General features: G+C 54.3%; 53 protein-coding genes and 1 tRNA gene (2 of these 54 only partly in view). 37 read left to right on the top strand and 17 right to left on the bottom strand.

Annotation, left to right across the window (positions count from 1 at the left end; all coding sequences use genetic code 11):
* From rimM to leuB, 6 genes are all read left to right on the top strand, one after another.
* On the top strand, positions 1-409 hold the 3' portion of the coding sequence (gene rimM / locus EOV40_RS08090; protein ID WP_128105613.1) for a ribosome maturation factor RimM. 134 nt of this gene lie to the left of the window's left edge; only the last 409 of its 543 coding nucleotides appear in the window; its start codon lies off the left edge, out of view; the stop codon is at positions 407-409.
* Positions 406-1,158: a tRNA (guanosine(37)-N1)-methyltransferase TrmD gene (gene trmD, locus EOV40_RS08085; RefSeq protein ID WP_128105612.1), complete on the top strand. Its 753-nt coding sequence runs from the start codon at positions 406-408 to the stop codon at positions 1,156-1,158. Before rimM ends, trmD begins: the two co-directional genes overlap by 4 nt.
* 14 nt (positions 1,159-1,172) lie before the next feature.
* Positions 1,173-1,556 carry a 50S ribosomal protein L19 gene (gene rplS / locus EOV40_RS08080; RefSeq protein ID WP_003623953.1) on the top strand — a complete coding sequence of 128 codons (384 nt, stop codon included), beginning with the start codon at positions 1,173-1,175 and terminating at the stop codon, positions 1,554-1,556.
* A 153-nt stretch (positions 1,557-1,709) separates the two neighbouring features.
* Positions 1,710-3,113 carry a 3-isopropylmalate dehydratase large subunit gene (gene leuC / locus EOV40_RS08075; protein WP_128105611.1) on the top strand — a complete coding sequence of 468 codons (1,404 nt, stop codon included), beginning with the start codon at positions 1,710-1,712 and terminating at the stop codon, positions 3,111-3,113.
* The gene (gene leuD, locus EOV40_RS08070; RefSeq protein WP_050820118.1) at positions 3,113-3,736 is read left to right on the top strand and encodes a 3-isopropylmalate dehydratase small subunit; all 624 of its coding nucleotides are present in this window, start codon (positions 3,113-3,115) and stop codon (positions 3,734-3,736) included. Before leuC ends, leuD begins: the two co-directional genes overlap by 1 nt.
* Before the next feature lie 15 nt (positions 3,737-3,751).
* Positions 3,752-4,876: a 3-isopropylmalate dehydrogenase gene (gene leuB, locus EOV40_RS08065; RefSeq protein ID WP_087651942.1), complete on the top strand. Its 1,125-nt coding sequence runs from the start codon at positions 3,752-3,754 to the stop codon at positions 4,874-4,876.
* A gap of 153 nt (positions 4,877-5,029) precedes the next feature.
* Here the strand turns inward: leuB and rpsU are convergent, their stop codons facing one another.
* Positions 5,030-5,233, bottom strand: a complete 204-nt coding sequence (gene rpsU / locus EOV40_RS08060; RefSeq protein ID WP_019088333.1) for a 30S ribosomal protein S21 — start codon at positions 5,231-5,233, stop codon at positions 5,030-5,032.
* A 214-nt stretch (positions 5,234-5,447) separates the two neighbouring features.
* Between rpsU and def the strand changes: the two genes are divergently transcribed.
* The 5 genes from def to EOV40_RS08035 are packed head-to-tail and all read left to right on the top strand — an operon-like array spanning position 5,448 to position 9,290.
* Entirely contained in the window at positions 5,448-5,972 is a 525-nt protein-coding gene (gene def, locus EOV40_RS08055) for a peptide deformylase (protein WP_128105610.1), read from the top strand.
* 3 nt (positions 5,973-5,975) lie between these two features.
* Complete coding sequence (locus tag EOV40_RS08050; RefSeq protein WP_128105609.1) at positions 5,976-6,635, top strand: ubiquinone biosynthesis protein COQ9; 660 nt, start codon at positions 5,976-5,978, stop codon at positions 6,633-6,635.
* A 28-nt stretch (positions 6,636-6,663) separates the two neighbouring features.
* Positions 6,664-7,185, top strand: a complete 522-nt coding sequence (locus EOV40_RS08045; protein WP_050820114.1) for a MarR family winged helix-turn-helix transcriptional regulator — start codon at positions 6,664-6,666, stop codon at positions 7,183-7,185.
* Entirely contained in the window at positions 7,175-7,897 is a 723-nt protein-coding gene (locus tag EOV40_RS08040) for a response regulator (protein WP_003623943.1), read from the top strand. The genes EOV40_RS08045 and EOV40_RS08040 overlap by 11 nt, the downstream gene beginning before the upstream one ends.
* Before the next feature lie 10 nt (positions 7,898-7,907).
* The gene (locus tag EOV40_RS08035; protein WP_128105608.1) at positions 7,908-9,290 is read left to right on the top strand and encodes an ATP-binding protein; all 1,383 of its coding nucleotides are present in this window, start codon (positions 7,908-7,910) and stop codon (positions 9,288-9,290) included.
* 12 nt (positions 9,291-9,302) lie between these two features.
* Here EOV40_RS08035 and EOV40_RS08030 read toward each other — a convergent pair whose 3' ends face one another.
* Positions 9,303-9,860, bottom strand: coding sequence for an outer membrane protein assembly factor BamE (locus EOV40_RS08030; protein WP_087651945.1), 558 nt, complete (start codon positions 9,858-9,860; stop codon positions 9,303-9,305).
* Between the two features lie 246 nt (positions 9,861-10,106).
* Here EOV40_RS08030 and EOV40_RS08025 point away from each other — a divergent pair, with 246 nt between their 5' ends.
* The 7 genes from EOV40_RS08025 (at position 10,107) to EOV40_RS07995 (ending at position 14,664) form a co-directional block, all read left to right on the top strand.
* The gene (locus EOV40_RS08025; protein ID WP_208729119.1) at positions 10,107-10,661 is read left to right on the top strand and encodes a DUF177 domain-containing protein; all 555 of its coding nucleotides are present in this window, start codon (positions 10,107-10,109) and stop codon (positions 10,659-10,661) included.
* 165 nt (positions 10,662-10,826) lie between these two features.
* Positions 10,827-11,030 (top strand): 50S ribosomal protein L32, encoded by a 204-nt coding sequence (rpmF, locus tag EOV40_RS08020; RefSeq protein ID WP_006116507.1) that lies wholly within the window; start codon positions 10,827-10,829, stop codon positions 11,028-11,030.
* Positions 11,031-11,117: 87 nt separating this feature from the next.
* On the top strand, positions 11,118-12,224 hold the full coding sequence (plsX, locus tag EOV40_RS08015; RefSeq protein ID WP_050820110.1) for a phosphate acyltransferase PlsX: 1,107 nt from the start codon (positions 11,118-11,120) through the stop codon (positions 12,222-12,224).
* 64 nt (positions 12,225-12,288) lie between these two features.
* A complete protein-coding gene (locus tag EOV40_RS08010; RefSeq protein WP_128105606.1) occupies positions 12,289-13,269 on the top strand; it encodes a beta-ketoacyl-ACP synthase III in 981 nt (326 codons plus the stop codon).
* A 72-nt stretch (positions 13,270-13,341) separates the two neighbouring features.
* Positions 13,342-13,662: an integration host factor subunit alpha gene (locus tag EOV40_RS08005; protein WP_003623929.1), complete on the top strand. Its 321-nt coding sequence runs from the start codon at positions 13,342-13,344 to the stop codon at positions 13,660-13,662.
* Positions 13,655-14,527, top strand: a complete 873-nt coding sequence (locus EOV40_RS08000; protein WP_128105605.1) for a MerR family transcriptional regulator — start codon at positions 13,655-13,657, stop codon at positions 14,525-14,527. The genes EOV40_RS08005 and EOV40_RS08000 overlap by 8 nt, the downstream gene beginning before the upstream one ends.
* A 63-nt stretch (positions 14,528-14,590) precedes the next feature.
* A tRNA-Pro gene (locus EOV40_RS07995) sits at positions 14,591-14,664 on the top strand.
* A 42-nt stretch (positions 14,665-14,706) separates the two neighbouring features.
* Here the strand turns inward: EOV40_RS07995 and EOV40_RS07990 are convergent.
* A complete protein-coding gene (locus tag EOV40_RS07990; RefSeq protein ID WP_128105604.1) occupies positions 14,707-15,879 on the bottom strand; it encodes an AI-2E family transporter in 1,173 nt (390 codons plus the stop codon).
* 173 nt (positions 15,880-16,052) lie between these two features.
* Between EOV40_RS07990 and murJ the strand changes: the two genes are divergently transcribed.
* Both murJ and EOV40_RS07980 read left to right on the top strand, forming a co-directional pair.
* Positions 16,053-17,603 (top strand): murein biosynthesis integral membrane protein MurJ, encoded by a 1,551-nt coding sequence (gene murJ / locus EOV40_RS07985; RefSeq protein ID WP_128105603.1) that lies wholly within the window; start codon positions 16,053-16,055, stop codon positions 17,601-17,603.
* A gap of 28 nt (positions 17,604-17,631) precedes the next feature.
* Entirely contained in the window at positions 17,632-18,894 is a 1,263-nt protein-coding gene (locus EOV40_RS07980; protein WP_128105602.1) for a UdgX family uracil-DNA binding protein, read from the top strand.
* Here the strand turns inward: EOV40_RS07980 and EOV40_RS07975 are convergent.
* The 4 genes from EOV40_RS07975 to trxB form a co-directional block, all read right to left on the bottom strand.
* Positions 18,886-19,200 (bottom strand): integration host factor subunit beta, encoded by a 315-nt coding sequence (locus EOV40_RS07975; protein WP_050820106.1) that lies wholly within the window; start codon positions 19,198-19,200, stop codon positions 18,886-18,888. The genes EOV40_RS07980 and EOV40_RS07975 overlap by 9 nt on opposite strands.
* A gap of 148 nt (positions 19,201-19,348) precedes the next feature.
* Positions 19,349-19,855 carry a MucR family transcriptional regulator gene (locus EOV40_RS07970; RefSeq protein WP_280114338.1) on the bottom strand — a complete coding sequence of 169 codons (507 nt, stop codon included), beginning with the start codon at positions 19,853-19,855 and terminating at the stop codon, positions 19,349-19,351.
* Positions 19,856-20,314: 459 nt separating this feature from the next.
* Positions 20,315-21,196 (bottom strand): LysR family transcriptional regulator, encoded by an 882-nt coding sequence (locus tag EOV40_RS07965; protein ID WP_020944155.1) that lies wholly within the window; start codon positions 21,194-21,196, stop codon positions 20,315-20,317.
* 116 nt (positions 21,197-21,312) lie between these two features.
* The gene (gene trxB / locus EOV40_RS07960) at positions 21,313-22,260 is read right to left on the bottom strand and encodes a thioredoxin-disulfide reductase (protein ID WP_128105601.1); all 948 of its coding nucleotides are present in this window, start codon (positions 22,258-22,260) and stop codon (positions 21,313-21,315) included.
* A gap of 180 nt (positions 22,261-22,440) precedes the next feature.
* Here trxB and EOV40_RS07955 point away from each other — a divergent pair, with 180 nt between their 5' ends.
* From EOV40_RS07955 to gshB, 4 genes are all read left to right on the top strand, one after another.
* Positions 22,441-22,956 carry an Lrp/AsnC family transcriptional regulator gene (locus EOV40_RS07955; RefSeq protein ID WP_050820429.1) on the top strand — a complete coding sequence of 172 codons (516 nt, stop codon included), beginning with the start codon at positions 22,441-22,443 and terminating at the stop codon, positions 22,954-22,956.
* Positions 22,953-24,074, top strand: a complete 1,122-nt coding sequence (locus EOV40_RS07950) for a glycosyltransferase (protein WP_128105600.1) — start codon at positions 22,953-22,955, stop codon at positions 24,072-24,074. The genes EOV40_RS07955 and EOV40_RS07950 overlap by 4 nt, the downstream gene beginning before the upstream one ends.
* The gene (locus EOV40_RS07945) at positions 24,071-25,564 is read left to right on the top strand and encodes an ArnT family glycosyltransferase (protein WP_128105599.1); all 1,494 of its coding nucleotides are present in this window, start codon (positions 24,071-24,073) and stop codon (positions 25,562-25,564) included. Before EOV40_RS07950 ends, EOV40_RS07945 begins: the two co-directional genes overlap by 4 nt.
* Positions 25,565-25,663: 99 nt before the next feature.
* Positions 25,664-26,659, top strand: coding sequence for a glutathione synthase (gshB, locus tag EOV40_RS07940; RefSeq protein WP_128105598.1), 996 nt, complete (start codon positions 25,664-25,666; stop codon positions 26,657-26,659).
* Positions 26,660-26,662: 3 nt separating this feature from the next.
* Here gshB and EOV40_RS14995 read toward each other — a convergent pair whose 3' ends face one another.
* On the bottom strand, positions 26,663-26,839 hold the full coding sequence (locus EOV40_RS14995) for a hypothetical protein (RefSeq protein ID WP_167506861.1): 177 nt from the start codon (positions 26,837-26,839) through the stop codon (positions 26,663-26,665).
* Between the two features lie 50 nt (positions 26,840-26,889).
* Here EOV40_RS14995 and EOV40_RS07935 point away from each other — a divergent pair, with 50 nt between their 5' ends.
* The 4 genes from EOV40_RS07935 to EOV40_RS15465 all read left to right on the top strand — a co-directional run bounded on the left by EOV40_RS07935 (position 26,890) and on the right by EOV40_RS15465 (position 30,205).
* Positions 26,890-27,687: a class I SAM-dependent methyltransferase gene (locus EOV40_RS07935; RefSeq protein ID WP_128105597.1), complete on the top strand. Its 798-nt coding sequence runs from the start codon at positions 26,890-26,892 to the stop codon at positions 27,685-27,687.
* Positions 27,688-27,843: 156 nt separating this feature from the next.
* Complete coding sequence (locus EOV40_RS07930; protein ID WP_128105596.1) at positions 27,844-29,100, top strand: heme-copper oxidase family protein; 1,257 nt, start codon at positions 27,844-27,846, stop codon at positions 29,098-29,100.
* Positions 29,097-30,065 (top strand): heme o synthase, encoded by a 969-nt coding sequence (locus tag EOV40_RS07925; protein ID WP_128105595.1) that lies wholly within the window; start codon positions 29,097-29,099, stop codon positions 30,063-30,065. Before EOV40_RS07930 ends, EOV40_RS07925 begins: the two co-directional genes overlap by 4 nt.
* Positions 30,066-30,070: 5 nt before the next feature.
* Entirely contained in the window at positions 30,071-30,205 is a 135-nt protein-coding gene (locus tag EOV40_RS15465; RefSeq protein ID WP_259286332.1) for a hypothetical protein, read from the top strand.
* A gap of 69 nt (positions 30,206-30,274) precedes the next feature.
* Here the strand turns inward: EOV40_RS15465 and EOV40_RS07920 are convergent, their stop codons facing one another.
* From EOV40_RS07920 to EOV40_RS07890, 7 genes are all read right to left on the bottom strand, one after another.
* Positions 30,275-30,466: a hypothetical protein gene (locus EOV40_RS07920; RefSeq protein ID WP_050820096.1), complete on the bottom strand. Its 192-nt coding sequence runs from the start codon at positions 30,464-30,466 to the stop codon at positions 30,275-30,277.
* Between the two features lie 86 nt (positions 30,467-30,552).
* Positions 30,553-31,524 (bottom strand): Tim44 domain-containing protein, encoded by a 972-nt coding sequence (locus tag EOV40_RS07915; protein WP_128105594.1) that lies wholly within the window; start codon positions 31,522-31,524, stop codon positions 30,553-30,555.
* Positions 31,525-31,550: 26 nt separating this feature from the next.
* Positions 31,551-32,891 (bottom strand): TldD/PmbA family protein, encoded by a 1,341-nt coding sequence (locus tag EOV40_RS07910; RefSeq protein WP_128105593.1) that lies wholly within the window; start codon positions 32,889-32,891, stop codon positions 31,551-31,553.
* Positions 32,888-34,153 carry a M16 family metallopeptidase gene (locus EOV40_RS07905; RefSeq protein WP_050820093.1) on the bottom strand — a complete coding sequence of 422 codons (1,266 nt, stop codon included), beginning with the start codon at positions 34,151-34,153 and terminating at the stop codon, positions 32,888-32,890. The genes EOV40_RS07910 and EOV40_RS07905 overlap by 4 nt, the downstream gene beginning before the upstream one ends.
* Positions 34,154-34,219: 66 nt before the next feature.
* Positions 34,220-35,620, bottom strand: coding sequence for a threonine synthase (gene thrC, locus EOV40_RS07900; RefSeq protein WP_128105592.1), 1,401 nt, complete (start codon positions 35,618-35,620; stop codon positions 34,220-34,222).
* 67 nt (positions 35,621-35,687) lie between these two features.
* Positions 35,688-36,839, bottom strand: a complete 1,152-nt coding sequence (locus tag EOV40_RS07895) for an L-dopachrome tautomerase-related protein (protein ID WP_128105591.1) — start codon at positions 36,837-36,839, stop codon at positions 35,688-35,690.
* Positions 36,840-36,985: 146 nt separating this feature from the next.
* On the bottom strand, positions 36,986-38,491 hold the full coding sequence (locus tag EOV40_RS07890; protein WP_128105590.1) for a carboxypeptidase M32: 1,506 nt from the start codon (positions 38,489-38,491) through the stop codon (positions 36,986-36,988).
* Positions 38,492-38,575: 84 nt separating this feature from the next.
* Here EOV40_RS07890 and EOV40_RS07885 point away from each other — a divergent pair, with 84 nt between their 5' ends.
* Genes EOV40_RS07885 through EOV40_RS07875 form a run of 3 tightly spaced genes read left to right on the top strand, consistent with a single transcriptional unit; the run spans position 38,576 to position 46,141 of the window.
* Positions 38,576-40,450, top strand: coding sequence for a tetratricopeptide repeat protein (locus EOV40_RS07885; protein ID WP_128105589.1), 1,875 nt, complete (start codon positions 38,576-38,578; stop codon positions 40,448-40,450).
* 40 nt (positions 40,451-40,490) lie between these two features.
* Entirely contained in the window at positions 40,491-43,145 is a 2,655-nt protein-coding gene (mutS, locus tag EOV40_RS07880) for a DNA mismatch repair protein MutS (protein WP_128105588.1), read from the top strand.
* A 5-nt stretch (positions 43,146-43,150) separates the two neighbouring features.
* Positions 43,151-46,141: a [protein-PII] uridylyltransferase gene (locus EOV40_RS07875; protein WP_128105587.1), complete on the top strand. Its 2,991-nt coding sequence runs from the start codon at positions 43,151-43,153 to the stop codon at positions 46,139-46,141.
* 4 nt (positions 46,142-46,145) lie between these two features.
* Here EOV40_RS07875 and EOV40_RS07870 read toward each other — a convergent pair whose 3' ends face one another.
* Positions 46,146-47,018, bottom strand: a complete 873-nt coding sequence (locus EOV40_RS07870; RefSeq protein ID WP_128105586.1) for an NUDIX hydrolase — start codon at positions 47,016-47,018, stop codon at positions 46,146-46,148.
* A gap of 181 nt (positions 47,019-47,199) precedes the next feature.
* On the opposite strand from EOV40_RS07870, the gene EOV40_RS07865 reads away from it, so the two are divergent.
* The 5 genes from EOV40_RS07865 to EOV40_RS07840 all read left to right on the top strand — a co-directional run bounded on the left by EOV40_RS07865 (position 47,200) and on the right by EOV40_RS07840 (position 53,255).
* Entirely contained in the window at positions 47,200-48,951 is a 1,752-nt protein-coding gene (locus EOV40_RS07865; protein WP_208729321.1) for an ABCB family ABC transporter ATP-binding protein/permease, read from the top strand.
* A gap of 96 nt (positions 48,952-49,047) precedes the next feature.
* Positions 49,048-49,341 carry a hypothetical protein gene (locus tag EOV40_RS07860; protein ID WP_050820085.1) on the top strand — a complete coding sequence of 98 codons (294 nt, stop codon included), beginning with the start codon at positions 49,048-49,050 and terminating at the stop codon, positions 49,339-49,341.
* 117 nt (positions 49,342-49,458) lie between these two features.
* Positions 49,459-49,764: a 50S ribosomal protein L28 gene (gene rpmB, locus EOV40_RS07855; protein ID WP_050820084.1), complete on the top strand. Its 306-nt coding sequence runs from the start codon at positions 49,459-49,461 to the stop codon at positions 49,762-49,764.
* A gap of 229 nt (positions 49,765-49,993) precedes the next feature.
* Positions 49,994-52,081 carry an elongation factor G gene (gene fusA / locus EOV40_RS07845; RefSeq protein WP_128105583.1) on the top strand — a complete coding sequence of 696 codons (2,088 nt, stop codon included), beginning with the start codon at positions 49,994-49,996 and terminating at the stop codon, positions 52,079-52,081.
* 148 nt (positions 52,082-52,229) lie between these two features.
* Positions 52,230-53,255: an alpha/beta fold hydrolase gene (locus tag EOV40_RS07840; protein ID WP_128106225.1), complete on the top strand. Its 1,026-nt coding sequence runs from the start codon at positions 52,230-52,232 to the stop codon at positions 53,253-53,255.
* A 47-nt stretch (positions 53,256-53,302) separates the two neighbouring features.
* On the opposite strand, the gene EOV40_RS07835 is transcribed toward EOV40_RS07840, so the two are convergent.
* Positions 53,303-56,101, bottom strand: a complete 2,799-nt coding sequence (locus EOV40_RS07835; RefSeq protein WP_128105582.1) for a phosphoenolpyruvate carboxylase — start codon at positions 56,099-56,101, stop codon at positions 53,303-53,305.
* A gap of 170 nt (positions 56,102-56,271) precedes the next feature.
* Here EOV40_RS07835 and EOV40_RS07830 point away from each other — a divergent pair, with 170 nt between their 5' ends.
* Positions 56,272-57,113, top strand: partial view of a DUF445 domain-containing protein gene (locus EOV40_RS07830; protein WP_128105581.1) — the 5' portion only. Its footprint extends 457 nt past the window's final position; 842 of the gene's 1,299 nt are visible here — the first part of the coding sequence; it begins with the start codon at positions 56,272-56,274; its stop codon lies beyond the right edge, outside the window.

Genomic DNA, 57,113 nt, shown 5'->3' with positions numbered 1-57,113 from the left:
TAAATGGTTCCTCAGTTGGCGTGGGGCGGGTAGCGTAGCCGAATTGCGGGATGCCAATGGCACTCCGCTGGCTGATCGTGATGCCGCGCAGGCGTTGGTGAATACCCGCCTGTATGTGCCGCGTGCAGCTTTGCCGGAACCTGAGGAAGAAGAATTCTACCATGCTGATTTAATTGGCATGGAAGCTTTCGAAAACGGTCTTTCTCTTGGTCGTGTTGTGATGGTGCATGATTATGGAGCTGGCGCCAGTCTGGAACTGAGTGATGGTTCCCTTGTTCCGTTTACTCAGGCCTGTGTGCCTGAGGTGCATCTGAAACAACGGACAATCACGGTGGTGCGGCCCGAAGAAGTTTCGGGCGAAGAAGGACGCGGCGTTGGTAAACGGCAGAAAACAGAGGTGCAGCTATGAACTGGCAGGCCACTGTGCTCACGCTGTTTCCTGAAATGTTTCCGGGCCCACTGGGGCTTTCCCTTGCAGGGCGAGCACTGGAAAAAGGCTTGTGGACATGTCGGACGGAAGATCTGCGGCAGCATGGTCTGGGCCGGCATCGTGCAGTAGATGATACACCATTTGGTGGTGGTGCAGGCATGGTTATCCGCCCAGATGTGGTGGATGCCGCCTTTGCTGCCTCTCAGGCGCCAGCAAATGTGCCGCGTGTGTATCTTACACCGCGTGGGCGGCCATTAACGCAGCAGGATGTGCGGCGTTATGCGGCTGGTTCTGGGGTGTTGTTGCTGTGTGGTCGGTTTGAAGGTGTGGACGAACGTGTGCTGCAAGCACATGACGTTGAGCAGGTATCCATCGGAGATTACATTCTCTCGGGTGGGGAAACTGCCGGACTGGTGTTGCTGGATGCGTGTGTGCGTCTGCTACCCGGCGTGATGGGGTGTGAGGAAAGTGGCGTAGAGGAAAGTTTTTCCGAAGGGCTGCTTGAATATCCGCACTATACCCGTCCTGCCGAGTGGGAAGGGCGCGCTGTGCCGGAAATCCTGCTTTCGGGCAATCATGCCGCCATCGCGGCCTGGAGGCAGAAGCAGGCAGAAGAAATAACGCGGGAAAGAAGGCCGGATCTGTGGTCTGCCTGGCTGGCTCGCAAGGAAAGAAACATGGCTGAAGCTGTGGGCGGGGCCGCACAGACAGACCATTTTGGGGTTTGAGGAAGGATACCGACATGAACATCATTCAGCAGTATGAAGCTGCAGAAATTAAGCGTCTGACAGCAGAGCGCGCTGTTCCGGAATTCGAAGCCGGTGATACGGTGCGCGTTTCCGTTAAGGTGCAGGAAGGTGAACGTACCCGTCTGCAGGCTTTTGAAGGCGTTGTGATTGCCCGTTCCAACAAGGGCCTGAACAGCAACTTCACCGTGCGCAAGATTTCCAATGGTGAAGGTGTGGAACGTGTGTTCCCGCTGTACGCACCTACGGTTGCAGAAATCAAGGTTGTGCGTCGTGGTAAAGTGCGTCGTGCAAAGCTGTACTACCTGCGTGGCCGTAGCGGTAAGTCTGCTCGTATTGCAGAACGCCCGCGTGAAGTGGTTGCTCCGGCAGCCAGCTAAAACCATATAACCGTTCACATCGGTCTGATATGGTTTTTAAAACCCGACTGGCCTATGTCAGTCGGGTCTTTTTGATATATAGGCATACCGCAACAGCATTGGCCTAATAGGTGAGCTGATGCACGTAGCGTAAGAGATATAAAGGAGGAGGGCATGGGCCCGCGTACGTTGTTCGACAAGATCTGGGATGATCACGTCGTTGAAACTCTGCCGGACGGCACCTCTATTCTTTATATTGACCGGCACCTTGTGCACGAAGTCACCAGCCCGCAGGCTTTTGAAGGCTTGCGTCTGGCAGGGCGTAAACTGCGCCACCCGGAAAAGACTGTGGCTGTGGTTGACCACAACGTGCCAACGTCTGACCGCACCCAGCCGATTGAAGAAGCCGATAGCCGCAACCAGATTGAAACGCTGGAACGCAACGTTAAGGAATTCGGGGTTCCGTATTTCCCGCTGCTTTCTGCCAATCAGGGCATTGTGCACGTTGTCGGGCCAGAGCAGGGGATTTCTCTGCCAGGCATGACCATTGTGTGTGGGGATTCCCATACCTCTACGCATGGTGCGCTGGGTTCGCTGGCTTTCGGTATCGGTACGTCGGAAGTCGAGCATGTAATGGCCACGCAGACCATTCTGCAGCGTCCGGCTAAAAACATGCGCGTTACGGTTGATGGCACGCTTGGTGCTGGCGTTTCTGCCAAAGATATCATGCTGGCTATTATCGGGCATATCGGCACGGCTGGTGGCACAGGGCATGTAATCGAATTTGCAGGTTCCGCCATTCGTGGGCTGGACATGGCAGGTCGTATGACGCTGTGCAACATGGCCATTGAAGCCGGTGCGCGCGCAGGTATGGTTGCGCCAGATGAAACCACGTTTGAATATGTGCGTGGCCGTCCGTTTGCCCCCAAGGGTGAAGAGTTCGACAAGGCTGTTGCCTATTGGAAAACGCTGGCTTCTGATGAAGGTGCGCATTTCGATAAGGAAGTGACGCTGCGGGCCGAAGATATCAGCCCCAGCCTGACATGGGGCACAAGCCCGGAAACAGTGCTGCCCATTACGGCCATCGTACCTAACCCTGCTGATGAAGCTGATGAAGCCAAGCGCACCCAGATGCAGCGTATGCTGGACTACATGGGGCTGGAAGCTGGGCAGAAAATTGCTGGCACACCAGTTGATGTGGTTTTCATTGGCTCTTGCACCAACAGCCGTATTGAAGATTTGCGTGCCGCAGCGCAGATAGCCGCTGGCCGCAAGGTGGCTGAAGGCGTGCGCGCCATGATTGTGCCGGGTTCGGGCAATGTAAAGCGGCAGGCAGAAGAAGAAGGGCTGGACCAGATTTTTCTGGATGCAGGTTTTGAATGGCGTGAGGCCGGGTGCTCCATGTGCCTTGGTATGAACCCAGATCGGCTAACACCGGGCCAGCGTTGTGCTTCTACATCCAACCGTAATTTTGAAGGACGTCAGGGGCCGGGCGGTCGCACACATCTGCTGTCTCCTGCCATGGCCGCGGCTGCTGCTGTGACGGGGTGCCTGACTGATGTAAGGGAGCTGGCATAATGGAAAAGTTTACAACTCTGTCGGCCATTGCGGCAGCTCTGCCAGAAGCCAACATTGATACAGACAAAATTATTCCGGCTCGGTTTTTAAAAACCACGCAGCGCACTGGCTTGGGTAAAAATGCCTTTGATGCCATGCGTTATCTGCCAGATGGTAAAGAAAACCCGGATTTTGTGCTGAACAAGGAACCGTGGCGTAAAGCTGAAATCCTGATTACCTATGACAATCTGGGCTGCGGTTCATCGCGTGAGCATGCGCCTTGGGCACTGCTGGATTTTGGTATTCGGTGCGTGATTGCACCTTCCTTTGCCGATATCTTCTTCAATAACTGCTTCAAGAACGGCATTTTGCCGATCCGCCTGCCGCGTGAAATTTGCGATCAGCTGATGGCAGATGCCAGCATGGGCAGCAATGCCCGCCTTACGGTTGATCTGCCCCGGCAGGTTATTGTGCGGCCAGATGGGCAGGAAGTGCCTTTTGAAATCGACCCGTTCCGCAAGCATCTGCTGCTGGAAGGGCTGGATGATATTGGCCAGACGCTTCAGCACGAAACAAATATCGAAGGGTATGAAAACCGGGAAAACCGGGAAAAACCCTGGATGCCTTCCATTCATATTGATTGATTATTCTGGAGCTGCATGATGACTGCACAGAACACAGCCATAAAACTTCTTGTTCTGCCGGGTGACGGTATTGGCCCCGAAATCATGCGGGAAGTCCGGCGTGTTATTGACTGGCTGGAAAGCCGTCGTGGCCTGTCCTTCGATATTACGGAAGATGTGGTTGGTGGTGCTTCTCTGGCAGAATACGGTGAGCCTATCCGTGATGAAGTGATCGAGAAGGCATGGGCTGCGGATGCAGTGCTGTTTGGCTCGGTTGGTGATCCAAAGTGGGCGCATGTGGGGTTTGAAAAGCGCCCGGAAGTGGCCATTCTCAAGCTGCGGCAGGAACTGGGGCTGTTTGCCAACCTGCGCCCGGCCAAAGTGTTTGATGCACTGGTAGATGCCAGCACGCTTAAGCCGGATGTGGTGCGTGGGCTGGATATCATGATCGTGCGTGAAACGGTGGGGGGTATCTATTTTGGTAACCCACGTGGCATTGAAACCCTGCCAGATGGCAGCAAGCGGGGCATCAACACAGAAGTTTACACCACGTCTGAAATTGAGCGTGTAGCGCGTGTGGCGTTTGATCTGGCCCGCAAACGGTCTAACCGTGTGTGTTCTGTTGAAAAATGCAATGTCATGGAAAGTGGCCTTCTGTGGAAGGAAGTGGTGACAGATGTGCATGCCAAAGAATTCCCGGATGTAGAACTCTCTCACATGCTGGCCGATAACTGCGCCATGCAGATGGTGCGTAACCCGCGCCAGTTTGATGTGATTGTGACCGGCAACCTGTTTGGTGATCTGCTGTCTGATCTTGCATCCATGCTGACAGGCAGCTTGGGTATGCTGCCTTCTGCAACGCTGGGTGCTGTGCGCGAAAATGGCAAATTCCCTGCGCTGTATGAGCCCATTCATGGCAGTGCGCCGGATATTGCCGGGCAGGGCATTGCAAACCCCATTGCGCAGATTCTGTCTTTTGCCATGTTGCTCCGTTACTCCCTGAACAAGCAGGAAGAAGCCAACATGATTGAGCAGGCGGTTTCCAACGTACTGGAAAGCGGTTTGCGCACGGCAGATATCATGAGCGAAGGCATGGCGCGCGTTGGCACATCCGTGATGGGTGAAGCCATTGTGCGGGAGCTGGATAAGCTCCAGAAGTAACGCTCTTAATAAGCAGCAAGTTAAAAGGCCGTCCCACTTTTAGGTGGGCCGGCTTTTTTTTATGGGCGACAAGCTATGGAAACATAGCAGACACAAAAAAGGCCGGAACATCCATAGGATGCCGGCCTTTTTTGGATAGAAGTATGGAAAGGCTTAGAAGCCTTCGCGTTCCAGACGCTTGCGTTCCATCTTACGAGCACGGCGCACGGCTTCTGCCGCTTCACGGGCCTTGCGCTCAGACGGCTTTTCGTAGTGCCGACGCAGCTTCATTTCACGGAAGATGCCTTCACGCTGCATTTTCTTCTTGAGCGCTTTAAGAGCCTGATCGACATTGTTGTCACGGACGAGAACGTGCACTTGGTCTCTAACCCCTGTTTCAGAAAAATCCGGGCAACCCGGCTTTTTGTAGATTATCACGGAACCGGAACCGTCGCAGCCTTGCGGGGCGCCGATTCCTTTGTTGGCGGCCTCTATAACACGGCCTTTAGACAAGATACAATTTGTTCTTTCGTGTTTAAAATGCACTTCTGTGTGCTTTTATTGTGCAACCTCCACAGAAATGGGGTGAAAAATGGCAGTTCTTGCAATAGCCCGCATGGGGCACCCGGTTTTAAGGCAGCCCGCGCAGGAGGTGCCAGACCCCACAGCGCCAGATATTGCGCGCCTGATAGCGGATATGCGTGAAACTCTGGAAGAAAGCGGTGGGGTAGGGTTGGCTGCCCCGCAGGTATTTGTTTCCCAAAGGCTTTTTATTTACAGCGTGCCACTTGCGCGCAGTGAAGGGGAGGATGATCCACCTTTGCCTGTGCAGGCTTTGATCAACCCGGTTTTAAAACCGGTTGATGATGAAAAAATACTACGGGCTGAAGGCTGCCTTTCCTTGCCCGACCTGCGGGGGGAAGTGCTGCGCTACAAGCGGATATGGTATGCCGGGTTTGATCAGCACGGACAAAAGGTGGAAGGCATGGCCACAGGGTTTCGGGCGCATGTCATGCAGCATGAAATGGATCATCTGGATGGAATCCTCTATCCCATGCGGATGACGGATATGAGCAAATTTGGGTTTGCAAAAGAAATCACACGGTATGGGGCGTAGGGCATGAGCACGGGTGCAGGTAAGATAAGTCAGGCTATCTCATTGGCAGTGGCAACTTTGGCTGCTGGCATTATGCCTGCGCCTTTGGAGCGTGATCCAGCGCGGGATGAGATCCTGCGCCAGATGGCTGCCGTAGCCGGAGAGCGTGGATGGGGCATGGATGTGCTGCTGCAAGTGGCAGGCCCAGATGCGGATCTGCTGTTTCCCGGTGGCAGTGCAGAGCTTGTGGAAGCATGGTTCGACCTATGTGACAGAGATATGCTGGAAGCCATGTGGGATACGGAAGAGGCACCTCGCTTAAGCCAGCGTGTGCGGCAGGCGCTGCTGTATCGGCTTCCGGTGGATGAGGCTGTCCGTTCAGCTACACGTAAAGGCCTCTCCGTTCTGCTGGCCCCGTGTGAGGGAAAAGCACTGCGCCGGAGCATGATGCGTACTATCAATGCCATCTGGCAGGCTGCACAGGATGACTCCTCGGGGCTAACTTACGTAACCAAGCGCCTCAGCTTGGGCGGTGTCTATGCCTCTGTGCTGCTGTACTGGCTGGCGCGCGGTGATAATGAAGCCGCTTTGGCAGCTTTTGTTGATAGGCGTCTGTCAGATGTTCTGCGCATTGGGCGCATTAAAGCCCGTATGGGTGGTTTTCCCTTTATGGCGCGGGCCTAAGAGCCTTTTGCGGGAGGCCTAAACACCTATGTCCTTACCTCATGAAACAGCAGGAGCAGATCTGCTCTTTCTGCGGGAAGAACAGTTGCGGCTGGCGCAAACCCTTATGTTTCTGGCATCGCGCGATATGGCGCAGGCTATTGAGCCTGTTTTGGAAGCGGATGGGTTGGGCCACGCGCATTATCGGGTGTTGCAGGTGTTGGCGTTTAGTCCCGGTATTCCGGTTAGTCGCCTTCAGGCTGTGTTGGGGGTGACAAAACAAAGCCTTGGCCGCACCATGCATGAACTGGAAGCAAGGCAGTATCTGGAAAGCCAACCGGGGCGTCAGGACAGGCGGCAACGTCTGCTTTTTTTAAGCCCAGAAGGCAAAGCGGCAGAAGCCAGATTGTTTGCTGTTGTGCGCCATCGCCTTGTAGCTGCGTATCGAGAGGCAGGAGGCGCAGCTGTGGAGGGGTTTCGGCGCGTGATGCGTGGAATGTTATCCGAACAGAGTCGGTCTGTATTGAATGAAGATGCAGCCGGTAAAAAAGGAGGGCGGCATGGAGCATGAGCGCGAGAGTGTGGAAGAAGATGTCGCCCCGCATGTTATTGTGGTGGATGATGATCCGCGGTTACGGCGGCTGTTGCAGCGCTACCTGTTTGAGCACGGCTTTCGGGTAAGCGTAGCAGCTAGCGCAGCAGAGGCACGGCAGACACTGGAAGGCATTCAGCCAGATGCCATGGTCTTGGATGTGACCATGCCGGGTGAAAACGGCTTGGAACTGACACGCGCACTACGTGATGAAGGGCAGGAACTCCCCATTCTGCTTCTTACAGCACGCGGAGAACCAGCAGACCGCATTACGGGGCTGGAAGCCGGTGCTGATGATTATCTCGGTAAGCCTTTTGAGCCACGTGAACTGCTTTTGCGCCTGAAAGCCCATTTACGGCGGCATCAACCTGCTCCGGCAACGGATAATCTGCGTATCGTGCGGTTGGGGGATAAAGAGTTTGATCCCGTTCGGCTTATTTTAAGCGGGCCCAATGGCACCATTCATCTTACGGGAGGCGAGGCCGCTCTGCTTTCCGTATTGGCACGTAGGCCCAATGATGTGTTCTCGCGCGAGGAAATTGCCAAGGCGCTGGATATGGCGGAAATTGGAGAGCGCGCCGTAGATGTGCAGGTAACGCGCCTGAGGCGACGTATTGAGCCTGACCCCAAGGAGCCAAGATACCTGCATACCATCCGTGGGCGTGGATATGTGCTCAAACCGGGGCTGTAAGACATAAATCATGCGGCGCAGCGGGCTAAAGCTTTTTCCATCCTCATTCTGGAAGTCACGCAGGGTGGAAAAATCCATGCGGCGCGTGCTTCCACGTTCGCTTCTGGCGCGGTCTTTGCTGATTGTGTTGATCCCATTGCTGATCACGCAGGGCATCGCGCTGGAAGTATTTTACGGCAATTTTCTACAGGTTGCCTCGCGCCGTCTTTCAGATTCGGTCACATCAGAAATTGTGCTCTCATTAAATGCCTTGGAGCGTTTAAAAAAACCGGCAGACAGGCAGTGGTTTGTAGAGCAGGCCCAACAGCATTTGCAGTTGGTAGAATCGTGGCATTCCAATGCACGGCTTAGGCGATTTGGTTCCACCCACGTGTTGGGGCCTATGGATGAAGATCTGGCTCGTGCGCTACGTGCCTCTATCAGCTACCCGTTTTTCGTAAATTGGCGAGAAGATCCCCACACAGTCAAAATCTCCATCCAGTTGCCAGATGGTGTACTGGATGTGGAAGCCCCACGTAAACGGCTGGATATGGGGCAGATATGGCTGTTTGTAGCATGGGCGGTTGGCAGTTCTTTGCTCCTGTTTGTGATTGCCAGCCTGTTCATGCGTAATCAGGTGCGGGCTATTCGGCGGCTTGCCCACGCGGCTGAACAGTTTGGGCTTGGGCGTGATATTGGCCCTATTCGTCCGGCAGGGGCGCAGGAAGTGCGCAAGGCAGCTGTGGCCTTTAACCGCATGCAAGACCGGATTTACCGTTTTGTCTCGCAACGCACGGGCGTTCTGGCGGGCGTATCGCATGATTTGCGCACGCCACTTACCCGCCTACGGCTTTCTCTGGACATGATGCCCCGTACCGGCATGGTGCGAGCAGAAGACATTCAGCCCGATGTAGAGGACATGATTGGTGACGTGGCGGAAATGGAGCACATGATTGCCAGTTATTTAGCCTTTGCACGCGGGGAAGGGACCGAAAATATTGCGGACACCGAAATAGAACCCTTTTTGGAAGATGTGGCTGCCGCAGCCCGGCGCGCTGGTGCGCATGTTTTCTCGGTGCGTGTGGCGCTGGGGTTGCGGGTGCATATGCGCCCAGATGCCATGCGGCGCGCATTAATCAATTTGGTGGATAATGCGCGCCGTTATGCAAAGCATATCAATTTAAGCGCTCAGGGCCGATCAGATGGCGTTGTGATGATGGTAGATGATGATGGGCCGGGTATCCCCCCAGAACGCCGAGACAGCGTTCTACGGGCCTTTGAGAGCGGGCGTGGGGGTGGAACCGGGCTGGGGCTCACAATCTCGCGCGACATCGTGCGCGCGCATGGTGGTGAGATGGAATTGCTGGATTCCCCAATGGGTGGTTTGCGCGTCAGGCTGTTCCTACCGCGCTAGACCCATAGGTGATTACAGAGAGTTGCCCGAACCAAAGTGGCCTGGACCCTGGTTGTTCATGCCCATGCCGCCAGCACCAGCCGAACCAGCACCCATCATGTTCTGCATAGGGTTGTAGCGGCCCACATTCCCCAGAATTTGCTGGAGGATGTTGATTTTTGTGCCCGGTGTGGGGGTGATGCTGTTGATCATGGCCACAGAGCGGGAATCTTTTTTATTCAGTGTGCGCAGGCTTTGCAGGTTCCCGGCATCATCAAACTTCAGCACCACAACCTGCTGCTTGCCGATTCCCGGAAAATCCATGGGAATCAGATATGTGCTCATGGAAATATAGATCCATGTATTGTCATCAAACGCCCCCTTGGTGGTGGGGGAGCCTAACAAATCCAACGCATCGGCTCGTGTGCTGGCACCGGGGATAAGCTGGTTGTAATCATCCGCTTCAACCAAAGAGCCACGAGGCGTTGGCGTTGGCCCAAACACGGCACAGCCAGAAAGCGCTATCACTGCTGCCAGTGCGCCACAGGTGTTACGCAGGCGTGATATTTTATGCTGGCGTGGCTGCTTCATTCGGTTGGGGCTTCCCTAAGCATAACATTTAAGGCATCCGCACATCGCGGCCATGTAACAGTCCGATGCCTCAAACTGATACGAAGCGTCAATTACAGAATGGTTTTTTCCATCTGTTTTTGCACTTTACCCCCTTTAGCTTTCCTTCAAAAAGCCCCAATTAGAAAAAGCGTTGCAGAAGGGTGGATACCCGTAAGTGTATGCGCCTCTGTAAACGATCTTCCTCTGCCAGCTCAGGAGGCTGCTATGTCTGAAAAACCAGAATTTTCCCGCCCAATGGCATTGCGCCGAATCGGGGGGCAGGAAACAGCAGTGACGGTGGAAGCAACAGAACAGGAATGCGCAGCAATTGCCCGCCGCCTTGGTTTGCCAAAAATTACGCTTTTCCGCTGTCGGTATCTGCTAAAGGCAGATAGGCACAGTGTGGTGGAGGCAGAAGGGGCGCTGGCTGTTCATTATACGCAGACCTGCGTTGTTAGCCTTGAAAACTTTGAGGATGTTCTGGCAGGAGCATTCAGTGTTCGGTTTGTGCCTTCTGAACGGTTTGTAGAACCGGATGAGCCTGATCTGGATGCAATTGATGAAATTCCGTATGAAGGTCAGGATATAGATCTGGGCGAAGCCGCTGTAGAGCAGTTTGCTCTTGATCTGGACCCATACCCACATGCGCCAGAAATTGATCTGCCAGAAGGCCTTGTCCTGAGCGAGGAAGAGGCAGAGAAGCTTCTGGAAGAAGGGGAGCAGGATGAAAAGCAGAACCCCTTTGCGGCCCTGTCTCGGCTCAAACCGGGCAAGGCCTGATCTGGGCGCGGTACGGGTTTTCTTTCTGGATTGCTTGCGAAAAAGCTTGTCGTCTGCTAGAGGCCCCGGCTCAGTCTGGTGATAAACCTGTGTTGTTGTCTGGTGGGGTGAAAAAACACGCTGCCAGGCGTTTTTAAACCGTTTTTCAAGAGGGGGCTCGGGCTCATGGCTGTACCCAAGAAGAAAACCTCGCCTTCACGTCGTGGCATGCGTCGCAGCCATGAAGCTCTGAACGTGGAAGCTTTTGCTGAATGCTCTAACTGTGGCGAACTGAAGCGCCCGCACCATGTGTGCAGCCATTGTGGCCATTACGATGGTCGTGAAGTGGTTGCTTCCGGTAAGGCACTTAAGGTTGCTGTCCGCGCTTAATAGCGTGGGTTTGCGGTAAAACGCGCATTACAGCGTGATGCGCGTTCTGTGGGAGCAAGGCATCTGCGGTATGGCAGAGAAGCAGGCATGAACAAGACCGAGATTCCAGATAATTCCCTTTCTGAACAGGACGAGGTGTTCAGCCTTGCCGTGGATGGAATGGGAGGTGATGGGGCTCCGGAAGTTGTTGTGGCCGGGCTCGCCGCCGCCGCTGAACGGCACCGAGGCATCAAGGTGCTGCTGCTGGGGGATGAAGCCCAGTTGCGGCCTTTGCTGGCAAAGTACCCCAAGGCTGCATCCATATGCACCATCTGGCATACGGATCAGTCTATCCCAATGGATATGAAGCCAACATCTGCTTTGCGGATGCGGCAATCGTCCATGCGCCTTGCCATGGATGCCGTGGCAAGTGGCCGCGCCCGTGGTGTGGTTTCTGCTGGCAACAGCGGCGCCATGCTGGCTTTGGCCAAGATTGTTGTTAAAACCCTTCCGGGTATTTCCCGTCCGGCCATGGCGGCCATCAGCCCTACCATCAAGGGTGATGTGGTCATGCTGGATCTGGGTGCGAATGTGGCGTGTGACTGGCGCAACCTTGTAGAGTTTGCCGTAATGGGTGAAGCTTTTGCCAAGGCTGTGTTGGGGCTGCCTGCGCCCTCTATCGGGTTGCTCAATATCGGTTCGGAAGAACTGAAGGGTGATGAAAAGCTGCGTGTAGCAGCAGAAGCCCTGCGAGAAAGCCCATTGGCTTCGCAGTTCCACGGATTTGTGGAAGGGCATGATATTACCGCAGGCACAACCGATGTGGTTGTGACTGATGGCTTTACCGGAAATGTCGCGCTTAAAACCGGGGAAGGGGTGCTTAAAATGGCAACCACTCTCCTGCGGCGCGTATTTAAGCGTGGTATTGTTTCCAAAATTGGATATCTGCTTGTGCGTCCGGGCTTGGAACGCATGAAGGAATGGCTTGATCCACGCCGGTACAATGGGGCCGTTTTTGTGGGCCTGAACGGTGTGGTTGTTAAGTCTCACGGCGGCACGGATGCAGAAGGATTTGCCGCAGCAGTTGATGTGGCAATGGATATGGTGACGCACGGATTTAATGACAGTATTCGTGATCGTCTCTCCCATATGAGTGCACTTCTCTCTCCCCAGCAAAATGCGGAGGAGCGCGAGCCAGCGGTTCCCGTTTCCTGATTGGTGCAAGACTGTCTGATCAGTAGCGGCATGTTGGGTCGCTACCGCATGCTGTTGGCTGATAATGAAAGAACGGTTTATGGCGAAACGTTCGCTTCTGGTAGGGTTTGGCGGTTTCCTGCCAGATCGGGTTGTCAGCAATGCAGAGCTGGCAGAACGTCTTGAAACATCAGATGAATGGATCAGAACCCGCACAGGTATTACCCGCCGCCATCTTGTTGGGCCGAATGATACGGCAGCCAGTATGGGGGCAGAGGCCGCAAGGCGTGCTCTGGATTATGCAGGGCTGACGGCTGAAGATATTGATGCGGTTTTTGTGGCAACAGCCACGCCAGATCAGGCTTTTCCAGCAACAGCAGTACGTGTTCAGGCCGCATTGGGCATGAAGCGGGGCTTTGGCTTTGATATTGCGGCTGCGTGCTCGGGCTTTATTTTTGCACTTTCCACAGCAGATGCGTTTATCCGTTCTGGCCAGATTCGGAATGCGCTGGTTATTGGGTCTGAAGTGTATTCCCGCATTATGGATTGGGAAGACCGCACAACCTGCGTGCTGTTTGGGGATGGTGCCGGGGCCGTTGTGCTCTCCGCTTCGGATGAGCCGGGTGATCGCGGCATTCTTTCCACGCATTTGCATTCCGATGGGACAGCAGGAGATCTGTTGTATGTGGACGGTGCTGTGGGGCAGCCAGATAAAAGCGGACATCTGAAAATGAGCGGGCGTGATGTGTTCCGCCATGCCGTTGGCAAGCTTTCATCCTCTGTAGATGAAGCGCTGGAAGCTGAAGGTCTTTCTTACGCAGATGTAGATTGGCTGGTGCCACATCAGGCCAATATCCGCATTATTGAAGGTGTTGCCAAAAAGCTGAATCTGCCAGCTGAACGGGTAGTGGTTACGGTTGATCGGCATGCCAATACATCGGCTGCATCTGTGCCTTTGGCATTGGATGAGGCTGTGCGTGATGGGCGTATCCAGAAAGGTGACCTGGTTTTGATGGAAGCCTTGGGTGGTGGCCTGACATGGGGTTCTGCTTTGGTAAGGCTATAATTTCAGAACATATTGTAAGCACAACTGCGTGAATGAATTGACGCGGCGTGTAAGCGTGTTACTTTAATTTTTATGGAAACTGTCACACGTGCATCCTTGATAGAGCAGATCTATCAGCAGGTTGGCCTGTCTCGTAAAGAATCCTCCGTTCTTCTGGAAGATGTTCTAGAGACGGTGATGGACGCTCTTGAACGCGGCGAAAGTGTTAAAATCAGCGGATTTGGCACTTTCTCCGTGAGGAAAAAAGGCCAACGGAGTGGCCGAAACCCGAAAACGGGTGAGGAAGTTCCGATTTTGCCGCGTTCGGTCTTGGTCTTTCGTCCGAGTCAGCTTCTGCGCGCTGAAGTAAACCACGAAACGCTAGATGCAGAAGCGGAGCATGATCATGACTGATGAGGCGCATACTTTTTCTGAAACAGGGGCAGAATCTTCTTCCCCCACACCGGAAAATGTAAGCACGAATTCAGCGCCTTCAGAAAAAGGGCCTTTTGCGTTTCGCACCATCAGCGAAGTGGCAGATGAGCTTCATGTGCCGCAGCATACGCTTCGGTTATGGGAAACCCAGTTTCATCAGGTTCGGCCGTTAAAGCGTGGCGGTGGCCGCCGGTATTACCGACCTGCTGATATAGAGCTTTTACGGCATATTGCAGATTTGCTTTATACGCAGGGTTACACCATCAAAGGTGTGCAGCGCGTTTTGCAAAACGGTGGCGTGCCTACCGCCGAAGCGTCTGCGCCTGAAACACCCCACCAAGATGAGGCTGAAAAACAGCCAGAAACTGCCGTAGAAGCAGTTGAAACATCTGAAGTTGCTCCAGAAGACTCTGAAAATGTAGAAGATTCTTCTGAAAAAGTGGTTGCTGTGGATGATAACGCATCCACAATCCAGCCAGAGCCAGAGCCAGAGCCAGAGCCAGAGCCAGAGCCAGAGCCAGAGCCAGAGCCAGAGCCAGAGCCAGAGCCAGAGCCAGAGCCAGAGCCAGAGCCAGAGCCAGAGCCAGAGCCAGAGCCAGAGCCAGAGCCAGAGCCAGAGCCAGAGCCAGAGCCAGAGCCAGAGCCAGAGCCAGCAGTAGTTGCTGAGGATGTTCAGGATGCCACAGATTTGTCACCAGAAATGGAAGACGCGGTGGTGACATTTGCATCTGTTGAGCCGCATCCGCATATGACGGAACTGGTGGAACAGAACCGTCAGCTACGTCAGGATCTGGCAGATGTGCTGGTGGAGCTAGAAGAGTTCCGTAAAAAGCTGGTTTCTTAAAAATTGTGTCTGGGGTGGGTTGTGTTGCAGAAAACCTCCTGCTAAATACCACTTCACACTTAACGGGCAGTAGCGCAGTCTGGTAGCGCATCAGTCTGGGGGACTGGGGGTCGTGGGTTCGAATCCCGCCTGCCCGATATTTTCTCTGAAAAATCAGTGTTGCAGAACAACCCAAAAGCCTAACTGGCTTTTGGGTTGTTTCCGTATGCCCACCGGCACCACAGCAGATTAAGTGCGGCCATAACGGCTGGCCCAATAAACAGGCCAATCAGGCCCCAGGTTTCTGCGCCGCCCAGAATACCCAAAAGCACCCAAAGGAAAGGTAGCTTGGTGCTGCCGCCAATAAGGGCAGGGCGGATAAAATGGTCAGCTGTAAAAATAATCACAGCGCCAACACAAAAGGTTGTAATGGCGGCAACAGAGCTACCCTGCACCAGAATAAGCAGGGAAACCAAACCAACTGCTATCATGGCGCAAAAAGGGATCATGGCAGCTACGGCAGTAATCACGCCAAATAGAGCAGGATGCGGTGCATGGGCAAATACGTAAATAATGCCAAGCAGCAGGCCTTCTCCAATACCTACCAGCACTAGCCCCTGAACAGAGCCGTGAATGGACGCAACAATCTGCCGTCCAATGCTTTCCCCCCGTTTGCCAAAAGCCCGGCATGAAACAACACGGCACTGGCGGATAACGGAAAGCCCATCCTTATAAAGAAAAAACAGGGTGAGGATGGAAAAGCAGAACAATGTGGCACGATGCGCAACTTGCGAACCCACGGCACGCGTAACAGCTACGCCTTTGCTATCTAGATTACCCAGCATGCCAGAAAGATCACGCGGGTCTGAAAGATGGGCCTGCCACCATTTGCTTATGGCGGCGCTGCCGAAAGGCAGGCGATGAATGGCATCGGGTACAGGCACGCCATATTCACGTGCGTGAGATACCCATTCCAGCGCGCTCTGGGCCTCGCCTACAGCTTCCAGCGTGACAAGCGTAAGCGGTATAACAAATAGCAATGCCATGGCCGCTGTAAATAACAGGGGCAAAAGCGTGCCAGATGCCGCATGGGGCCATTTATTGCAGGCGCGCGTATAAAGCGGCCATGTGGCAATGGCAAAAACGCTCCCCCACGCCAATGCAGGCAGAAAGCCCTGAATTGTGTAAACGGCTACCCCTACAATAAACAGCGCCAGAACTGTACGCGCCATTTCCTGCCCCCGGCGAGAGCGCTGGCTTGGTTTGATAAGAGAGCACCGTGGTGAATCCGGAAGAAATTGTGATGGCAATGAATCGGGCATATTCCGGTGTGTTCTCCGAGGGGTTCCGCAATAACATTCTATCTTCAGCATACCTTGTATGCTGTGGTGAGCATAAGTTTAGTTATCAGACCATATCGCGCTATGGCGGTCGTGCCTATGCCATAACCCGATATGCCGCATAAGGATCATATTCCCGTATCTTTTTCTGACACTTTCGTTAGTGTCGCGCAGTTTCCTGCGGCGTAGTAAGAACTGATCCTGTCATGCTCAAAAATTTCCTTACCGTTGGCGGCTGGACAATGCTCAGCCGTATTCTTGGTCTTGTTCGTGATCAGCTTCTGGCTGCCTTTATGGGGGCGGGGGCATTGCAGGATGCCTATCAGGTTGCGTTTCGTCTGCCCAATATGTTCCGGCGTCTGTTTGGAGAGGGCGCGTTTAACGCAGCATTTGTACCTTTGTTTTCTTCTGTGCTGACGCGGGAAGGTAAGGAAGAAGCGCAGCTTTTCGCGCGCAGAGCATTAGGTGTCATGCTGGTCTGGCTGCTGTTTTTATGCGTGCTGGGCGAAATTTTTATGCCGCAGGTTCTTAAGGTTATCGCCCCCGGTTTTTTGCAAAGTGGAGATAGATACGCCCTGGCTGTCAGTTTAAGTCGTATTACTTTTCCTTATCTGGTGCTGATTTGTGCTGCGGCTTTATTGGCTGGCGTTCTTAACGGCTTGCATCGGTTTGGTGTGGCCTCAGCGGCATACTTGGCTTTCAATGTGGTGGGGATTGCAGCCATTCTGCTGGCTTCGCCCTTTTTGCCAAATGTTGCTTACGCTGCGGCATGGGGGGTAACGGCATCTGGTGTTGCACAGCTAGGGTTATTGTTCTGGGCGTGTGAGCGGGCGCATTTTGGTCTTACGCCTTTGTGGCCCTCTCTTACGCCCCGTATACGCCTGTTGCTGCGCCGTATGGTGCCAGGGCTGATAGGCAGCGGCGTTGGGCAGATTAACCTTACCATTGATACCATTATTGGCACGCTGCTGCCCGCAGGCAGTGTTTCCCTCATGTATTTTGCAGATCGGATTAACCAGTTGCCGTTAGGGGTTTTGGGAGCCGCTGCCGGTACCACGCTGTTGCCTGTTCTGACGCGCCATTTAGCGGCAGGAGAAACAGATGCAGCCCATGCTGCACAAAATCGGTCCATTGAATATGTGTTGTTGCTGACACTTCCTGCTGTGGCCGGTTTGTTAGTGCTGGCTGGGCCGATCATGATTGTGCTGTTCGGTCACGGGTCTTTCACAGAGCATGATGCGCTGCTTTCGGCACAATCCTTGCGGGCTTACGCTATTGGCTTGCCCGCTTTTGTAATGGTGAAGGTGCTCTCTCCGGCATTTTTTGCACGAGGCGATACGCGCACACCGGTTTACATTGGTATTGGCGTTCTGCTGCTTAATTTTGTGCTCAATCTATTGTTCATGAAGCCGCTCGTTCACATGGGGCCGCCTTTGGCAAGCAGTTTGGCTGCTTTTATCAATGTAGCTGTGTTGGCCTTTTTACTGCGGCAAAAAAATGCCCTGCTTCTTGCGCCGGAAACATTGGGCGGTATTGGCCGGGTGGGGCTGGCTGCTGCCGTTATGGCGGTAATTCTTGTTGGGGTGGAAACCTTGTTGCCGCTACCAGCGCATTTTCTCATGCGCCTGATATGGCTGACAGTTATGGTCGGGCTTGGGGGCATATTTTATGCGGGTATGTTGCATGTGCTGGGGGTTATGGACTTGGCAGATGTGCTGGCAGGCCTGCGCAGGCGTTTAAACCGTAAACGCGCCTGACGGATGTAAGGAATAAGGGGAGCCGGGGATGGTTGAGATTGTTCTGGCGCATCAGGTAGATCTGGCGACATGGAGGGCTGCTGCGCGCCATTATGTGCAAAAGCAGGTGCTTCCTGAAAGTATAAGCTGGCGTGTTGCGGGCAAAGGGGAAGCTCCTTGGAAGCTGGAAGCCCCAGATTCCGCAGATAATGATGCTCCCCTTAACCTTCCACGCAAATTGGTGACAGCCGTGCTGGAAGCATTGCAGGCGCATCCTCCTGAACGTTTCGCGCTTTTATATCGTGTTGTTTATCGTTTTGCGCATGGCTTACTGGATATGGAGGATCTGCGGGAAGATCCAGATATTCAGCGGCTTCGAGAGCTTGTGCAAAATGTTAAGCAAGAAACGGAACAATTTCGTCTGGCTTTCTCGGCATTCAGTGCGCAACACCAAGGTAAAAGCCTACACTACACCCCGCAGAATTATATTGTGGAAGCAAACGGACACTTCTGTGTAGAGCGCAATGCCCAACCGTGGGAGGTGATTACACCTTATCGGCGTATGTGGTGGGATGGAACCCAACTCCATTTCGCGCAGGGGGAAGCAGAGGCCGCGCACGTATCTGCTGAGATGTGGCAGAAAGACGGGCAGGGTATCTGGCAGGGGTACCCCAATACTGTGCTGGTGCCGACGCTAGAAGATGTTGCACAAGCACCTTCTCTCGCCTCTCTGTCAGCAGAGGCTATGGATTGTAGAGCCTGCTCCTTATGGCAACCAGCTAACCGCACGGTTTTTGGCGAGGGTGCAGAAAATACGCCTCTGATGTTTGTTGGTGAACAGCCAGGAGATCAGGAAGATCTGGCAGGCCGCCCATTTGTGGGGCCTGCTGGGCAGGTGTTTGATAGGGCGTTGGAAGAGGCTGGCATTTTGCGAGATCACGTTTACGTGACAAACGCCGTAAAGCACTTCCGCTTCACATGGAGAAACAACAGGCGCCTTCACCAAAAGCCAGATATGGAGTCTGTCGATGCCTGCCGAATCTGGTTGGATGCAGAGCGTAGGCTGGTACATCCTAAGCTGATTGTTATGTTAGGTGTTACGGCAGCACAGAGTCTTCTCAAGCGGCCTGTTACCATCTCGCGTGAGCGTTCGCGCGTATTCCAGTTGGATGAGCAGTGTTCGGGACTGGTAACAGTGCACCCGTCTTATCTGCTGCGTCTGCCGAATGAAGAAGCCAAAGCACGTGAATACGCACGCTTTGTAGAAGACTTACGCTTGGCACATAGTTTTATAACGCAGCAGTCAGACTGATGACCGTGAGCGCTTATTGCTGGCAGCAGGCTTGTTCAGGCGCTGATGTAGCTCTTTACCTGTTTTAAAGAAGGGAACGAGCTTTTTGCCAACCTGCACTTGCACCCCCGTTTTAGGGTTGCGGCCAATACGTGGGTCTCGCTCTTTTACAGAAAATGCACCAAACCCGCGTAATTCTACACGGCTACCTTCTGCAAGGCTGCTGGTAATGGTGCCAAATACAATATTTACAAGTCGTGTTGCTTCTTTCAGCTGAAGATGCGGATTTTTCTGCATCAGGGCTGTAATCAGCTCGGATCTGGTCATCTTAAGTTCTCCCACCCGGCTGTTGTGTGTACAATAATGATACTCAGAACATTCCGTAATGATGAAGAAGACGTCAAGATAGAAAAGTCTGACGGTATGAACCAGAGAAATACCGCCAGACCTTTTTGGCAATCAGTTTTTGCAGATTTTATGCTGCAGGAGACTTCTTGCTGCGGCGGCCACGGCCATTCTGTTCTTCTTCATCCCCAGCGGCATGAATTTTGCGGCCGAGGCCAATTTCACGCGCAAGGGTGGAACGACGTTCTGCATAGTTAGGCGCAACCATCGGGTAGTCTGCTGGCAGGCCCCAACGTTCACGGTACTGTTCAGGTGTCATGCCATAAGCGCTCTGCAGGTGGCGCTTGAGCATTTTCAGCTTTTTCCCGTCTTCCAGACAGATGATGTAATCTGGAAATACCGAACGCTTTACCGGAACTGCTGGCTGCAGTTTTTCTGGTTCATTCTGCGGATGTTCAGCTGTTTTCAGTGCCTGATAAATATCACGGATCATGCCCGGGATAAGTGCGGGATCTGTCTGGTTGTTGGAGACGTGTGCAGAAACGATCTCTGATACCAGATCAAGAAGGGGAGAGTAGTCCTGGTTCTCACTCATGATAAATCCAATAGGAATTTGGTGTGAATATCTGCACTCCATACTCCTTTAACTGTAGTTTGTGAATGGTGAACTCACAATTTCGGCGCATAATTAGCCATAAAAGAACATTATTCAAAGCAATGCCTGAAATTTGGCGTGTTTCAAATAATAAACAAACGGTAATATTTGGTGGGTCTGTAATCGTCCGTTCGGGTTTATTGTTCTGCTTGGTGGTGTGCGCTCGTTTTATGTAAACGCAGAAATATCATCTCCGGTTCCAATAAATATGTGCTGCTATGATTTTCTGGAATGTTTGGTTTTTACATAATATCCAAGTAAAATATTATAATAACGGATAAATAGGATAAATATTGCATATATCTATCAGAGAAAATTAAGCATAAAAGTGGTTGGGGTGTTTTGGTGAGTGAAGGCGATAGAATATGAAAATAAAAAAGCCTGCCCCTGAGAATAAGGGCAGGCTTTTTTAGTGTATGATATTTGGTAAGGCGATGATATTTACCGAATACCTAATTCACTCATAAGAAAATCACGGAAAACAGCAACGCGTTTGGAGCTACGCAGTTCTTCCGGATAAACAAAATAAGCATCTACAGTTGGAGTAGTAATTTCCGGCAGGATCTGAACCAGATCAGGAAATTCTTTTGCGGCGTAAGTTGGGATAGACCCAATGCCCAAACCAGCGGCAATAGCAGAGGCCATGGCAGCCATGCTATTAACTTCTAGCCGAGCAGTCTGTGTGCTGCCATCGGTGCGGCAGGCCTGTGCCAGCCAGTTAACATGTGCAACCGGAGGATGGTGTTCACCAAACAGCACCAGCTGGTGTTCTTTGATTTCCTCCAGAGATTTCGGCATGCCGTATTTCTCGATATAGAGAGGGGCAGCAAAAATTGGCAGGCTAAAATCGGCCAGATGGCGCTGGATCAGGTCTGGCTGTCTGGGTGCATGCATACGCACCGCCACGTCAGCCTCCCGCATGCCTAAATCAAGATCATTATCTTCCAAAATCAGGCAGATATCTATTTCGGGGTTATCTGCCATAAAGCGATGAAGCCGCGGCATAAGCCAACAGTTACCAAAGCCGGTGGTTGTGGTTACGCGCAGCCGCCCGGCTGCCTTTTCCTTACTTTCTGTCAGCAGTGTTTGCGTCATTTCCAGTTTGGAAAAGACTTCGCGCACGGTTTTATGAAGTGTTTCACCCTGTTCCGTCAGGATCAGGCCGCGGGCGTGCCGATGAAAGAGAGGAACCTGAAGGACGTCTTCCAGCGCGGAAATCTGCCGTGATACGGCAGATTGGCTAAGGTTGAGCACATCCCCCGCGTGGGTAAAGGAACCGGCTTCTGCCACTGCATGGAAAACCCGGAGTTTGTCCCAGTCCACGCATGCCTCCTGCAAATTGAATGAAGTTACAAAAACACAGCCGTGTTTTATGCGGTGTATTACGTGCAGGAATTGGCCCCCTTGGTCAAGGGATGAAGCCGTTTTCTGTTAAGTTATCAGCTTAAGCCTGCAAGATAACGTTCCGCATCCAGCGCTGCCATGCAGCCAGTTCCTGCGGCTGTTACGGCTTGGCGATATGTTTTGTCCTGTACATCCCCCGCGGCAAAGACTCCGGGCACAGAAGTACGCGTGGTGCCGGGTGTGGTTTCAATATACCCTTCAGCATCCAGTGTAAGTTGATCGCGGAAGATGGCGGTGTTGGGGGCATGGCCGATTGCAATGAACACACCATCTGTCGGGATTGTCTGTTCGCTGCCATCCTGCGTATTCTTCAGCCGTACGCCGCACACTGTTTCTGGCGTGCCATCAGCCAGAATATCTTCCACAACACTGTTCCAGATAACGGAAACCTTGGGGTTGGCAAAAAGTCTGTCTTGCAGAATCTTTTCTGCCCGCAAGCTATCGCGCCGGTGTACCAAGGTGACGTGCGCAGCATGGTGGGTAAGGTACAGGGCTTCTTCAACGGCAGTATTGCCACCGCCTACAACCACCACATTTTTCCCGCGGTAGAAAAAACCATCACATGTGGCGCAAGCAGAAACACCAGCGCCCTGAAGGTGCTTTTCACTTGGCAGGCCCAGCCAGCGAGCCTGAGCACCTGTAGCAACAACAACTGCGCGCGCTTTGTAAATGGTGCCCGAATCACCCGTCAGAAGGAATGGTGAGCCCGCTTTGAAATCAACAGATGTAATAATGTCGTATTCAATACGTGTGCCAACATTCTGCGCCTGCTCAGCCATTTGTTCCATCAGCCAAGGGCCTTGTATGGCTGTGGCAAAACCGGGGTAGTTTTCAACTTCTGTTGTAATGGTGAGCTGGCCACCCGGTTGCAGCCCGGCAACCAGAACAGGAGAAAGGTTGGCACGTGCTGCATAGATGGCAGCAGTATACCCGGCCGGCCCTGCGCCAATAACGAGCAGATCAGTTGTAATGGTTTCAGCCATATTGGCAGCGCTCCCGCATATGGAAATCCAGCATACAGGCCGCTGTAATGGGGGCAGCCTGCATGTAACTGTTGGAAGCATATGGCTGCCACATGGGTTTTGGGCAAGGGCGTGTATCTTTAGGTGTTTGCCGCCGGATGTGCTGCATGGCATATACTCGCGCGAGTTGAATTGGGGTGCATGCCTCTTGTGCAGGATGGATCAGGAAACGTGACAGATCTGGACGCAGTTGATCTTCGCATTGTGGCAGAGCTTCAGAATGATGGCCGCATGACCAATGTGGAGCTGGCCCGCCGTGTCGGTATTTCCGCACCTCCATGCCTGCGTCGTGTCCGGCGTTTGGAAGAAGAACGCATTATCCGTGGCTATCATGCAGAACCCAATGCTGCAGCTTTGGGGTGGCCCATTACCTTTTTTGCGTTGATTGGTCTGGAAAGCCAGAAAGAGGCCATTCTGTGCAGTTTTGAGCAGCAACTGGCCCAATGGCCAGAAGTGCGCGAATGCCACATGATCCGCGGTGGGGGAGACTTTCTTGTCCGTTTGATTGCGCGTGATGCCGCGCATGAAAACCTGCTGACCAAACAACTGACAGAAGCACAGCACGTAATACGTGTGCAAACCTTGCAAACTATCCGGACAAGTCTGGAGCGTTGGGGTGTGCCAGTACAGGTTGAGGAGGAAGGGCAGGCCCCGTGACAGACCATCAAACGGTTTCAACTGAAGCCGTTGTAAAGGGGCCGGATATTAGCGTGGTTGTGCCATGCTACAACGAATCGGCAAATGTGGTGCCTCTTGTCAAAGCTCTGGAGCAGGCGCTAGCGGGCAGGCGGTGGGAAGTTATCTTTGTAGATGATAACTCGCCCGATCATACCAGCCAGCGTGTGCGCGATCTGGCCCGAAATGATGCACGCGTGCGCGGCATTTGCCGCATAGGGCGCCGGGGTCTTTCATCTGCTGTTATAGAGGGTGCGCTCTCTTCATCCGCGCAGGTTGTGGCGGTGATGGATGGAGATCTCCAGCATGACGAATCACGCCTTGGCGCGCTGATAGATGCCGTTCTGAACAACACATGTGATGTTGCTGTTGGGAGTCGGCATGTTGAGGGCGGCAATAATGCTGGTTTGGCCAATGCGTGGCGGCATGTGTTGTCTGATGGCGGCATCTGGCTTGCACAACGGGTCTTGCCGGTAAAGCTGACAGATCCGATGAGCGGCTTTTTTGCGTTAAGGCAAGAAACATTCGCCGCAATTGCCCCGCGTTTGTCTGGCACAGGCTTTAAAATCTTACTCGATTTACTGCTTTCTGCCCCCAAACCCCTGCGTGTGCAGGAGGTGCCTTGCGGCTTTCGCCCACGGGTGGCGGGGGAAAGCAAGCTGGATGCGTTGGTTATGCTCCAGTTTGGCGCACTCCTTTTGGATAAGTTTGCCAAAGGCTGGGTACCTTTGCGGTTTGTCGCCTTTTGTATGGTCGGGCTGGCAGGCGTTGGCACAAATTTGGTGGTTATGCAGTGCGCCCGGTTGGTAGGGGCGCATTTTTCCGTGGCGCAGGCCATTGGCACTGTTGCCGCCATGATTCTGAATTTCTTTCTGGATAATAATTTTACGTATCGTGACAGGCGCTTGCGTGGCTGGGCGTGTATGCGTGGGCTTGTTCTCTTTATGTTGGTGTGTTCGGTTGGCGCGTTGGCGGATGTGGGCATTGCCCGCATGATTTACGGCCAGAATCATATGCTTAATGAGGCCAGTCTGGCGGGTGCCATTCTTGCTGTGGTGTGGAATTACGCCATGTCTTCAACCGTTGTCTGGCGCTCGTGATCGTAAAAACAGCAAGCCACACGCGTGGTGCATGGATGTGCCTGATAGCGCTGGGGCTGCTTACATTGCTCCGGCTGATTCTGGCCGCATGGATCCCACTTTCTCCCGATGAAGCCTATTACCGTCTCTGGGCTTTGGCTCGGGCTGCGGGGTATCTTGATCACCCGCCCATGGTGGCGCTGTGGATGCGCATTGGCATGTTTTTTGCCGGTGATACCGCAGAAGGCCTGCGTTTTATGGGGCCTGTTTCTGCCGCGATTGGCACGATTCTGTTGGTGCAGGCTGCGCAGCAATGGCTTCAATCTCAGAAAGTATTGGCGGAAAGTTCCAGCAGGTTCGTAACGGCTGTTAAGCCCGGTATTGTGCTTAACAGCACATTGGCCGTGGGGCTGGGCACGCTCATCATGACGCCAGATACACCGCTGGTGTTTTTTATGGCCTTGCTGCTGTGGAGCGTGAGCAACCTGCTTTCTGGTAAGCATCCAGCATTCTGGTTGCTGGTGGGGCTTTCTGCCGGGCTGGGGTTTGATAGCAAATATACGGCGCTTTTACCTGTAGCCGGTTTGGGCTTGTGGTTGCTGGCAACGCATGCGGGAAGGCAATGGCTGCGCACGCCATGGCCTTGGCTTGGTGCTGTGGTGGCGGTGATATGCATGGCCCCTGTGGTGGAGTGGAATGCAACACATCACTGGGTCAGCTTTCTCAAGCAGGGCGGCCGGGCTGGGGATTGGCAGCCCGGCCGTATGTTCACCTTTATGGGGGAATTGCTGGGCGGCCAGGTTGGTTTGGCATCTCCGCTTATCTTTGTGCTGTTCGTGGTGGCCATAAAATATTTGCTTAGGCTGCGGGATCAATTCGCCCAGCTCTTGCTGTGTATGATCTTGCTGCCCGTGGCTGTTTTTGTGCAGCACGCCATAGGCGCACGCGTGCAGGCAAACTGGCCTGTTGTGTTGTATCCCGCTCTTGCCTTGTCTGTAGTGTGCGTACCGTATCGGTGGTGGAAAGCCGCCTGCGCGCTTGGCGTTGCCATGTTTGTTGTGGTGGTCGGGCAGGCTTTGTGGGCCCCCGCACATCTTTCGCCTCATTTTGACATGACGTTACGGCAAATGGGCGGCTGGCCTGAATTTGTGCAGACCGTAGAAAACCAGATTTCACCTGATGCTCTGCTGATTGCAGATGAATATGGGCTGGCGGGTGAACTGTCTTTTTATGCGCAGAATCGCGAAGTGCTAGCGGTTGAACCGAGATGGCAGTTTTTTGCGTTTCCGCATTCTACATGCGGGGTGGAGGGCTATTTACTGCGTAGCCGCAGGCGGCATGATCAGCCTGATGCCGCGCTTTTTGATGTTCTCGCGCAATATCCAGATATTTCACGCAGCCGCCGTGGGGCCGTGGCCGATAGTTACGCAGTTTATCGCGTAAGATTGCGCTGCTTGGGGAGCGATGCGGTGCGGGAAGATACGGCAATATTGCCTGCCAATAAGCGTTAGGTACGTGGCTTGCTGCTTGGTGTTGTTTGCAGCAGGCAGGCAAGGCAGGATACGCTGGCTACAGTTTAGATAGCCAAGAATAACAGGAAACATACCTCAATGGCATCATCCTTACAGGTTGCGGTTCAGATGGACCCTCTGGAGCACGTTAATATCCATGGGGATTCAACCTTTGCGCTTATGCTGGAAGCTCAGAAACGTGGGCATACCTTGTATGTCTATGAGGTGAATTCGCTGGCATTGGGCGAAGGGGCGGTGGAACCGGAGCAGTCTTCCAAAACCCGGGTAACAGCTTTGATGCGCCCTGTAACAGTCCGGCGGGAAGAAGGAAACCACGCCACGTTTGGTGCGCCAACACGCCAGTCATTGGGGGATATGGATGTGGTGCTGATGCGTCAGGACCCGCCTTTTGACATGGCATATATTACAGCCACACACATGTTGGACCACGTGCATGGTATTGGTCCGGGTAAAGCGTTGGTGGTGAATGACCCACGTTGGGTACGTGATAGCCCGGAAAAACTGTTGGTCACTCATTTTCCAGATTTAATGCCCCCCACCTTGGTGACGTGGGATATCGAACAGATTCGGGCCTTCCGAGCCAAATGGCACGATATTATTGTGAAGCCACTTTTCGGGAATGGCGGGAGCGGGGTTTTCCGTATCCGTGCAGATGACCAGAATCTGAATGCTTTGCTTGAAATGCATTTTGCGCGCTCGCGCGAGCCATTGATGATTCAGCGTTACGAACCTGCTGTAACGGCCGGAGATAAACGTATTATTCTGGTGGATGGGGAACCCATAGGTGCCATCAACCGTGTGCCATCGGGAGAAGATCACCGGTCAAACATGCATGTGGGCGGCGTGGCCAAACAGATTGGGCTGAGTGATCGTGACCGCGAAATTTGCACGGCTATTGGCCCGTTTCTAAAAGAACACGGCCTGATTTTTGTGGGTATAGATGTGATTGGCCAGTATTTGACAGAAATTAACGTAACATCTCCCACTGGCCTTCAGGAGCTGGAACGCTTTGATGGTATCAATGGCGCTGGTGCAATCTGGAACTGCATAGAGCGCAAGCTGAATGCCGCGTGATTTCTAGCCCTTGTTTTGCTTATGGGTGTCATCCTTTTTGTCGGCTGCTTCCAGATCAGCCAGTGGCGTGTCCTTCCCAAACTTGTTGTCCAGCCACTGATATATTGGGTCTCGGAAGTAGTAGATGAAGATGCTTGCCCATATGGCAATAGCGATGATGGCGAGAAGAATTTGAAACATAGCTCTATATTAACACTATCTATTGCACAGTTGCAGCGTAAAAGGAGTATATGCCCTTACACAAGGGCGCTTTTGTGACGCGTGCCTTGTGCAGAAGAGGAAGACCTTTTGTGGCTCTTGAAGAAATGTCCACCAGCAGGCAGAGAGAGGACATGAGTGACGTTCTCCAAAATTATCCTTCCGGCGGGGGGGATAATCCCGCGCCTCCTCCTTCCCGCTCGGCACTGGATGCGGAGGCTGTCAAAGCAGCCTATCGCCGGTGGGCAAATGTATATGATGTTGTTTTTGGCGGCATCTCCCGGTTTGGGCGTTTGCGTGCTGTAGAAGCCGTAAACGGTCTTCCCGGCACGGATGTGCTGGAAGTGGGGGTGGGCACCGGCTTGGCACTGCCCCATTACCGGCCAGAAAAGCAGATCACCGGCATTGATCTTTCAGCCGATATGCTGGCCAAGGCGCGTGAGCGTGTGCAGCGCGATAAGCTGACAAACGTGAACGGCCTGCTTGAAATGGATGCCGAAGATACGAAGTTTGAAGATGCTTCCTTCGATATCGCCGTGGCCATGTTTGTGGCTTCTGTGGTGCCGCATCCACGGCAGTTGTTGCGTGAACTTAAACGCGTTGTGCGCCCCGGTGGTTATATTCTGTTTGTAAACCACTTTTTGGCACCAGGTGGTGTGCGTGGCGCTGTAGAACATGCGCTAGGCCGGGCATCTCACTCTTTAGGGTGGCATCCTGATTTTGCAATGCAATCATTGCTGCCAGATGAGGATATACGCCGCGCCTATATTCAGCCTGTTCCGCCATTAGGGCTGTTTACTTTGGTCACGCTGGAAAATCTGCCTGCATAACCTGTGCGCTCCTGCCAAGGCAGGGGCGTTTCTTCTGCGTGGCAGAAAATGGCATTTGCGCGTATGTAACATGAATATGATGGAACAGTCTTATGCCGTGCCACGCGCCAAGGGCGTAGGGTTGCATGATGCCAGTAAGAAATTGGAAATTGGAGCATGATGGTCGCCCATAACCAGAGCCAACAGAATGAGACATCTGGAAATGGCATGCGTGTTACCAGAAAAGGGAATGGAACAGGCGCCGCTTATGTGGTGCTGGCCGCTCTGGCAGCATTAGCTGGCGGAGGTGCTTCTACACTTTCTGAAATGGGCATTATGCCTGCTACGGCCGGATGGCATGCGGTTGTGCAGGCTCATCCTGTTCTTATGCTTTTATATGTTGTTGTTCCGGCGTTACTGGGTGGTTTTGGCTCCTTGTGGCTTCCGCGTGCCGTGCAGCGGTCCGGCGTATTGCTCTCTCGGATGAACGATGCCGGTTTTCTGTGTGTGTTTGCTGGGGCTGCGCTAACAGTTACAGGAGCCGAGCTTAAAACAGCCACCTTGCTGTGGTGTGTTGGCACATTAATGACAAGCATGGCCCTGCTGGTAACCGTGTTTGATAGCCGTGCCGATATGGAAGAGCGCAAGCCGTTCTCTCCTTTTGTATGGGGGGAAATGCTGGCAGCCGTTGTTATGCTGCTTACCGTGCCGGTTATGGCCGGGCAGATTGTAAAACACTGGCATTATGCCGCAGCAGTAAATGTAGAAAGCTTTGCTGGCCCCGTGGGGCTGGTGGTGCTGCTTGCCGGTTTTGGTGTGGTGTTTGAAATGAGCGCCCGCGTTGGCAAGTTCTCTGAAAAACCGGTTGCATTCATTATGGCTGCTGCCGCGGCTTCTGGCGTTGTGGCGTGGACCAAAAGCGTTTTTATGCAGGGCACTGAAAGTGCAGGCGCTATGCAGGTTGGCAGCGCCATGCTGGCTCTGTGCTCCTTTGCGGCCACCTGTCTGGCAGTGCTGTGGTTGGCTGGTGCATGGAATGCCCGTGCCTCGCTGCGTGTGCCGTTGCTCTGGGGCTTAGGCTTTATGAGCGTGGTTTCCGGTGGCTGGCTTGTGCAACTCGTGCAGGGGAGCGGCCTGCATTCCGCACTTCAGCTTGGCGCGCTGTATGTTGTGTGCGGTGGTTTCTATCTGTGGCGCGGTGAGGAATGTGGATATTGGTATCCGCAACTTATGGCGTATCTGCATTTTGCCTGCACTGCTGTTGCTACGGCACTAGTGTTTGTACCGAGCGCACAAATGCTCAGTGGTGCATTTTTTGGCTTGGCAGCCCTGTGCTTTGTTGGTGCTGCAGTGATGAGCTTTAAGCGTAACCAGCAGACAACTGCACATTGGGCCGCAATTTCTGTTCAGGATTCCAAGGGATACCGGGCATGAGTGATAGCGTGGCAACAGCTTCTCTAGACGCGGCAGCAGAACGGCGCCCACGGTTTAAGGCCGATCAGGTTGGCACCCGTGCGCGGGATTGGATTCAGCTGTTAAAGCCACGCGTAATCTCGCTGGTTGTTTTTACAGGCGCAGCAGGCATGATTGTCGCACCGGGCCACATGAATTTCTTTGTGGCGTTGGTGACCATCTTTTGCATCTGCATGGCCTCGGGTGCGGCTGGTGCTATCAATATGTGGTATGACCGCGATATTGATGCCGTCATGCAGCGTACCATTACTCGCCCTATTCCGGGTGGGCGTATTCCAGAAAATGAAGCATTGGCTTACGGGGTGGGACTTTCCTGTCTTTCTGTATGTTTAATGTGGATGGCAACCAACACACTGGCTGCTGGCATTCTGGCATTTTCCATTTTCTTTTACGCCGTTATCTACACAATGTGGCTTAAGCGTTCCACGCCGCAGAATATTGTGATTGGTGGTGCAGCAGGGGCTTTCCCCCCCATGATCGGCTGGGCAGCGGTAACAGGCCATATGGCCGTTCTGCCCGTAGTGATGTTCGGGATTGTCTTTTTCTGGACGCCACCGCACTTTTGGTCGCTCTCTTTGTATGCCTGTAAGGATTACGGGCGTGCGGGTATTCCCATGCTGCCGGTTGTGCGTGGTGCACGGCATACACGTTGGCAGATCTTTATTTACACGCTGGTGCTGCTGGCTGTTTCTCTGGTGCCATCTTTCATGCATCTGTGTGGTTGGCTTTATACGACCACCGCTTTGGTGCTTGGCTTGGGGTTTGTAGCATGTGCTGTGCGTGTTTTGCTGGAACCGCAGGATGCGCAGGGCGTAAGCCAGAAAGGGGATAAAGCGGCCCGTATTTCCTTCCGCTTTTCTCTGGCTTATCTGTTCTTCCTTTTCTGTGGTCTGCTGGCAGACCACTTCCTTCAGGCATGGGTGTAAGTGGCATGAATGCACAGCAGGATGGTCTGCTTGAGCAGACAGAAAAGCACAAACGGCAAAAAGAACGTGTGCGCACCATGCTGGGGTTTATGATGGTGCTGGCAACCATCATGTTTGGGCTAACTTTGGTTCACCCGTAGGCTTTAGCTGTTAAAGCCAGATAATACTCGTTCACCACAGCCCATGTAGCTGCGTGGTGAGGCAAACGCTTAGCCTTGCTTCTGTGCAGGGCTTTGTGCGTTTAGAAGCGTCTCTTTGCTGATATCTATGCCTTGTGTGCGCAAACGGGTGAGATCAGATTCCAGCTCTGCCAGTTTACGTTTCTGCCAGAATAGAAAAAACACCCCAAAGCAGATTGCTAACGTAACACTGCATGCAGTTACAATTTCAAGCAGCAGCATAACAGCCTATCTCCCGTTAATGTCAGTCAGGCAATAAAAAGCCCCGCCCTTTGAGGTTAAAGGGCGGGGCTATAAAATGCCAGTGCTTACTGACGGGTTTGCTGTATGGCCGAAAGCAGCCAGCGCCCCCCGCGAGAGGGCCGGGTAAAGGTCCACAACTCGGTAATGTTCACCGGTTCGGTAGAACTCCCCTGAATAACCTGCCCCATGGCATTGGTGGTGAGGTCAATCAGGCTGTAGCGCATGGCAACGGTGGCAAAGTCCATGCCGTTTTCACGCCATGCCTCGGCCAGATCGCCCTGAATGAAATGCACATCCGAAACAACGTTGCGTGCCCCTTGGCTGGCAAGGGCAGAAAGCTGCTCGTTAAAGTAGGACACCATTTCAGGCGTGGCCATTTGCTGCATGGCCGCAATATTCTGCTGGTTCCACGCTGTCTGAATATCCATCAGCGTTTGCTGGAAGGCCTGATAATCTGCAGTGTTAATCTGCAAGGAGGCATTCCCACCAGCAGAAGGCATAGCCCCTGGTGTTACTCCCGGTGAATTGGCCACACCGCCAGCACCCATGGAAAAACCGCTGCCACCAGAGCTTTTATTGCCCGTAAAGCGACGCACCAGCCACATGACGATCATGACAACAAAGGCCACTTGGATCATCAACCCGATCAGGCTGAAAAAGCTGTGCATGCCGCCCAAAAGGCCGTGCCCGCTCAGCAGACCGAACAAGCCAGCCCCCAAAAACCCACCAGCAAACCCGGTCAGGAATGGATGCCGAACGCCGGATTGTGCAAAGGGGGCTGCCGGGCGTGCAAACGGTGCTGTTTGCGGCCCATAGTTAGGGGAAGGCGCCGTGCGCGGCGTAATGGAGCGTTCCATTGGGGCCGCACTGTAAGGAGCCGTACGTGTGGGCGGAGGCGCGCTCCATGTTCTGCTGCCACGGCTGCCCATAGAGCCACCTTGGCCGGGTCGGGCATCAGCATGCAGGGCCAAAGGCCCCGCAATAAGGCCGATGCTCAGGAAGGCGGTGAGAACAGGTGCAAGAATGCGGGGTTTCACAGAAAGAATAGTCTCCGGCTAAGAGGTTATGCCCCGGCAATGCTGAGGGCATCTGTACGTAATGTGGGGGCATCCGTGCCAAAACGGAAGTCCAGATCATTAGCTAACGTAATGGACGCAAAAATATCCAGAAGGTTGCCCGCCAAGGTGAACTCGGCAGCGGATTCTGCAATCTTGCCATCGCGAATCATAAACCCGGAAGCACCACGGCTGTAATCACCGGTCAGGCCATTGATGGAGGATCCCATCATCTCGGTAATGTAGAGGCCTTCCTTGATATCTGCCATCAGCTCGGTGGGGGAGAGTGTGCCGGGCTCAAAAAACAGATTGGTGGCAGAAGGGCCGGGCGGCCCAGATGTTCCGCGTGCAGCGTGGGCATTGCTTTGCAGCCCAAGCTGGCGAGCACTTCGGCTATCCAGAATCCAGCTCTGCAAAGCGCCATTTTCCACCAGATGCAACGGTGCAACCTGCATGCCTTCACCATCAAACGGGCGGGAGCGCAGGCCTTTTTTACGGGTGGGATCATCCGTAATGGTAATATCTTTGGCAAAGATGGACTGCCCAAGTTTATCCTTCAAAAAGGATGTGCCTCGTGCAATGGCTGTGCCTGTAATGGCCCCGGCAAAGTGGCCCAGAAAGCTACCAGCTACCCGAGGGTGAAACACCACAGGGTAACGGCCAGTGCGGGGTTTAATGGGGTTAAGGCGTGCAATGGCTTTTTCCCCAGCACTTTTGCCAAGCTCTGTCGCATCTTTCAGATCACGCAGCCAGACTGTGCCGTGGTAATCGTAATCACGCTGCATGCCATCGCCAGAACCTGCCAGCACGCAAACAGAGTTGGAATGGTGTGTGCGGGTATAACTTCCGGCAAAACCAGCGGATGTCACCAAAAACACTTCTGTGCGCCCGCAAGAGGCGCTGCTGCCAGCGCTGTTGGTAACGCCTTTTATGGCCAGCGCGGCTTCTTCTCCAGCGCGTGCGCGAGCCAGAAGTTCTTCGGTTGTAGGCTCTGCCGAATCTGCCAGTTCCAGATCATTCTGGGTAAAGCGGCCTTGCTGGGCCAGTGGGTTTAGCCCGGCATATTGATCTTCTGGCAGCACACGGGCCATGGCCATGGCCTGTTCTATCAGCGCATCAAAGCGCGAAGGCTCCGGCGTGGTGGTAGAAAGAATGGCACTTTTTTTGCCAGCAAAAACACGAAGCCCCAGATCCGTGGTTTCAGATCGTTCCAGTTCTTCTGTCACACCATTGCGGACACCGGCGCCAGCCGCCACGCTGCGGACAAACACAGCATCTGCTGCATCTGCCCCAGCCTTGCGTGCGCGGGCAACCAGATCAGAAATACGGTCTAGGGTTTGTTCTGTCATGCTGCCAGTTTCTCCGTAATGATCTGCAAGGAAGGAATGTGCTCAATCGGGCCGAGGGCTGCAAGCGTGGGTGCGCCTGTAAAGATGCGCGATGCCGCACGGCAAATGTCCCCAGCTTTTACGGCTTCAATTTTGCTGACGGTTTCGGCTGTGGGAATAATCCGGCCGAAAATCTGCAACTGTCGGGCAATCTGTTCGCATCGGCTGCCAGTGCTTTCCAGGGACATCAGAAGCGAGGCTTTAAGCTGTGCCCGTGCCCGCACCAGCTCTTCTTCCGTAACATAGCGTTGAATCTTGTTCAGCTCTTCCAGCGTTACGGGCACCAGTTCCGCACATTCCTTGGCACCTGTGCCAGCGTAAATGCCGAAGATGCCGCCATCGGTAAACGGTGCGTTGAAGGAATAGACAGAATAGACAAGCCCGCGCTTTTCCCGAATTTCCTGAAACAGGCGGGAAGACATGCCACCACCCAACACGGTGGAAAGCAGAAGAGCGGGAAAGTAGTCCGGGTCTCCATACCCAAAGGAGGGGAAGCCCAGCACAACATGTGCCTGATCCAGTTCCTTCATCTGCCGGAATTCACCGCCACCATAACGGGCAGAGAGAGTGGCTGGCGCAGAAGAAGAAGACAGATTGGCAAAATGCTGCTGCACGCGCTGCACCACGTCTTCATGGTGCAAGTTGCCTGCGGCAGCCACAATCATGTTGTCTGTGGTGTAATGCGCTTTCATGTAGCGCATCAGGGTTTCGCGGCTCATTTCCCGGATCAGGTTTTCCGTGCCCAAAGTGGGTCGGCCCATGGGCTGGTTAGGAAAAGCTGTTTCCTGAAAATGATCAAAAACCACATCGTCAGGCGTATCATTCGCCTGTCCGATTTCTTGCAGAATAACCCCGCGTTCGCGCTCCATTTCGGCCGGATCAAACGTGGAGTTGGTGAGGATATCACCGATGATATCAACGCCCAGCCCCAGATTTTCCTTCAGAAGCTTGACGTAATAAACAGTCTGCTCCCGCGCGGTGTAGGCATTGATATGCCCGCCAACATTTTCGATTTCCTCGGCAATGCGCAGGGCGGAGCGGCTGGTTGTGCCCTTAAAGGCCATGTGTTCCAGAAAGTGAGAAACACCGTTTTCTTCTGCCGTTTCGTGGCGTGTGCCTGTGGCCACATAGGCCCCGAAAGAAACAGTTTCCACCCGTTCCATGCGTTCTGTCACAACAGTCAGGCCGGAGGGCAGGCGGGTAATGTTGATGGGGTCTGTCATTCTTGTCCTGAAAAAGAAAGGCCGCCGGGCAAGGCGGCCTGACACGGGAAAGTAAGATGTGGGGTGTTAGGGAGCGTTTGCCAGTACCGCAGCGCGCACGGCATCTTTAATTGCGCCTTCGGTTGCCGGAACGGTGCGATAACGTTCTTCCCGCTCAAACAGATCTTCCAGATGCACAGGCAATGCTGGATGAATACCCGTAGCCGCCACCATGGCATCCGGGAACTTGGCCGGATGCGCTGTGGCTTCTGCAATCATGGGCACGCCCGGCTGCCGGAACTTGCGGCCCGCAGCAATGCCAATGGCGCTGTGGGGGTCTGCCAGATAATTGGATTTCTGGTGCAGGTTACGAATTTCTGCTTCCGTCTGTTCATCATCCAGCGCAAGGCCGGAGAAGACGGTGCGGGCATTTTCCCATACTTCTTCAGGCACATCCATATGCCCGGTGGCGCGGAAGCCCGTCATGATACGTGCGCAGGCAGCGGAATCACGCCCCAGAAGTTCAAACAGCAGGCGTTCAAAGTTGGAAGAAACCTGAATGTCCATGGAAGGTGAAAGGCTGGGCACCACACCTTTGATTGTCATGTCATTGGCATTCAGGAACCGGGTGAGAATATCGTTCCGGTTGGAGCCAACGCACAGATGCTTGATAGGCAGCCCCATTTTGCGTGCAGCCCAAGCGGCAAGAATGTTGCCAAAGTTGCCTGTTGGCACAGCAAAGGAAACTTCACGCTCTGGGGCGCCAAAGTTCAGGGCCGCATAAACGTAATAGGGAATCTGAGCCGCAATACGCGCCCAGTTGATGGAATTGACGGCGGAAAGATGCATTTCCCGGCGGAAAGGCAGATCAGCAAACAGAGCCTTTACCAGATCCTGACAGTCATCAAACGTGCCTTCAACGGCCAGATTGGTCACGTTGGAATCCAGCACGGTTGTCATCTGGCGGCGCTGCACTTCGGATGTGCGGCCTTTGGGGTGCAGGATGATAACAGACAGACGGTCCCGCCCGCGGCAGGCTTCAATGGCGGCAGAACCTGTATCGCCAGAGGTCGCACCAACAATGGTCACGTGGTCATTCCGCTGGGTCAGCACATGTTCAAAAAGCTGGCCCAGCACCTGCATGGCCATGTCCTTGAACGCCAGCGTGGGGCCGTGGAACAGTTCTTGCACAAACAGGCCATCTTCCACCTGTGTCAGTGGCACAATGGCTGGGTGGTCAAAGTTGGCATAGGCCCTGGCGCACAGGCTGCGCAGTGTTTCCAGATCAATATCCGGTGCTGCAAACGGGGCCAGAACACGGGCCGCCAGTTCCGGATAGGGCAGGCCACGCAGGCTTTCCCAATCAGATAGCGAGAGTTCGGGCCATGTTTCGGGCAGATACAGGCCGCCATCCTCGGCAAGACCGGTAAGCAGAACATCGGCAAAGGAAAGGACGGGAGCATTCCCGCGAGTGGAAATATAGCGCATGGAGAAACTTATATCCTGAATGGCGAACGCCGCGAAGTGTCCTTTTTAGGGGGAAAGCCTGTAGCCTTTATTGGGGTGGAGGCGTTGTGGGCAGCGTAAGCTGATACACCGTGATAGGCCATGAAATAGAAGGCGTTGCCGCCCCAAAGCCCACGCTGTGATCAAGCTGACTGGCCGCTACATACAAATGCCCATGTCCATCCAAACCGGGTGTGGTGGGCCATTTCAGGCGTTCATCCGTAACCAGCCGACGCGGAATGCGCCCAACGGTGTAGCTGAGGATACTGCCTGTGGTGATATCAGACCAATAAAGCGTGCCATCATTATCAATGGTCAAACCGCCCAATGCGGGAGTTTTATACCACTGTGTCACACCTTCTTCAAACGCTGCGGGCGTTACGTCCGGGTCCGTGAACAAGGAGGTGGACACACGATACAGAAAACCTGCGGGCGGCTGCATAACAATCCATGTGCCATCCGGGCTTACCGCAATCATGCTGGTATCTACGGCAATGGCCTGACCATTTGCATTCAGCAGCGGGCCTGTAGGGGTCTGGATCGGTTTGGTGGCGGTAAGGGCTGGGTGGTGGTCCAGAAAACGCCGCCCTGATGCAGATGGAATATCGATAAGCAATAGCCCTGCCACGCCAGAATCTGGCACATAAGCTGTAGAGCCATGCACGGCAATGCCAGAAAGAATACTGCCCTGATGCAGCAGATTGGCTTCTATTGGCACAGTATGGGTCACTGTGTTGGTGGTTGGGTCAATCTGGATCAGGCGTGGGGCCGCAACAGGTGGTTTTTCACGGTTTGGCACGCCGCTATCCAGCACCCAGATGCTGCCATCTGCTGTGCGTGTCATGCCTGCAAGGGCTACAAAATGGGTATCGTTTGTGGCCTCGCGGTTGTTCCAGTCTGCATTTGGGTATGGAGCAAGGCTGCCATCGGTCTGCCGAACCCATAGCTGCGGGCCAGTATTGCCAACCCATGCCGGGGCTTCCAGCAGCATCCGGCCATCGGGCAGAGGCAAGACAGCATCCCATATCTGCTGGTTGGACTGCATGAAAGGCACCAGTGCAGAAGCAGGAAGTTCCGGCACTTTGGGCATATGCACAGCCCATGCAGGGTGGCCCATAAATGGAGAAAACAGGGCAGCCGCCAGCATGGCACGGCAAACCGTGCGGCGCGGCAGAACAGAACGCAGGAAAGAATGCTTCATCAGGGGCGTCCGGTCAGAAATCTTGCAAACAGGTGAAAAATGAATGCAGCAGTTTCGGGCCTGCACGGTGTTTATGCAAACGCGTTCTGTGCGGGGCGGCTGCCCCTCTGCCACATTCAGGTGTCAGGCAAGAGGGGCTTTTGCGATTATGCGTCTTCCGCACGTTCCACATAACGGCGGTGGATATGGGCCATATAGGCCGAGGCATCCAGCTTGCGTCCTGTAGCATCCTGCACAATCTGCGGCATGGAGGCACTGCGTGCACGGCCATGCACGTTTTCACGCAGCCAGCCCAATAGCGGCGTAAAATCACCTTTTGCAATGGCAGGCATAATGTGTGGCACCTGCTTGCAGGCGGCTTCCCGCAGTTGTGCGGCTGTTAAGGCACCAAGGGTGTAGCAGGGGAAGTAACCGAATAGCCCCTCCGGCCAATGAATATCCTGCAAGCAGCCCCGACCATCATCTGGCACATGCAGGCCCAGAAGCGCGTGAATGCGCTCATTAAATGCGGCAGGCAGATCAGCTAGAGGTAAATCCCCGGAAATCAGCGCTTTTTCCAGTTCATAACGCACCAGAATGTGAGCGGGGTATGTTACTTCATCCGCATCTACTCGGATAAAACCGGGCTGTACGTGGGTGAGCAGCCGGTGAATATTGTGTGCATCCCAGCCAGTTGTGCCTGCGGGCACATCAAAAGCTGCCTGAAGTTTGGGGGCCAGCCAACCTGCAAAGGCATTGGAGCGGCACACCTGCATTTCCATCAGCAGAGATTGGCTTTCATGCAGCGTCATGCCGCCAGCCTGCCCAACAGGTTGAGAGAGCCACGTTTCTGGCAAGCCCATATCATACAAGGCGTGGCCTGTTTCATGCAGCACGCCCATCATGGCGGGAATGAAATCATTTTCATCATAACGGGTGGTCAGCCGCACATCATGCGTTGCTCCACCGCAGAATGGGTGCGTGCTGACATCCAGCCGCCCGCGAGTGACGTCAAACCCAAGCTGCTGCATAAGCTGGCGGCCCAGTGCTTCCTGCCGCGGCACGGAAAATGGTCCGGGCAGAGGGGGGGCGGCGGGCAGGCTGTTCTGTTTTTCCAGCACGGTGCCAATCAGTTCAGGCAGGCCGGCGGCAAGCTGTGTAAAAACCGGATCTATATCCGTTTGGCGGGTGCCGGGGTCAAATGTGTCCAGCAGCGCATCGTAGGGGGAAAGGCCCAGCTTTTCCCCTGTGGCAACCGCAATTTCACGCGTAAGGCGCAGCACTTCAGAGAGTGTGGGCAGAATGGCTGCAAAATCACCATTCTCGCGCGCGGTACGCCATACCATTTCGCATCGGGCCGTGGCCTGCGTGCTGGCTTCCACCAGTTCTCCGGGTAGCGCCGTGGCGTGGGCATGCAGGCGGCGCATTTCTTCCAGATTGGCACGGCGCCAGACATCATCGCCTGGTTCTGCCTGTTCCAGCAGTTCTGCAATAACTGGGGCTGTTAGAATTTCGTGGCGCATGCCTTCCAGCATGGCCAGATTTTCTGCCCGACGTTCTGCTGCGCCGGAGGGCATGATCACCTCCTTATCCCAGCAGAGTATGCCAATGGCATCATTGAGGGAGGAAAGGCGGGCAAAGTGGCGTTCAAGGGAAAGATAGGCTTTATTCATGATGCATATGGTAAAGCATACACGCCGCGCACGGAATGCACTTTGTGAGGCATATCAGATGACAAAAAGGAGCCAGTTATACCCATGCAGATGGATACGCAGGTAGAATCTGCACTGGTATTGTTGGCGCAGGGCAATGCGGAGCAGGCATTACGTCTTCTGCAAAACTGCTTGCGGCAGAATCCGCACCACGCTGGCGCACTGCATGGCATGGCCTGTGTGGCGCGTGCGGGTGGGGATAACCGTGCCGCGGTGGCTTTTGCGGCTAAGGCTGTGCAGTTACAGGCAGAACCGCATTTTCATATTACACTGGGTTTGGCCTTGCTGGCAGAAGGGCAGGTGGAGGCGGCACGGGCAGCCATTCATGTGGCTGTTCTTGCATCTCCCAAAGATCCGCGTGCGCATGATGCCATGGCCTCTGTTCTGGAAGCACAGCAGCGCATTGCAGAGGCTGAACGTGCTTTGCGCACAGCTATAAAGTTACGGCCATTGGAGCAGGAGCGGCATCTGGCTCTGGCTGCTTTTTTGTCACGTCATGGGCAGTTGGAAAAAGCAATAGAGGTTTCCAGCAAGGCCTTGCGGTTGGATACACAAAACCTGTTTGCACAAAATCTGCATGGCATGATCCTGCATGGCGCTGGCAAAGCGGCAGAGGCCGAACCTTATTTCCGAATTGTAGCCGCTGAACTTCCAACATCCGCACCTGCTCTGGCCAATCATGGGGCGGCGTTGTTTGCGGCACGCAGTTATGAGAAGGCCCGGGATGTTTTAGTGAAATCTGCGCAACTGGCCCCCAAAGCAGCAGAAACACGCAGTAATCTGGGGCTGGTGCAGATGGCGCTGGGCCGCTTGCAAGAAGCCGCGCAGGAATTGCAAGCCGCATGCGCATTGCAGCAGAATGATACGCGCCTGATGCTCAATTACGCCACGGTTCTTGCTGATCTGGGTGAAAATACGCAGGCGGAGGCCTTGTTTTGCAAGGTGGAAAAACAGGCAGGTAATAGCACGGATGCCGCCCGAGCACGTATGAACCGCGGCGTGCTGTATCTGGCCCAAGGCCGCTTTGCTGAAGGTTGGAAGCTGTTTGAGGCACGCCAGAACCTTATTGCCCCTCCTACTTGTGCAGCCGGGTTGCCTCGGTGGGATGGCACTCCGCAGGAAAAGCCTGTGCTGCTCTATGCAGAGCAGGGATTGGGCGATGTGTTGCAGTTTCTGCGCTATGTTGCTCCGGCGGCTCAGCGTGTTCCGGTTTTGCTGTATGTGCCGCAAAGCATACGCAGCTTTGTGCAGCAGATGGATTTAGCTCGTCTGCCTCATGTCACGGTTTGCACAAGCCAACATGCGCCAAAAGCCGTAGCAGCTTGCGGCCTGATGAGCCTGCCTGATGTGCTTGGTATGGAAACACCGTTTGCATGGCGGCCCGATATTGCAGGCATTCATAAACCAGCCCCCAGCAAGAAAGCTGCTTTGCGTATCGGGCTATGTTGGGCGGGTAATTCAACGTATCAGTTTGACCGCAGGCGCTCGATGAACCTGCAGGCCCTCGCACCGTTGGGGCAGTTGGATCATGTTGAATTTCAGTCGCTTCAAAAAAATGAGGAAGGGCAGCCGCCTTCATTCCCAATGACGCAATTACAGCAAGGTGATGTGCTGGAAACAGCCCGTGTTATGGCGGGGCTGGATGTGGTGATAACTGTAGATACCATGATAGCGCATCTGGGTGGCCTGCTAGGTTTGCCCGTGTTGCTGCTTGACCGTTTTGGTGGCGACTGGCGCTGGGCTGCAGGTTCTACCATTACTCAGTCAGATGGAGAGGTGCGCAGCCTGTGGTATCCTTCCATTAGGGTTATTCGCCAGCCACAGGCGGGCGAGGGGGATGCCCCGTGGCAGCCCTGCATCGCAACCGTTGTGCAGATTTTGCAGAAGATGGCTGAAAAACGCACGGATATGGTGCCCTAAAGGCTGTTGCCGCTGTGTGAGAGCACTTTATGATAGCGGCATGACACGCATTTCCTCCAAAGGTGCTACGCCAGCAATGGCGCAGTGGTTCACCCTTAAGGCCGAAAATCCTGAAGCCCTGCTGTTTTTTCGCATGGGTGATTTTTACGAATTGTTTTTTGATGATGCCACGGCCGCAGCGGCTGCGCTGGATATTGCCCTAACAGCACGCGGCACACATGCGGGGGAACCGATTCCCATGTGTGGGGTGCCTGTGGCGGCAGCGCCGGCCTATCTTGCGCGTTTGATCCGGCGCGGCTTCCGGGTGGCGGTGGCAGAACAGACAGAAACGCCCCGTAAAGGCAGGCCAGCAAGCAAGGGGCCTTTGGCGCGTGGCGTTGTAAGAGTCATTACTCCCGGCACGCTTACAGAAGATGAACTGCTGGAGCCTGGGCGTTCTAACCTTTTGCTCGCATTGGCACTCACAGCGCCGCAAACAAAGGGAAAAAGCAAAAAAGCAGAGGCATCCTTTGCCGATACAGTTATTGGCGCTGCGTGGATTGATGTTTCAACGGGGTTGTTTGAAACTGAAAGCCTGACAGGCAAAGGGCTTCCCGCGCTTTTAGGCCGTCTGGACCCTGCGGAAATTCTTGCGCCTGCCATTCTTAATCTGGCGGATTACGAGGCCCGCCGTGCGCCAGAAACCGTGGCATCGGGCGCAGATACGGCACGCCAGCGTCTGGCCAGTGCTTTTGATGTGGCCAGCATAGAAGCCTTTGGCACCTTTACGGATGAAGAAAGCGTGGCCGCTGCTATGGCGGTGGAATACGTTCAGCGCAGTCAGGCAGGCAAGTTGCCGCGTCTGGCACATCCTGTTCCGCAAAATGAAAGTGGCATTCTGGGTATAGATCCGGCCACACGCGCCAGTTTGGACATTTTACGTGCGCGGGACGGAGGGGATGAGCACACACTATTTTCTGCCGTAAACCGTACGGTTAGTGCAGCCGGGGCACGTATGTTGGCAGAATGGCTGGCTGCCCCGCTTACACATGCAGGCCAGATTGCCGCCCGGCAGGAAGGCTGGTGGTGGCTGAAGGAAGATGCGGTGCGACGTGAGGCGTTGCGCGGAACGCTTAAAAAAGCTCCAGATATTGCACGCGCACTTGGCCGTTTATCCCTTGGGCGTGGGCAACCGCGAGATCTGGCTGCCATGCGTGATGGCCTTATGGTGGCGCGGGAGGCTGCGCGTATTCTTACGGCTGCTGATGCCGTATTGCCCCCGGCGTTACATCAGGCGGTTACACGGTTGGGCGGAGGGCAGGCGCTGGAGGCCGAACTGGCACGTGCGCTGGCGGAAAACCTTCCGGCTCGGTTGGATGATGGTGGTGTTATTGCGCAAGGCTATGATGCTAAGCTGGATGAATACCGTGGATTGCGAGATGATTCACGCCGCCTGATAGCGGGCTTACAGGCCAAATATGCGGCACATTATGGCCTGAACAGCCTTAAAATTCGCCATCACGCCCAGCTTGGCTATGTGATGGAAGTGCCCGTAGCAGCCAGCGCCAAGCTTAAGGACAAGCCAGAGCTTATTTTACGGCAAGGCACAGCCAGCAATGCGCGTTTTGCTACAGAAGAACTCTCAACGCTGGATGCCCGCATAACCGAGGCCGCAGAAAAAGCATCCCAGCGTGAAAAAGAATTGTTCGGCGCGCTGGTTGAACAGGTTTTGGCAGAACGCAGCATGCCGGTTTTGGCGCAGGCTTTGGCTGTGCTGGATGTTTTGCAATCCTGCGCAGATTTGGCGGGTAATGGAACGTGGTGCCGGCCAGAGGTGACTGAGGATTTTGCTTTTGCGCTGGAAGGATGCCGCCACCCAGTGGTGGAAGCCGCCCTGCCAGCCGGCACACGTTTTACACCCAACACGTGTGATCTGGCGCCACAGCAGCGTGTTATGCTGCTAACCGGGCCAAATATGGCTGGTAAATCCACCTATCTGCGCCAGACAGCACTGGCGGTTATTCTGGCGCAAGGCGGTTTTCCCGTTCCGGCTGATCGGGTACGAATCGGGGTGGTGGATCAGCTTTTTTCCCGCGTGGGTGCTTCGGATGATCTGGCGCGCGGGCGTTCTACCTTTATGGTGGAAATGACGGAAACCGCCGCCATTCTTAACCAGGCTGGCCCGCGTTCTTTGGTTGTGGTGGATGAGATAGGGCGTGGCACGGCCACGTTGGATGGTTTGGCAATTGCATGGGCTGTGTTGGAGGCTTTGCATTCAAGCGTGCGCTGCCGTGCAATCTTTGCAACGCATTTTCATGAACTTTCGCGCTTGGTGGATACACTCCCGCGGCTTTCCCTGCATACTATGGCGGTGCGGGAATGGCGGGGACAAATTGTGTTTTTGCATGAAGTGCTTGCAGGATCAGCCAAAAAAAGCTGGGGTGTACACGTTGCGCGGTTGGCCGGTGTACCACACGCGGTGGTGGACCGGGCAGGGCGCCTGCTGCGGGAGCTGGAACGTGCTGAAAATACAATACCCGAACCGCTTCCGCTGTTTGACACGCAGAAGACATTACCCCCTGAGCCCCAAAATACGTTAAGTAAACGTTTGATGGACATTGACCCGGATAGCCTGACACCCCGTGCCGCGCTGGATCTTCTGTATGAATTGCGCAAGGAAGCCGCGCAGGAAGACCACGCACAGGCAGCAGGCTAGATACTATGACGCCAGACCCCATTCAGGAGCAGAACTCGCCTCTCATGCCCACCCCTTCCGTAGAGCCTGCCGCCGCGCAGCAGTCCGACATGACCATGCTGGCTACCCTAACGCCAGAAATGCTTTCTGCGTGTCTGACGCGGGAATTAAGAGACGCAACACCGGAAGATGCGGCTATTCCTGAACGGGATGATGCTGTTGCCATTTTCCGCCGTCATCTGGGGCGGTATCAGGCAGATATACGCAACCGGTTTGAGCGGCATGAGCTTAAAGGCGCAGGCGCAGCCAAAAAGATAGCTGTTTTTACAGACGTGATGGTGCGCGCCATTGTTGATCTGGCCGTACGCGCCACTATTGGGGCGGGTACTGTAGAAAGCGGCGTATTGCCCAGCTTCGCTATTGCCGCCACGGGTGGTTACGGGCGTGGGCTGCTAGCACCTTTTAGCGATATTGATCTGCTATTTCTGGTAGCGGAAGAAAGTGCAGAGCGCGCGCATCCGCTTATTGAATACGTTCTGTATTTTCTGTGGGATCTGGGTGTGAAGGTGGGGCATGCCACCCGCACCATTAATGAGTGCATTGAGGAAGCTAAAAAAGACACCACAGTGCGTACCGCGCTGCTGGATGCACGTTTGCTGGCTGGAGATTCAGCCCTTTTTGCCACGTTTGAGGCCCGCTACATTCTGGCTTGTGTGGATGCAGGTGCCGCTGGTTTTATTCATGACAAGCGCCGTGAACGTCTGGAGCGTCACCGGCGCTTTGGTGATAGCCCATATCTGGTAGAGCCCAACATAAAGGAAGGGCGCGGGGGACTGCGTGATCTGCAAACCCTGTACTGGATGTGCCGCAATACTTTTGGCACCCGTCACGTTAAAGATCTGCTGGCTCCAGAATTTATCTGGATGGGCCTGCTAACGGAGCAGGAAGCCGCACGTGCCCGCCGCTCTTGGGACTTTTTGTGGACGGTGCGTTTGCATCTGCACTACGTGGCAGGGCGGGCGGAAGAACGGCTGACTTTTGATATGCAGCCCGTTATTGGCGCACGCATGGGGTATACCCGGCATGGGCGGCAAAATGGGGTGGAGCGCTTTATGCGCCACTACTTCCTGACAGCTCGGGAAGTTATGCGTTTAACCCATGTTCTGGAACCCGCAGTGCTGCGGCAGGCTCAGGGGCCGGTGGCTAACGCAGCCAAGCCTGATGAGGCTATGCGGCAAGCCGGGTTTACCCTGCTGGATGGGCAGATTTTGCCTGATCGTGGCGTAAGTTTCGATCAAGAACCCATTAAAATGATGCAGATTCTGGATTGGGCGCGTCTGCGCCGCCGTCCGCTGCATCCATTGGCGCGGCATCAGCTTATCCGGTGGGAGCGTAGAGCCACCAGCCTGCGGGACAACCCGGAAGCTTCACGTATTTTTCTTGATCTGCTGTGTGGTGATGAATCTACGGTGGAGCAAAAGCCACGTCGTCGCCCAGCAACAGCTTCTGTGCCGTCTGTGGTGGAAGAAAGTGGTCTGTCTTATTCCGCGGCTTATGGGGAGTATCCGCCCGCAGGGCATGCACACTGGCTACATATTCTGAACGAAACCGGCATTTTTGGCCGCCTGATTCCAGATTGGGCGCGCATTGTCGGGCAGATGCAGTTTGATACGTACCACGTGTTTACTGTGGATGAGCACACCATAGAGGCCGTGCGTATTTTGGATGAAGTGGCCTCTGGCCGCATGGCGGATGAAATCCCCATTGCGTACGAATTGGTAAAGGGGCTGCATTCTAAACGGGCGTTGTATATGTCTGTTCTGCTGCACGATGTTGCCAAAGGGCGGGGTGGGGATCACTCCGAAATCGGGGCGGAAATTGCCGCTGAACTCTGCCCGCGTCTTGGGATGTCTGGCGAAGAAACAGAAACAGTTTCTTGGTTGGTGCTGCATCATCTGCTGCTGAGCCATACGGCGTTTCAGCGCGATATTGATGACCCCAAAACCATTCTGGATGTGGCAGATATTGTGCAGTCTCCAGAACGGCTGCGTCTGCTGCTGCTGCTAACCATTGTTGATATGCGTGCCGTAAGTTCCCGTGTGTGGAACGCATGGAAAGCTACGCTGCTGCGTGAGTTGTATGTGCGTGTGGCAGAAGTTCTGGCCGGTGGCCTAGCCACTACGGAACGAGATGTGCGTGTGCGCCATGCCAAGGAAATTACAGCCGATATTCTGGCAGAAGAAGGCGTTCCGCAAAAAGATATCGAACGCTTTTTGGGGCTGGGATACGCTGGTTACTGGCTTTCCTTCGATTATGAGACACATCGCCGCCATGCACGGCTTATCCGTGCGGCAGATGCCAAGGATGCACCGCTTACAGTAGAAGTGCTGCCCCTACCTGCGCGTGGGGTTACGGAAGTTACCATTTACACGGTGGACGTGCCGGGCCTGTTTTCCAAAATAGCAGGGGCCTTGGCGTTGGCTGGGGCTTCCATTGTGGATGCACGCATCCATACCATGACACACGGTATGGCGTTGGATACATTCTGGATTCAGGATACTTCTGGCCAAGCGTATGAAGAAACGCACAAGCTTGCCCGTCTGGCATCTCTGATCGAACAGGGGTTAAGCGGCCATATTGATATTAGTGAAGAAATTGCCCGAGCCGGCTTTGGGCACATGCCCATGCGTATGCGCGCCATTCATGTGCCGCCGCGCGTGGTGATAGATAACGGAATTTCCAACACCTACACCGTTATCGAAATCAACGGGCGCGATCGTCCCGGCCTGCTGCATGATGTAACGGCCGCCATGAGCCGTGAAAACTTGCAAATTGCCTCTGCCCATATCACCACCTATGGCGTGCGAGCCGTGGACGTTTTTTATGTGAAGGACCTGTTTGGTCTGAAAATCACAGATAAAAAACGTTTGGAGGAAATCCGTGAGCGCTTGCTGGCCGGGCTAAAGGAAGCAGAAGCCGAGGCCAGCGCTTGTGCAGATGCGCGCTATTCAGCCTGAAATATCAGGCTGAAACAGGATGGTGCCCGGGGCTAGCCGCGGAAAGGCCGTGGTTAAGCCCCGTCCGTAGCTGCTGGCCTTCGGGTGTGTTGGCGTCTATCAGACCGTGGCGCAGGAACAGATCAATCAACACCAGATTAACGTTGAACTTAAATTCATCCGTATCGCGCACAATCTGAAACACTTTCGCCAAAGGCAGCAGCGCGAAAGATTCCACTTCGCCGTCCGCTGCTTCTGGTTTGAAGTCTTCAGGTAGATAGAGATCATAGCAGACTAAAATATCCCGCCTGAGCCCTTCAGGCCGTTCCATGGCGTAAACCAGATGCCCTGTTTCCTGCGCCTGAACCACAAGATCATGCGGGATGCTGGCTTCTTCTGCCGCTTCCTTGATTAGGGCTTCACGCGGTGTGTGGCCAGCGGGTACGCCACCAGCTACCAGATGGTCCAGCTTGGATGGGTCCAGCCGCTTGTTTGCGGCACGACGGCCTGTCCATAGATAAAGGCCATCTGCTTTGCGCACCAGCCCGTTCATGTGTACGCCTGTGGCAACCAACCCAAAAAGAGGCAAGGCGCCGCGGTCAATGCGGGCAATGGCAGGTTTACCTACATCTGTTCGCACATCAAACAGTTCGTGGTGGGAGCGGTAAAAACCTTCCTGCGCCAAGGCTTCGCCCAACGTTTCCAGTTTGCTTGGGTCTGGCAGGTTAAAGCCGGTTGCACGGTTGCCCAGACCGTCTTTTTCCAGCCTGTCAAACAGTTCTGGCGTAATCCACCCGGCCGCCGTACCCGCCAGAGAAAAAGGGGCACGTTTGCCAGGAATGATAGCAGTGTTGCACTGCCTGAGATGCCGAAGAAAAGGCGTGATGTCAGAAGACATGGAAACAAGATCCTGTTGAACTGTGCCTAGCGTGTCTGAAGTTGTTATCGGGTGTGGCAAAGGCGGTGGCAAGGTGTGGCGGGGTTGCAAAATGCGCCCAGCATGGCACATGCGGGTTATGCCACCACGTCGTGCGGCTGCCGGGCCGCTCAAAAAGCCGGTTTCCATAACCCTTTCGCGTTTGCTGCCATATTTGTGGCCACAGGAAAATCGTGCCTTGCGTTGGCGCGTTGTGCTGGTTCTTGTGGTCATGCTTGGGGGCGAACTGGCCACATTGGGTATTCCGCTTGTTTATAGCCGTGTGGTGGATCGGTTTACGCACCCTCATTCGCTGGCTATGGCGCCAGCGGCTTTGATTCTTTGTTACGGATTGGTACGCCTCGCTTCTGCAGCTCTTACCAATTTGCGTGATGCCTTGTTCGCACCAGTCCGGTTTCGGGTGGCAAGGCAGGCGGCTTATCGCAGTTTTGAGCATATGCATGCACTTTCCTTGCGGTTTCATCTCGATCGTCGCACCGGAGGGGTCACACGGGCCATTGAGCGTGGCACAGAGGCCGTGGAAACACTGCTGCGGATGATTATGTCCATTTCTCCCACCATCTTGCAGGCAGCATTGGTGATGGTGGTGATCTGGCGTGTTTTTAATTGGCAGTATGTGGCGCTGATGGCGCTGATGATTGCGGCCTACATTCTGTTTACCGTGAGATTTACATCTTGGCGGTTGGGAATCCGGCGCGAGATGAATGAAACCAACAGTGAGGCCACAGGCAAAGCCTTAGACAGTCTGCTGAACTACGAAACCGTAAAATATTTTGGGAACGAGAAGCACGAAGCCCAAAGGTATGACAGCGCACAGGCGCGTTACGAACAGGCTGCCAAAAAAACGCAGTATTCCTTGGGTTTTCTCAACTTCGGGCAGGCGGCCATTATCGCCCTGTCTCTTACAGCCATCATGTTGTTAGGTGGGCATGATATTGAGGCGGGACGGATTACGGTTGGCGAGTTCGTTATGGTCAACACGTACCTGCTGCAACTTTATGGACCGCTGAATTTTCTGGGTTCCGTGTATTCCGCCATTCGTACCGCCTTGGTTGATCTTGAGCACATGCTGGGATTGACGGAAGAGGAAGTGGAAGTGGCAGACCCTGCACATCCGCTGCCCATTGCCACACGCTTGCAGGTTTCTGCGCCAGCGCGGGTGGCATTCAGAGATGTGCATTTTGGATACCGGCCCGAGCGTGAAATTCTGCACGGTATCAGCTTTGAGGTGGAGCCAGGCCGCAAGGTTGCCATTGTAGGCACCACAGGGGCAGGAAAATCCACTATCAGCCGGCTGCTCTTTAGGTTTTATGATGTCTGGTCAGGGGCTGTGCTGGTGGATGGGCATGATGTGCGCGATTACCGGCAGGCAGACTTGCGCGCGGCCATTGGTGTGGTGCCGCAGGATACCGTGCTGTTTAACGAGAGCATTGGCTACAACATTGCCTATGGGCGCTTAGGGGCTACGCCAGCAGAGGTGCAGCACGCAGCCCAGTTGGCACAGATACATGATTTTATCATGTCCTTGCCCGAAGGCTATGAAACGCAGGTGGGTGAGCGTGGGCTAAAACTTTCTGGTGGAGAAAAGCAGCGTGTGGCCATTGCCCGCACGATTTTGAAAGACCCACGCGTTCTTGTGCTTGACGAGGCCACGAGTGCGTTAGACACACATACTGAAAAAGAAATACAGGCAGCGCTTAAAACGGTTTCAGCACGCCGCACAACGCTTGTTATTGCCCATCGTTTGTCCACCATTGTGGATGCAGACGAAATTTTGGTTATGGCCAAGGGGCACATTGTTGAGCGCGGCACGCATGCAGCCCTGCTGGCCCAGAATGCGGTGTATGCATCTATGTGGGCCGCTCAGGGGGGAGAAAGCGGGCAGGAGACGTGATAAAAGGTGTAGGCCTGCTGGTAAGGCTTGGCTGTGTCTGACGAATCGCGCGCCCGCAGATGATGCAGGCCGCAGAAAAATGAAGGATCAAAAAAGATGACCGAAACAGCAGGGCAGACTCCCGAAGCAGGCCCGAACATGGAAGTGCCTGAAGATCTGGCGCGGTGCGATATGGTCATTCAGCATGCCATTGAGCATTTGCGGAATGAAAAATATCCTCCATTGGCAGTAGCATCCGCGCTTCTGGGTAATTCTGTGGGTATTCTTGCCCAGATTATGGATAAAGATACCGTTTTGCGCATTCTCGACTCAGCTGCTCAGAGCGTTCGATCAGGCGAAGTACATGCGTCTGTTCGGGCACAGACCGGGCAGGAAAACGAGAAAGCCTGAGCAGAACCCTTGACTGAAAGCCGTGGCTAAGCCATAAGCCGCGCCAATCCTGAATGTGGTCGCCGGGCGCTTGTCTCGGCCCTCTGTTCCTATTTTGTATAAGACAAGGATGAGACAATGTCCCGTCGTTGCCAGATTACCGGCAAAGGTGTGCTGACCGGAAACAACGTCAGCCACGCTAACAACAAATCCCGTCGTCGCTTCCTGCCTAACCTGCAGGATGCTTCCTTGGTTTCCGAAATTCTGGGTTCTGCCGTGCGCATGCGCGTAAGCACCCGCGGCCTGCGTACCATTGAACACAATGGCGGTCTGGATGCATTCCTGCTGAGCACGCCTAACCGCAAGCTTCCTGAAGAAGCACAGGTCATCAAGCGCCGCGTTCTGCGCGCTCAGGCCAAAAAGCAGGCAGCCGCAGGCGCCTGATTCAGGGGTTTACCTTATTCAGTGGAGCCGGGTCTGCTCAGTTAACAGAGTAGGGCCGGTTTCTGCGGTGTAGATGTCTGGCAAGGTGTCAGGCATCGTCGTCTATCGGCCGGTTTCCGGCAGCCGGGTTTCCTGAAGATTTTAACATCACAGGTGCCAATACGGTGCGCGGCGGCCACAGGCGCGAAGGGATTCCCATTCGCGCCTGACCTGTTTTCTGGAGGTTTTCGTGTCCGCCACATCCGATCTGTCCAAGATTCGTAATATCGGTATTACCGCGCATATTGACGCTGGTAAGACGACCACGACCGAACGCATTCTGTACTACACCGGCGTTTCCCATAAGATTGGTGAAGTGCACGAAGGTAACACCACGACTGACTACATGGCTCAGGAACGTGAACGTGGTATTACCATTACGTCCGCCGCCGTAACCTGTGAATGGGAAGGCCACCGTATCAACATTATTGATACGCCCGGACATATTGACTTCAACATTGAAGTGAACCGCTCCCTCCGCGTGCTTGATGGTGCCGTGTTCATCATTGAAGGTGTGGCTGGTGTGCAGCCGCAGTCCGAAACCAACTGGCGTCTTGCAGACCGCTATAAGGTGCCTCGGATCATCTTCATCAACAAGCTGGACCGTACCGGCGCAGACTTCTACCGCGCATTTGATACGCTGAAAGAAAAGCTGGATATCGTTGCTATCCCGCTGCAGCTGCCAATTGGTGCAGAAGACAAGTTTGTTGGTGTTGTTGACCTGGTGGAAATGAAGGCCATCGTCTGGGAAGGCGGTGAACTTGGCGCGAAGTTCCACGATGAAGAAATTCCGGCTGATCTGAAGGAAAAGGCTGCAGAAGCACGCCAGAACCTGCTGGATACGGCTTTGGCTGTTGATGATGCAGCTATGGAAGAATACTTCGAAAAGGGTGAAGTTTCTATCGAAACCCTGAAGCGCTGCATCAAGAAGGGCGCTATTTCTGGTGAATTCCGTCCGGTTCTGTGCGGCACTGCGTTTAAGAACAAAGGCGTGCAGCCTCTGCTCGATGCCATCATCGACTACCTGCCGGCCCCGAATGACGTTGAAGGTATTCGTTGCGCTCCGCCGGAAGGTGAAGAAGAAGACGAAAAGAACCAGCCCATCATTCCGGTTGACCCGAATGGTAAGTTCGCTGGTCTGGCCTTTAAGATCATTAACGATAAGTACGGCACGCTGACCTTTGTGCGCGTTTATCGTGGCGTACTCAAAACCGGTGATACGGTTCTGAACACCACCAAGGGCCACAAGGAACGTATCGGCCGTATCTATCAGATGCATGCTGACAAGCGTGAAGAACTGACAGAAGTGCACGCTGGTGACATTGCTGCGTTTGTGGGCCTGAAAGACTCCCAGACAGGTGATACGCTGGCAGACCCGGCTGATCCGGTTGTTCTGGAACGTATGTCCTTCCCGGTTCCGGTTATCGACATCTCCGTCGAACCGAAAACCAAGGACGCAGTGGAAAAGATGACACTGGCCCTGCAGAAGCTGGCTGGTGAAGATCCCTCCCTGCAGCTCAAGACCGATCAGGAAACTGGCCAGACCATTCTGTCCGGCATGGGCGAGCTGCATCTGGACATCATTATCGACCGTCTGCGTCGTGAATATGGTGTGGATGCAAACGTAGGTGCACCGCAGGTGGCATACCGTGAAACCATCACGCAGCCGCATACGGAAACCTACACCCATAAAAAGCAGTCTGGTGGTTCCGGTCAGTTCGCTGAAGTTAAGGTTGAATTCCAGCCGGTTGAACGTAACGAAGGTATCCTGTTCGAAAACAAGGTTGTTGGTGGTGCTGTTCCTAGAGAATACATCCCGGCAGTTGAAAAGGGTATTCGCGTTCAGTCTTCCACAGGTGTGCTGGCAGGCTTCCCGACTGTGGACTTCAAGTTCACGCTGCTTGACGGTAAGTACCATGACGTTGACTCGTCCGCTCTGGCGTTCGAAATCGCGGCAAAGGCTTGCTTCCGTGAAGGTATGAAAAAAGCTGGTCCGGTTATTCTGGAACCGATCATGGACGTGGAAATCACCACCCCGAACGATCACGTTGGTGACGTGGTGGGTGACCTGAACCGTCGTCGTGGCATGATCCAGAGCCAGGAAACCTCCGGTTCCACTGTTATGGTGCGCGCTTACGTGCCGCTGAAAGAAATGTTCGGTTACATTTCTCATCTGCGTTCCATGACGAAGGGCCGTGCTTCCTTCACCATGCAGTTCCATCACTACGATCCGGTGCCGCGCAACGTTGCTGAAGAAATCATGGCTCAGTCCAAGTAATTTCAGCCGTTTTTCGGTTTCGGAATATAAAGGTCGCTCCCTGCAAAGGGGGCGGCCTTTTTTATTGTGTAAAACCAGATTACGTTGCGTGCGCTTCATACAAAGCGGCATGCTATGGCATGAATCTGTGATGCTTTGAGTGTTTGTGATAGCGCAGAAAAGAAACGGAAAGACGAACAAGATGCCAAAGCTGTTTGAATGTGCACCTGATCAGATCGCGCAGAAAACACGGGTAAACAGGCGTGCGCTTATGCAGCTTACGTTAGGGGGGCTGGCATCTGGCTTTGCTGCGCATAAAGCTTTTGCTCAGGCACCTTCGTTAGCTTTTGCGTCTTCTTCCGTAGATAAAATGCCGCCTATCAACGGGGTGTATGATTGGCGTGCATTGCCACCCACACCGTTGGCGCTTGAGGCCGAAAGTGGAGGCCTGTCTGTTGATACGGGCATGGTGCCAGCGCAGGGTAAGGCGCAATTATATTATGCATCGGCGGGGGAGGGTGTGCCGGTCATGCTGCTGCATGATGGTTTGGCCAATTCCAATTATATGGGAGACCTTGCCCGTGCACTGTTGCGCGCCAGATGCCGTGTGATTGTTATGGATATGCGAGGGCATGGGCGCAGCACAATGGGTGCCTTGCCCTTGGGGTATGATTTGCTGGCCGATGATGTGCTAACGGTCATGGCATTTCTGCACCTGCGGCGCGTGGCTTTGGTTGGGTGGGGAGATGGTGCCGTGCAGGCGCTAGATGTTGGTATGCGGCACCCCAGCAGTGTCAGCCGGATATTTGCTTTTGCACCGTGGAGCACTCCAGATGGTCTCCTCTCTCGCGCAGAGGATATTCCTGCTTACAAATCCTTTATGGAAAGAACGCGGCAGGAATACAGGCAGCTTTCTTCTACGCCCCATCGGTTTGGAGATATGGAAGCCGCAGTGCAGGCCATGCGCAGCAGGCAACCCAATTGGACAGATGCAGATCTTATGAGAGTGACAGCACCACTATGGGTGGCTGCTGCAGATCATGATGGTGTTGTGGGGCGTGTGCAGGCCGAGCATATGGCCGCTACGGTAGAAGGGGCTGGCCTTTTGGTGTTGCCCAATACCAGCCACTTTGCCTTTTTGCAGAATCCGCAACTATTTACGTTGGCGGTAGAAAGCTTTTTGGGCGGACGGTAAACTATATGGGGCTGCCGGTAAGGCAGCCCCTTTTTTGCAAAAGTGCCTTAGCCAAATGCCCCAATGTTGTGCATGATGGCGACGCTAATTTCCCGAATAAGCTCGAACATCTGTTGCATTGGCACAAAGATGTCTCTGTGTTCGCGCTCGTAAATACCTTCTTCGCGCGGGCCACGTGGTTCATGAAAATCAAGGTTAGTTGGGCCTGTGCTGGTGGGGAAGATATGCTCAAGTTCTTCCAACACTGCCGGAATATCCAGGCACAGTATGTGTTGCATCATGACGTCATGGTTAAAGCCACCACGCGGCATAAAGAAGGGCACGCGGCATGCCAGCAGCCATATCTGCTCAATAAGCATGATACGAATGGCATGTAGAAGGCGGATCTGTGGTTCCGTGCGTGGTGCATGTTTCCACGCTTCTCTCAACGCAAGATGGTCGGCCTGAATACGGCGGAACATGGTGAGCAACTCGGCAGATAGATCAAGCTTTTCCAGATCCTGCATCAGGGAGAGAAAAGCCTTCCGGCGCGCTGGTGTTTTTTCCTCTGTGGCGCGGTCGAGCCAGAAGCCGGGGTCCAGCAAACAGACAACACTTTTCAAAACCTTATCATCCGAGCAGGTAAGGCCATGCTGGGCAAAATCCAGAGCACGATGAAAGCGCGGGCTGGATGTGCGGAATGTTTCAAAGGTTTCTGGGTGGCGGCGTACGGCAGCCCCTAAGCCCTGCAAGGTGTTGGCGCACCATCCTAACTGCTGAAGAATGGCGTTGTTGGGGATGGCGCGTAGCTGGCTTGGGTGAGTAATACGCTTGTGGGTTGCACTTTCTGCACTTTGACGTGCAGGGGGGCGAGAACCGGTTCTATCAATAAGCGATGGACCGAAAGCCCCCAACAGCGCGGCATAACCGGGGTCTTCCACCAGTTTTTTCATGCCCTCACTAATGCTGGAGAAGAAATCGGCCGAAAAATCGGGCTGATCATAAATCGGGTCTTCTTCCTGCTGTAAGGGCAGAAACAGGTTTTCTGCAATGGTGGCCAGCGTAGCGCCTGCCAGTTCTGGCGTGCCAAACAGCAGATAACCATCACCACCCTGAAAAGCCGTTTCCTCACGGCAGGCAATGCCTGTGGTTTTAAACCGTGCACGCACATGCGATGGAGAAAGGTAATCCAGCCGATCTGCCATACGGAAAGGGTGGGCACCACGGCCGATGCTTTCACCATGCGTATCAAAAAACACCACGGTGATATCCTGCATGTCCCACCGCACCAGCAGATCATGAATACGCAGGCGCAGGCGCTCTATCAGGTACGTTGCGGCCAACTGGCCAACATATCGGCCAGAATCGGAATATCCGAACTGGAAGCAGATGCGGCCAATACGGCGGATATACGCACGCCATGCAGGAGAGCGCAGGGCTTCTTCCACAATGTGCTCACCGTTCATGAGCGCATCTTCTGTTTCAAACAGTGGCGAGATTTCAATTTTATCTGCCACGCCAAAGCAGGAGGCCACCCATAGGGCCGAGAGTAACGTGTAACCGGTTTCTGTTTCTGCAATCAGGAAGCGGACAGGCGTATCGGAATCGATAAATTTGACCATCTGCGCAATGGTCATCATCAGCCGTCCGGCACTGGAAGGATCGCTCAGCAGCGCGCCAAAGTCCACAGGAACAGGCGTTACAGCTTCCAGCGCTTCGTTAATCTGGTTCAGCAATGCCCGGCGATGGGCCGGATTGTTGGGGTCATCCAGCAGGTTCAGCTTCTGGCGGACGAAGTTGTGTATCTGGGAGGCATTGAGCCGCACATGCGTATGGGCCAACCCCAGTCCATGCGCCAGAAAGCCTGCCCGGGCAACAGCCAGTGGAATGCGTGCAGAAGGCGGCGCGCTCTTGATAGCGGTTTTAAGCAGGCCATCCAATTCCGCAGCATGTGTGAGCGCGGTGTTGCGCTGAGAAACCAGAAGTTTTGCAAAATGCGCAACAGCCTGGGCATCACTGGGGCCAGCAGGAACGGCGCTGATCTGTTCCTTTACGCAGGCAATGGCCCGTTGCAGTTTTTCTGTTAGCTCTGGCGCCAGTAAGCCTTCATGCATGATCTGGCTTTCCAACCGCATCAGTTGGAACAGCTTCATGCGCAGCCGCAGGCGCAGGGTATCCCACCAGCCAATATCTGTGCGGCCATCGGTATCATAGCCCACCCAACTGGTGGCAATAACCGGGCAGGGCTTCAGGCTTGTCCATTCTTGCGGCCAGCGTGTGGCGGCTTCTTCCAGCAGGGCTGTGGCCAGCAGATCCATGGCATCCCGCGCACGGGTGATGGCTTGCGCGGCCAGTGTAAATTCTTCTTCCAGCGTGGGTGGGGCTGCGCGTCTGTGCGTTTCAAAAAATGGCGCTTCCTGCGGGGGAATGGCTTGAGAAGCACTTTCTGCCAAAGCCGCATACACAGGATTGCTCAGGGCAAACGTGGGGTGCGCAGTAAAAACCGCAGCAAATTGAATAGCGGAGATGCGTGCCTGATACTCTGCAAAAGAACCGGTAGGGCATGCTTCGGCTATCGCACGCGCGACATTACGGAGCTTCTCTTTGGTGGCTTCAAGTGTCGCGCCACCTACGTAGCGATGCAGCTTACGAGCGCGCGCCAAAAAGGCTTCATCACGCAGCTTTTGCACCAGGCTCACAATATCTGTTTGCGAGATTTCCTTGCGGTCCAAAGCTTCTCCAAGCCGGAGCGCAATGCCCATTACAGGATTTGTGCCTTCAGCTGCTGTGCCGGCATCTGGGTGAGCAGTAGCGGACGCAAGGATACTGTCCAAACGGGAAAGAGAAGATGTGTTATCCATAGTCATAAGGGCGTCCTGAAGGTTCCTGTAATAGAACAGTTATAAAGCCGGAATGAATCGAAATAACAACGAAATAGCTTGAAAAGAGTGATGAACAACTTTTCACGTCTATGTTTTGTATGCAACCAGCTCACGCACTCTTGGGGGTGTTTGCGCACAGTGCTATTGAGTGAGTTATGACATCTCATCCCCATCAGGACGCGGATTTCGCTGCCCGCCAGACACTGCGGCGATACAAGAATGCAGCTACGGGGCTGGTTGGCCTTATGGCTGGGGTAACGGTGCTGGGTTACGCAGCGCCCGCTGCCGGCTGGGTGAGGGATGGATTCTGGCTGGAAATGCTGCGTGCCGGAGCGCGTGCCGGTGTTGTAGGCGGCTTGGCAGACTGGTTTGCCGTGGTTGCGCTGTTTCGTAGGCCTATGGGGCTTCCTATCCCGCATACTGCTATTCTGCCCGCGCAAAAGGATAGGCTTGGCCGAGCGCTGGGGCGGTTTGTTGCTGGGCAGGTGTTTACCCAAAAGGAAGTTGAGCGTGTATTGGGGCAGGTGGATCTGCCAGCTTTTCTGGCGGATATGCTGGATGACCCCGGCACGCGGGATGCCTTGGTAAAATCAATCACACGCTCCTTGCCGCAGATGCTGGACAGGCTGGAAGATGGCCGCGCCAGTAATGCCGTTGCCCGTATTATGCCCAAGCTATTGGGGGGCAGTAATCTGGCGCCTATTATCGCACGGGCCCTGCGTAGCCTTGTGGATGATGATAAGCATCAGGAAGTGCTCTCCTTCCTGCTTGAGCAGATCAAAGATGCGTTACAATCCAAGGAAGGCGCATTGCGCCAGATGATTGAAGAGCGCGTGCGTGAGCAGGGTGGGCGTTTACTCGGGTGGGCCATAGGTGGTTCCATTGCTACCAAGGTTCTGTTGGCAGCAGCCAAGGAGCTTGAGCGAATCGATCCACAGAACTCCAGCATCCGCGAAGGCTTTACCAGTTGGGTGCGTGGCCAGATTGATCGCATAGA

This window comes from Acetobacter oryzoeni, assembly GCF_004014775.2.
Lineage (GTDB): Bacteria > Pseudomonadota > Alphaproteobacteria > Acetobacterales > Acetobacteraceae > Acetobacter > Acetobacter oryzoeni.
Note: the sequence above shows the minus strand (reverse complement) of the source record. Positions and strands in the feature narration are given on the sequence as shown.

What these genes read in the sequence shown, in the direction of transcription:
- trmD (WP_128105612.1), top strand. Translation starts at nt 406, where the DNA reads ATGAACTGGCAGGCCACTGTGCTCACGCTGTTTCCTGAAATGTTTCCG.
- rplS (WP_003623953.1), top strand. Translation starts at nt 1,173, where the DNA reads ATGAACATCATTCAGCAGTATGAAGCTGCAGAAATTAAGCGTCTGACA.
- leuC (WP_128105611.1), top strand. Translation starts at nt 1,710, where the DNA reads ATGGGCCCGCGTACGTTGTTCGACAAGATCTGGGATGATCACGTCGTT.
- leuD (WP_050820118.1), top strand. Translation starts at nt 3,113, where the DNA reads ATGGAAAAGTTTACAACTCTGTCGGCCATTGCGGCAGCTCTGCCAGAA.
- leuB (WP_087651942.1), top strand. Translation starts at nt 3,752, where the DNA reads ATGATGACTGCACAGAACACAGCCATAAAACTTCTTGTTCTGCCGGGT.
- def (WP_128105610.1), top strand. Translation starts at nt 5,448, where the DNA reads ATGGCAGTTCTTGCAATAGCCCGCATGGGGCACCCGGTTTTAAGGCAG.
- EOV40_RS08050 (WP_128105609.1), top strand. Translation starts at nt 5,976, where the DNA reads ATGAGCACGGGTGCAGGTAAGATAAGTCAGGCTATCTCATTGGCAGTG.
- EOV40_RS08045 (WP_050820114.1), top strand. Translation starts at nt 6,664, where the DNA reads ATGTCCTTACCTCATGAAACAGCAGGAGCAGATCTGCTCTTTCTGCGG.
- EOV40_RS08040 (WP_003623943.1), top strand. Translation starts at nt 7,175, where the DNA reads ATGGAGCATGAGCGCGAGAGTGTGGAAGAAGATGTCGCCCCGCATGTT.
- EOV40_RS08035 (WP_128105608.1), top strand. Translation starts at nt 7,908, where the DNA reads ATGCGGCGCAGCGGGCTAAAGCTTTTTCCATCCTCATTCTGGAAGTCA.
- EOV40_RS08030 (WP_087651945.1), bottom strand. Translation starts at nt 9,860, where the DNA reads ATGAAGCAGCCACGCCAGCATAAAATATCACGCCTGCGTAACACCTGT.
- EOV40_RS08025 (WP_208729119.1), top strand. Translation starts at nt 10,107, where the DNA reads ATGTCTGAAAAACCAGAATTTTCCCGCCCAATGGCATTGCGCCGAATC.
- rpmF (WP_006116507.1), top strand. Translation starts at nt 10,827, where the DNA reads ATGGCTGTACCCAAGAAGAAAACCTCGCCTTCACGTCGTGGCATGCGT.
- plsX (WP_050820110.1), top strand. Translation starts at nt 11,118, where the DNA reads ATGAACAAGACCGAGATTCCAGATAATTCCCTTTCTGAACAGGACGAG.
- EOV40_RS08010 (WP_128105606.1), top strand. Translation starts at nt 12,289, where the DNA reads ATGAAAGAACGGTTTATGGCGAAACGTTCGCTTCTGGTAGGGTTTGGC.
- EOV40_RS08005 (WP_003623929.1), top strand. Translation starts at nt 13,342, where the DNA reads ATGGAAACTGTCACACGTGCATCCTTGATAGAGCAGATCTATCAGCAG.
- EOV40_RS08000 (WP_128105605.1), top strand. Translation starts at nt 13,655, where the DNA reads ATGACTGATGAGGCGCATACTTTTTCTGAAACAGGGGCAGAATCTTCT.
- EOV40_RS07990 (WP_128105604.1), bottom strand. Translation starts at nt 15,879, where the DNA reads ATGCTGAAGATAGAATGTTATTGCGGAACCCCTCGGAGAACACACCGG.
- murJ (WP_128105603.1), top strand. Translation starts at nt 16,053, where the DNA reads ATGCTCAAAAATTTCCTTACCGTTGGCGGCTGGACAATGCTCAGCCGT.
- EOV40_RS07980 (WP_128105602.1), top strand. Translation starts at nt 17,632, where the DNA reads ATGGTTGAGATTGTTCTGGCGCATCAGGTAGATCTGGCGACATGGAGG.
- EOV40_RS07975 (WP_050820106.1), bottom strand. Translation starts at nt 19,200, where the DNA reads ATGACCAGATCCGAGCTGATTACAGCCCTGATGCAGAAAAATCCGCAT.
- EOV40_RS07970 (WP_280114338.1), bottom strand. Translation starts at nt 19,855, where the DNA reads ATGGAGTGCAGATATTCACACCAAATTCCTATTGGATTTATCATGAGT.
- trxB (WP_128105601.1), bottom strand. Translation starts at nt 22,260, where the DNA reads ATGGCTGAAACCATTACAACTGATCTGCTCGTTATTGGCGCAGGGCCG.
- EOV40_RS07955 (WP_050820429.1), top strand. Translation starts at nt 22,441, where the DNA reads ATGCCTCTTGTGCAGGATGGATCAGGAAACGTGACAGATCTGGACGCA.
- gshB (WP_128105598.1), top strand. Translation starts at nt 25,664, where the DNA reads ATGGCATCATCCTTACAGGTTGCGGTTCAGATGGACCCTCTGGAGCAC.
- EOV40_RS14995 (WP_167506861.1), bottom strand. Translation starts at nt 26,839, where the DNA reads ATGTTTCAAATTCTTCTCGCCATCATCGCTATTGCCATATGGGCAAGC.
- EOV40_RS07935 (WP_128105597.1), top strand. Translation starts at nt 26,890, where the DNA reads ATGCCCTTACACAAGGGCGCTTTTGTGACGCGTGCCTTGTGCAGAAGA.
- EOV40_RS07930 (WP_128105596.1), top strand. Translation starts at nt 27,844, where the DNA reads ATGATGGTCGCCCATAACCAGAGCCAACAGAATGAGACATCTGGAAAT.
- EOV40_RS07925 (WP_128105595.1), top strand. Translation starts at nt 29,097, where the DNA reads ATGAGTGATAGCGTGGCAACAGCTTCTCTAGACGCGGCAGCAGAACGG.
- EOV40_RS15465 (WP_259286332.1), top strand. Translation starts at nt 30,071, where the DNA reads ATGAATGCACAGCAGGATGGTCTGCTTGAGCAGACAGAAAAGCACAAA.
- EOV40_RS07920 (WP_050820096.1), bottom strand. Translation starts at nt 30,466, where the DNA reads ATGCTGCTGCTTGAAATTGTAACTGCATGCAGTGTTACGTTAGCAATC.
- EOV40_RS07910 (WP_128105593.1), bottom strand. Translation starts at nt 32,891, where the DNA reads ATGACAGAACAAACCCTAGACCGTATTTCTGATCTGGTTGCCCGCGCA.
- EOV40_RS07905 (WP_050820093.1), bottom strand. Translation starts at nt 34,153, where the DNA reads ATGACAGACCCCATCAACATTACCCGCCTGCCCTCCGGCCTGACTGTT.
- thrC (WP_128105592.1), bottom strand. Translation starts at nt 35,620, where the DNA reads ATGCGCTATATTTCCACTCGCGGGAATGCTCCCGTCCTTTCCTTTGCC.
- EOV40_RS07895 (WP_128105591.1), bottom strand. Translation starts at nt 36,839, where the DNA reads ATGAAGCATTCTTTCCTGCGTTCTGTTCTGCCGCGCCGCACGGTTTGC.
- EOV40_RS07890 (WP_128105590.1), bottom strand. Translation starts at nt 38,491, where the DNA reads ATGAATAAAGCCTATCTTTCCCTTGAACGCCACTTTGCCCGCCTTTCC.
- EOV40_RS07885 (WP_128105589.1), top strand. Translation starts at nt 38,576, where the DNA reads ATGCAGATGGATACGCAGGTAGAATCTGCACTGGTATTGTTGGCGCAG.
- mutS (WP_128105588.1), top strand. Translation starts at nt 40,491, where the DNA reads ATGACACGCATTTCCTCCAAAGGTGCTACGCCAGCAATGGCGCAGTGG.
- EOV40_RS07875 (WP_128105587.1), top strand. Translation starts at nt 43,151, where the DNA reads ATGACGCCAGACCCCATTCAGGAGCAGAACTCGCCTCTCATGCCCACC.
- EOV40_RS07870 (WP_128105586.1), bottom strand. Translation starts at nt 47,018, where the DNA reads ATGTCTTCTGACATCACGCCTTTTCTTCGGCATCTCAGGCAGTGCAAC.
- EOV40_RS07860 (WP_050820085.1), top strand. Translation starts at nt 49,048, where the DNA reads ATGACCGAAACAGCAGGGCAGACTCCCGAAGCAGGCCCGAACATGGAA.
- rpmB (WP_050820084.1), top strand. Translation starts at nt 49,459, where the DNA reads ATGTCCCGTCGTTGCCAGATTACCGGCAAAGGTGTGCTGACCGGAAAC.
- EOV40_RS07835 (WP_128105582.1), bottom strand. Translation starts at nt 56,101, where the DNA reads ATGACTATGGATAACACATCTTCTCTTTCCCGTTTGGACAGTATCCTT.